Here is a 57,553-nt window from a genome sequence, read left to right on the forward strand (position 1 = left end):
ATGCGGCCGGCGCGGGCGCCGTCGCCGCGCTCGTACCAGAAGACGCGCTCCGCGCCGGGCAGCGCGTCCGTGTGCCGCTCCATCTGCTCGCGCAGCGCGTGGTCGGCCCTGGAGCGGTCGGCGTGCAGGACCAGCACCTGGCGCTCGGAGCCGGTGCCGGCCAGGTGGCTCAGCATGGCGGCGATCGGGGTGCAGCCGATGCCCGCCGAGACCAGGACGAGCGGCGCGTCGCCGTCGTCGAGCGCGACGTCGCCGAACGGCGCGGACAGGGTCAGCTCGTCGCCCTCCCGCACGGTCTCGTGCAGCAGTGTGGACACCTCGCCCTCGGGCCGCTCGCCGGCGCGCACCCGCTTGATCGTGATGCTGCGGTGCCCGTCGGGGCCGTGGCCGGACACCGAGTACTGGCGGAGCTGGCGCACGCCGTCGGGCATGGTCACGCGGACGCTGACGTACTGGCCGGGGCGGGCGGGCGGCACGGGGTCGTCGCCGACCGGGCGCAGCACCAGCGACATGGCGTCCGCCGTCTCCTCGCGCCGCTCGACCACCTGCCAGGGCCGCCAGGTGGCGCCGTCGCGCGCGCCCGCCTCGGCGTAGATGCGGGCCTCCATGGCGATCAGCGCGCCGGCCATCAGCCAGTAGACCTCGTCCCAGGCCGCCGCGGCCTCGGGGGTGACGGCCTCGCCGAGCACCTCGGCGATGGCGCCGAACAGGTACTTGTGCACGATGACGTACTGCTCGTCGGTGACGCCCACGGCGGCGTGCTTGTGCGCGATGCGCGCCAGCAGCGCGTCGGGGCGCTCGCCGGGGTTGGCCAGCAGCGCGCCCGCGTAGGCCGCGAAGGCTCCCGCCAGCGCCTTGCGCTGCTCGCCGCTGCGCTGGTTGCCGCGGTTGAACAGCCCGTCGAGCAGCTCGGGATGGTCGGCGAACATGGTGTCGTAGAACCGCGCGGTGATCGTCTCCAGCTCGGCTCCGACGGCGGGCAGGGTGGCGCGGACGAGCTCCGCGGCCTTTGCGGACAGCATGGGGGAACCTCCGGACAAGGGGAACGGCGTCTGGGATTCATACGGTGGGGAGGGCGCCGCGGACGACGTTCCGCAGGCGGCGAGCCGTATGAGGATCCAGGCACTTAAATAAGCATCTGAGATTCATATTATGTTCCCGTGGGGCCGGTCCTGACTCCGGGGGGTCAGCGACAGCAGGACGGGCCCGGTCGGCGCGTCCACCAGCGAGGCGACGGTGACCCCGTCGAGGGAGGCGAAGAAGGCCTCCTGCGCCTGGCGCAGCGCCGAGCGCAGGCGGCAGGCCGCGCGCAGCGGGCAGGGCGGGTCGTCCTCGCAGCCCACCACGTCGCCGGCGCCCTCCAGCTCGCGCACGAGGGCGCCGACGGTCGTGGCGCGCCCGGCCTCGGTGAGCTGCATCCCGCCGCCCCTGCCGCGCCTGGCCTCCACCACGCCCAGCTCGCTCAGCCGGGCCACGGCCTTGGCCGCGTGGGTGTAGGGGACGGCCAGCATGTCGGCCGCGGCGCGGGTGGTGAGCAGGTCGTCCGGCTGCGCCACGGCCAGGCGCATGACGATGCGCAGCGCGATGTCGGTGAAGGCGGTCAGCCGCATACCCTTACGGTAGGTGCTGGCCGGCGGTCACCGCGTCACAGGCGGCCGAGCACCGACATGGCCGGGAGCGCGCGATCGTTGTAGTCGAACAGGGCCTGGTTCTCCCAGCCGTTGCCCGACGCCGGGTCGGCCGGGTCCCAGCCGTTGCCCCTGACGCCCGTCCAGGTGGCCTCCCAGGTGAACAGCCCCAGGCCCAGCCCGTTCGGCACGGCCCGCACGATGTCGGCCACGCGGGTCAGCATCGCCGACTGCCCCTGCGGGGTGGCCCGGTAGCCGGGGTAGGGCTCGGCGGCGGTGATGATGTTCGGCCAGCCGTCGTCGTCGGCCGTGGTGAACGGGTAGGCGGTCTCGACCACGACCACGGGCTTGCCGTACCGGGTGGCCACGTCGTTGATGTTGGCCTGGAAGGCCTCCGGCGTGCCGTGCCAGTAGGAGTAGTACGACAGGCCGATCACGTCGTAGCGGATGCCGTTGGCGCCGGCGTTGTCGAACCACCACCGGTACAGGCCGTTGTCGCCGCCGTTGGCCAGGTGCAGCACGACCTTCGTCGAGCCCGAGACCGCCTTGACCGCGTCGTAGCCGGCGTTCAGCAGCGCCGCCGTGTTCGGCCAGGTGGAGTTGGAGCCGTCCGGCCACAGCAGGCCGCCGTTGATCTCGTTGCCGACCTGCACCATGTCGGCCGTGGTGCCCTGGTCGCGCAGCGCGTCGAGCACGTCGTAGGTGTGGTCGTACACGGCCTGCCGCAGCTGCGCGAACGGCAGCGCCTCCCACGCGGCGGGCTTGTACTGCTTGCCCGGGTCGGCCCAGGTGTCGGAGTAGTGGAAGTCGACGAGCAGGCCCATGCCGAGCGCCTTGACGCGCTTGGCCACCGCGAGCACCCGGGCCTTGGTGTTGTAGCCGTCGGCCGGGTTCACCCAGACCTTGAGCCGCATGTAGTTGAGCCCGGCCTGCGACAGGATGGCCAGCGCGTCGCCCCGCCGCCCGCGGGCGTCGCGGTAGAGGCCGCCGAGCGCCTCCGACTTGGCCAGGCTGGACACGTCCGCGCCCCTGATCTGGAGGCGGCCTGGCCCGGCCTGGGCGTGCGCCGGGGCGGCCAGGGCCGTGAGTAACAGCAGCGCGGTGAGGATGATGCGTTTCATCGGGTCTCCCTAGGGTTGGGGGGATTCCAGGATGACCGTGACCGCTCCGGCCGGGACGGTGACCGGCCCGTCGTGCCGCACGCCGTCGAACACGCTCACGCCGCTCACCCCCTCGACCGTCACGGGCTGGTCGCCGTGGTTGATCAGGAAGACGTGGCTGCCCCTGCGCACCAGTTCGAGGGTGTCGGGCAGGCCGTGCGGGCGCGACACGCCCGCGTGGTCGAGCACCTGGACGAGCAGCTCGCGCAGTCCGGTGACCGGGGCCGTGGCCAGGTACCAGGCGGTGCCGGCGCCGAGGTCGTGGCGGGTGACGGCGGGGTGGCCCGCGTCCGGCCCCCCGGCGAAGCTCCTGACCGTGACCGCGCCCGCCGGGCGGACCCGCTCCGACCAGACGCGGGCGACCTCACCGCCGTCGAGGGTCACCGTCTCGTGCTCGCGCAGGGGGTGGAACTCCTCGATCGACAGGCCGAGCAGCTCGCGCAGGGCGCCGGGGTGGGCGCCCGGGTGGATGGTGTCGTGCTCGTCCACGATGCCGGAGAAGTACGACACGAGCAGGTGGCCGCCCGCCTCGACGTACCGGTGCAGGTTCTTGGCGGAGGCCTCGGTGAGCAGGTACGAGCTGGGCGCCACCACCACCCGATATCCCGAAATATCGGCGGAAGGGTGGGCGAAGTCCACCGTGACGTGCTCCCGCCACAACGCCTCGTAGAAGGCGTCCACCCGCTCCCTGAACGTCAGGTCCACCGACGGCCGCCAGTCCAGCTCCAGCGCCCAGTACGACTCCCAGTCCCACACGACCGCCACCTCGGCCCGCACCCTGCTGCCCCGCAGACCGGCGAGCGCGCGCAGGTCGGCGCCGAGCCGCACCACCTCGCGCCACTGCTCGGAGCCGGTCCCCGCGTGCGGCACCATCCCGGAGTGGAACTTCTCCGCCCCGAACCGCGAGGCCCTGAACTGGAAGAACAGCACACTGTCGGAGCCCCTGGCGACGTGCGCGAGACTGTTGCGGCGCATCTCGCCCGGCCGCTTGGCCAGGTTGCGCGGCTGCCAGTTGACCGCGCCCGCCGAGTGCTCCATCAGCATCCACGGCGCGCCGCCCGCCACCGAGCGCGCCAGGTCGGCGGACATGGCCAGGTCGATGTGGTTGTCGGGCCGCTCGGCCTGCAGGTAGTGGTCGTTGGCGATCACGTCCAGCTCGCGGGCCCACTGCCACAGGTCGGTGGACTTGCAGTTGACGGTGCCCGCGAAGTTGGTGGTGACCGGGATGCCGGGGGTCAATTCGCGCAGGATGTCGCGCTGCAGCGCGTAGTGCTCGCGGTGCTGGCCGTCGCTGAAGCGGGCGTAGTCGAGGCGCTGGGCGGGGTTGACGGCGGTGTGGTTGGCGCGGGGGGCGTCGATCTCGGCCCAGTCGGTGTAGGTCTGGCCCCAGAACGTGGTGCCCCAGGCGTCGTTCAAGGCGGAGATGTCGCGATAGGTCTGGCGGAGCCAGGTGCGCCAGGCCGCCACGCTGTGCTCGCAGTAGCACTCCCCGAGCGGCGCGCCGTACTCGTTGTGCACGTGCCACATGACCACGGCCGGATGGCCCCGGTAGTGCTCGCCCAGCGCCCGCACCAGCCGCGCCGTCGCCTCGCGGAAGGCCGGGGCGCTGGAGCAGGCGCTCTGCCTGCCGCCGAACCCGATCCGCACGCCCTGCCTGGTCACCGGCAGCACGTCGGGATGCCGGGCCACGAACCAGGCGGGCGGGGCGGCGGTCGGCGTGGCCAGGTCCACCGCGACGCCGTTCGCGTGCAGCCGGTCGATGATCTCATCCAGCCAGCCGAACGCGAACCGCCCCTCCTCCGGCTCCATCAGCGCCCACGAGAACAGGCCCAGGCTGACCAGGTTCACCCCGGCCTCGCGCATGAGCGTGACGTCCTCCTCCAGGACCTCGCGCGGCCACTGCTCCGGGTTGTAGTCGCCGCCATAGGCGATCCCGGCAGGACGCTCCGGATACATCCATCCCCCTCGAAAAGCTTCTGTGAACGTGCACAGTAAGCCTCTCAGCGCCCGCAAGGGAACAGCAATCCGCAAATTTCATGCTCTTGCAGGACATTAACGAGAACGTAACGACCCCTTGACGGTTGTTTCGGCACTGCTCCACTCTGTGCACGTTCACAGAACCCCCCTGGAGGTACGCAATGCGCGCCAACCGCCTTGGAGCAGCCCTGGCCGTCGCACTCACGGCCACCCTCGCGAGCTGCGGCTCCGGCGAGCCCACCGAGAGCCCCGAGGCGGCGCAGAGCCGGCCTGCCTCCTCCCCCCAGGGCCCGGTCAAGCTCACGTACTGGACCTGGGCCCCCAACATGGACAAGATCGTCGAGGTCTGGAACAAGGCGCACCCCGACATCCAGGTGACGGTCAGCAAGCAGGCCGGCGGCGACGACGCGGCGGCCAAGTTCCTCACCGCCGCCAAGGCCGGCAACCCTCCTGACCTGGTGCAGGCCGAGTACCAGCACCTGCCCTCGTTCATCGCCGCCGACGCGGTCGCCGACCTGAAGGCCGAGACGGCCGCGATCAAGGGCGAGTTCTCGGAGGGCCTGTGGGGCCTGGTGACGCTCGGCACCGACGCCGTCTACGGCATCCCGCAGGACAGCGGCCCGATGATGCTCTTCTACCGCCAGGACCTCTTCGACGAGTACGGCCTCGCCGTCCCCAAGACCTGGCAGGAGTACGGCGAGGCGGCCCGCACGGTCAGGAAGAAGGACCCGAAGGCCTACCTCGGCACGTTCTCCAGCAAGGACCCGGGAGCGTTCACAGGCCTGGCCCAGCAGGCGGGCGCGCAGTGGTGGTCGATCAGCGGCGAGGCGTGGAAGGTGAACATCGCCGACGAGCCCACCCAGCAGGTCGCCGGCTACTGGGACGCCCTGGTCAAGGAGGGCGCCATCGACGACATGCCGTACTTCACCCCCGAGTGGAACAAGGCGCTCAACGACGGCAAGCTGCTGACCTGGCCGTCCGCGGTGTGGGCGCCGGGCGTGCTGTCCAGCAACGCGCCCAAGGCCAAGGGCAAGTGGGCCGTCGCCCCGCTGCCGCAGTGGAACGCCGGCGAGAGCTTCAGCGGCTTCTGGGGCGGCTCGTCCACCGCCGTGTCGGCCAGGACCCCCAGCAAGGCCGCCGCCGCGCAGTTCGCCACCTGGCTCAACACCGATCCGGCGGCCATCGACCTGCTGGTCGAGGAGGCCGCCATCTACCCGGCCGCCACCAAGGCGCAGTCGTCGCTCGGTGAGCCGCCCGAGTACTTCGCCAACCAGCCCGACTTCTGGCAGCAGGCCGCCGCCGTCTCCGCCGGCGCCCGCGGCTTCACCTTCGGCCCGAACGTCGGCGTGACCTACAACGCGTTCAAGGACGGCTTCGACAAGGCGCTGCAGAACGGCACCCCGTTCACCGGCGCCGTGCAGGGCATGCAGGACGCCACCGTCGCCGACATGCGCAAGTCCGGCTTCACGATCGCCTCATGAGGCCGTCGCAGAGGGGGGCGTGGCCGTACCTGTTCCTGACCCCCGCGATCGTGCTGTTCACGCTGTTCCTCGCGGTGCCCATCGGCTACACCGTCTACCTGGCGCTGCGCCGGACCAAGGTGTCGGGGCTGGGGCTGGGCAGGGGCGCGCGGCGGGAGGTCTACGTCGGCTTCGACAACTTCGCCGCCGCCCTGGCCGACGCGGAGCTGTGGAGCGGGTGGCTGCGCGTGCTCGGGTACGGCTCGCTGGTGCTGGTCGTGATGCTGGGGCTGGCGCTGCTGTTCGCGCTGATGCTGGACTCGGCGCGGGTGCGGCTGGCCCGCTTCTCGCGGATCGCGATCTTCCTGCCGTACGCGGTGCCCGGCGTGGCGGCCACCCTGTTGTGGGGCTTCCTCTACCTGCCCTCGCTCAGCCCGATCCGGGATGTGCTGGACGTCGACTTCCTGGGCGCCACCACCGTCACGTACTCCATGGCGAACGTGGCGGTGTGGGGCGGGGTCGGCTTCAACATGCTCGTGCTCTACACCACGCTGCGGGCCATCCCCCGCGACCTGTACGAGGCCGCGCGGCTCGACGGCGCCTCGGAGCTCCAGATCGCCGTCCGGGTCAAGATCCCGCTGCTGGGCCCGGCGATCGTCCTGACGACCGTGTTCTCGATCATCGCGACGATCCAGGTCTTCACCGAGCCCACCACGCTGCGCCCGCTGACCAACACGATCAGCTCCACCTGGAGCCCGCTCATGAAGGTCTACCGCGACGCCTTCGTCACCGGCGACCTGTACTCGGCCGCCGCCACCTCGATCGTCATCGCCGCGATCTCGCTCGTCCTGTCGTTCGGTTTCCTGCGCGTGGTGCGCAACCACGCCTTCAGGGAGGGCTGATGAACCCGGCTACCACCGCGACCGTCTCGCACCGCCGTACCCGCGTGGGCGCCGGCCGCCCGGTCGGCGCCGTGCCCACCGCGCTGCTGCTGATCGGCGCGCTCTACTGCCTGTTCCCCGTCCTCTGGGTGCTGATCGCGGCCACCAAGTCACCGGCCGAGCTGTTCACCACCTCCACCCTCGCCTTCGGCACGGGCCTGCTCGACAACATCGCCGAGCTGTTCGCCTACCGCGACGGCGTGTTCTGGCTGTGGGCCGGCAACACGCTCCTCTACGCGGGGGGCGGGGCGCTGCTGTCCACCGCCGTCTCCGCGATCTCCGGCTACACGCTGGCCAAGTACCGCTTCCCCGGTCGGGACGTGATCTTCAGCCTGCTCATCGGCGGCGTCCTGGTGCCGGCGGTGGTGCTGGCCATCCCGCAGTACCTGCTCTTCTCCCGCATCGGGCTGGCCGACAGCTACTGGGCAGTGCTGCTGCCGCAGGTCCTGCACCCGTACAGCATCTATCTGGCCCGTGTCTACGCCGGCGCGGCCATCCCCGACTCGCTGCTGGAGGCGGGCCGCATCGACGGGGCCGGCGAGTGGCGGCTGATGTCGCGGGTGGCGATGCCGCTGATGGTGCCGGGCATGGTGACGATCTTCCTGTTCCAGTTCGTGGCGATCTGGAACAACTTCCTGCTGCCGTTCATCATGCTCGGCGACGACGGCAAGTTCCCGCTCACGGTCGGCCTCTACACGCTGCTGGTGTCGGGCGCGAACCAGCCCGCGCTCTACAACCTGATCCTGACCGGAGCCTTCCTGTCGCTCGTCCCGTTGATCGCGCTCTTCCTCACGATGCAGCGATACTGGAAGACCGATCTGTCCTCGGGAGCAGTCAAATGAAACGCCCTACGATCCACGACGTCGCCGCCGCCGCGGGGGTCTCCCGCGGCACGGTCTCCCGCCTGCTCAACGGGGACAAGTACGTGAGCCCGGCGGCGCGCGTGGCCATCGAGAGGGCCATCTCGGAGACCGGTTACGTGGTCAACCGGGCCGCCCGCAGCCTCGTCACGCAGCGTACGGGGTCGGTCGTCATGGTCCTGTCGGAGCCGCACGAGAAGCTGTTCGAGGACCCCAACTACAGCACGCTCATCCGCGTCGCCATCAGGATGCTCGCCGAGCGGGACCTGTCGCTGGTCATGATGATGGCCGGCGACGAGGGCGACAGGGAGCGGGTGGTGCGCTACGTGCGCGGCGGCCACGCCGACGGGGTGCTGCTCGTCTCCACGCACGCGGGCGACCCGCTGCTCGACGCGCTCGGCGGCGGCCCGCCCGCCGTCTCCTGCGGCGCCGTCATCGGGCGCGAGACCGTCATCCCGTACGCCGCCGCCGACGACCGGCTCGGCGCCCGCCAGATGACCGAGTACTTCGTCGGCCTCGGCCGCAGGCGCATCGCCATGATCACCGGCCCGATGGACACGCCGGGCGGCATCCAGCGCCTCGAAGGCTTCGCCGACGTCCTCGGCCGCAAGGCCACCCAACGGCTGATCGCGCACGGCGACTGGACCCAGGCCAGCGGCGAGCGCGCGATGACGGAGCTCCTGGAGCGCGCCCCCGACCTCGACGCCGTCTTCGTCGCCTCCGACCTCATGGCCGCCGGCGCCCTGGCGGCGCTGCGCGCGGCGGGCCGGCGGGTGCCGGACGACGTGGCGGTGGGGGGCTTCGACGACTCCTCCGTGGCCGTCTCCACGCATCCGCCGCTGACCACCATCCGCCAGCCGCTCGCCGAGATGGCGCAGGAGACGCTGCGCCTGCTGCTGGCGCTGATCGACGGGGCGGAGCACGTCGAGCCGGTGATACTGCCGACGGAGCTGGTCATCCGCGAGTCGGCCTGACGACGACAGCCACTGCTGAGGGTGGGGGTTGCGGGGCGGCGAGCAATTGCGCGGACATTTCCCGAAATTTCACCACCCGGGCAGTACGATCGCCTGAGCCGACACACCCCGAAGGAGCCCACAGTGGCCGAGGACGGGCAGGAGCGGGCACCCCGAGAAGTGGACACCACCAGGCCCAACGTCTCCCGCGTCTACGATTTCATGCTCGGCGGCAAGGACAACTACGAAGCCGACCGGCGGATGGCACAACGCGCCCTGGAGATCGCCCCCGACGCGCCGGAGGCCGCGCGGGCCAACCGCGAGTTCCTGGGCCGCGTGGTCAGGTTCCTGGCCGCCCAGGCCGGCATCCGGCAGTTCCTGGACATCGGCTCGGGCCTGCCCACGCAGGGCAACGTGCACGAGATCGCCCAGTCGGCCGCCCCCGGCACCCGGGTCGTCTACGTCGACCACGACCCCGTCGTCCTGGTGCACGGCCGCGCCCTGCTCGCCGTGGACGAGCTCAGCACGGTCGTCGAGGCAGACCTCAGGAACCCGGACGCGATCATCGACCACCCCGAGGTGCGGCGGCTCATCGACTTCGACCGGCCGGTGGGCCTGCTGATGTTCGCCATTCTGCACCACCTCGCCGACGACGAGCACCCGGCCGCCATCGCCGCCCGCATGGTGGACCGCCTGGCCCCGGGCAGCTACCTGGCCGTCTCCCACTTCCACAACCCGGGGCCGGCCCACCCGGAGGTCTCCAAGCAGGCGTTCGCCGCCGAGAAGATCTTCAACGAGACCCTGGGCACCGGCCGCTGGCGTACCCGGGAGGAGATCCTCGCTTATTTCGACGGCCTGGAGCTGCTGGAGCCGGGCCTGGTGCCGCTGCCAGAATGGCGCCCCGACCCCGGCGACCGGGCCGAACCGGGCATCACTTATCACACGTTCGTGGGAGCCGTAGCCCGCAAGCCGCAATAAAACCCGTATTTTAGCGCCGACCGTTTACGGCCCATTCTCTGAATATCTTGCGATAACCGCCGCGAGTGGCTGACGAGCCATGGCACGATGGGCGGCGATTCTTGATCGTGGGTTATTCCGTGTCGCCTGCCATGGAGGCTCGCTCGTGAACGGGTCACATCACGTCGATCAGAAAGCACCGCGGCGCGCCCGGCCGCCCCGACCGCGGCCCGTCCTGACCGCGCTGGTGGCGGGCCTGCTCGCCGGAGGGCTCGCGATCGCCGACCCGGCCGCGGCGCTGCCCGGCACGGGCACGACGGAGGAGAGCTTCTGGGGCGCCTCCGGGTCGCTGTCGCCGCAGCTGTCGAGCGTGCGCCGCCCCGTCGAGCTGGGCATGCGCTTCACCGCGTCCAGGGCGGGCACGGTGTCGGCGCTGCGCTTCTACAAGCACCCCCGCAGCGCCGCGGGCCACACCGCCAGCCTCTGGGACGACCGGGGCAACCGCCTGGCCAAGGCGGCGTTCACGGTGGAGAGCGGCCAGGGCTGGCAGGAGGCGCGCCTGGCCGAGGGGGTCGCGCTCACGCCGGGCCGGACGTACACGGTGTCGTATTTCAGCGCCGACGGACACTACGCCGTCATACCGCGTTACTTCACGCGCAATTCACCGCGCACCGATTCGCTGCGCGCGCAGTCGCGCAATGGTGTGTACGTCTATGATTCCAGCGCCTTTCCCAGGAGAACGAGCGCGGGGAACAACTATCTGGTGGACGTGGCCTTCCAGCCCGTGACCGCCTCTCCCTCGCCCACGCCGACGGTCACCCGCACCCCCACCCCGACCCCGACCATCACCCCGACCATCACCCCGACCATCACCCCGACCATCACCCCGACCGTCACCCCGACTGTGACACCCACCGTCACCCCGACGCCCTCACCCACGGGCAAGACCGACTGTGACCTCCCCCGCCATCCCCGCCCGTCCTGCACCGGCGTGCCGCCCGGCACCCGGCTCACGACCGTCAAGGGCAACGTCACCGCCGCCAAGAACGGCCAGGTCATCGACGGTCAGCACATCACCGGCGACCTCATCGTCACCGCCGACGACGTCGTCATCAGGAACAGCCAGATCGACGGCCTGATCACCAACTGGGAGACGGGCGGCTCGTTCACCATCACCGACTCCACGGTCGGCCCGCCCGGCGGCTGCGTCATCAACCAGGGCATCGGCGAGAAGAACTTCAAGGCCGAACGCGTCAGCGTGCGCGGCTTCGACGACGGGTTCCGCATGTCGGGCAAGAACATCGTCGTCCGCGACTCCTACGTGAAGCTGTGCGGCCCGCCGACCAGCCACTCCGACGGCATCCAGGCGTACTGCCCCGGGAAGATCGTCTGCAGCGGCCTGGTGTTCGACCACAACACCATCGACCAGCGGCAGGCTCCCGAGCACTCCGACCCGATCAACCTGGTGGACAAGAACCTCAGCTCGGTCACGGTCACCGACAACCTGGTGGCCGGCGGCAACTACAGCCTCCTGCTGAAATGGCACTCGGGGCCGAAGTGGAAGGTCTCCGGCAACAAGATCGTGCACGAGGCGTGGGACTTCGGCGCCGTCAGCTCCGAGGACACCTGCGAGAACATCGACTGGGGCCCCGGCAACGCCATCGTCACCATCGACCACGACTACCAGATCACCAAGACCGTCCAGACGCTGACGCGCTGTATCGAGTGAGCGGGCGGGCTCAGCCGTCCTTCGTCCCGGCGTAGACCCAGCGGCCGTCGAGGCGGACGAACCTGCTGTGCTCCTCCATCTCGCCCGGCTTCCCGCGCTCCAGGTAGTGGGCGCGGAAGCGGACGGTGCCCTCGGTGTGCACGACGCTGCCCCCGGTCGTCTCCAGCACCTCCAGCCGCACCCACGTGACCCGCCTGTCCAGGTCGAGCCGGGGCGGGCGGGCCGAGGGGTGCCAGGTGCGCAGCAGGTACGGCTCGTCGCCGACCGCGAACGCGCTGAACCGGGAGCGCATGAGCTGCTCGGCGGTGGCGGCGGCCGCCTCACCCCGGTGGAAGCGGCCGCAGCAGTCCTGGTAGGGGGCGGGCAGGCCGCACGGGCACGTACGTGGAGGCATGCGCTCCATTCTGCCGCCCGCACGAACGTGCTCAGGAGGCGGGCGCCGCCCCCGCGACGGCGGCCCGGCCATCGCTCACGAGCTGGGCGGCCAGATCGGTCAGCGTCGGCCCGAGCGGGGCGTCCAGGGTGAGTGTGGCCTCGGCGTCGCCACCCGTCGGCCCCTGGTTGACGATCGCGATGGGGATGCCCAGCTCGGCGGCCTTCGTCACGAACCGCAGCCCCGACCTGATCGCCAGCGACGACCCCAGCACGAGCAGCACCCGCGCCCCGCCCACCACGGCGAAGCACTCGTCGACGCGCGGCCTGGGCACGTTCTCGCCGAAGAACACCACGTCCGGCTTGAGCACCCCGCCGCAGCCCGCGCAGTCGACCACGCGGAACCCGGCCACCTGCTCGTCGGTGAGCACGGCGTCGCCGTCGGGGTTGATCAGGCCGCTGGCCTCCCAGCCCGGGTTGGCCGCGCGCAGGCGCCGCTCCAGCTCGGCGCGCGGCGTGCGCTCCCTGCACGACAGGCAGGCGACGCGGTCGAGGCCGCCGTGCAGCTCGATCACCCGCTGGGCGCCGGCCGCCTGGTGCAGGCCGTCCACGTTCTGGGTGACGATGCCGGCCAGCAGCCCGTGCCGCTCCAGCTCGGCCACGGCGCGGTGCCCGGCGTTGGGCCTGGCCGCGCCGATCTGCCGCCAGCCGACGTGGCTGCGCGCCCAGTAGCGCTGCCGGGCCTCGGCGCTGCCGACGAAGCGCTGGTACGTCATCGGCTCGGCCCGCCTGGCCCGGCCCGTCGGCCCCCGGTAGTCGGGAATGCCCGACTCGGTGGACAGCCCGGCCCCGCTGAGCACGGCCACCCGCCTCGGGGCGACCAGCTCGGCCAGCTCCGCCACCTTCATGGTGCTTGGTGTCACAACTCCATGGTGCCCTACCCTCCGGCCTGCTCCTCCGCCTCCGCGATCAGCTCCGCGTGCCACAGCCGCCGCATCTCGGGGCAGCTCTCCAGCAGCTCCGCGAGCCGCCCGCGACCGGCCACGCGGCCCCGGTCCAGGACGATCACCTGGTCGGCGCGTTCGAGGGCGGCCTGACGGTGGGAGACGATCAGGACCGTCCCGGGGCCGCGCCCGGCGATCCGCTCCCACAGCAACTGCTCGGTCTCGACGTCCAGCGCGGACGACAGGTCGTCCACCACCAGCAGGTCGGGCTCGCGGACGAGGGCGCGGGCGGCGGTGGCGCGCTGCGCCTGCCCGCCGGACAGCCGCACCCCGCGCGGCCCGACGACCGTGCCGAGCCCGCCGGGCATGCCCGCCAGGTCCTGCTCGAACACCGCCAGCTCCAGGGCCCGCCGGACGTCGTCGTCGCTCGCGGGGTGGCCGAGCAGCAGGTTCTCCCGCAGGGTCGCGGAGAACAGCCGGGGCACCTGGCTCACGTACGCCGTGCGCCCGGGGACGAGGAACGTGCCCGGGTCGGCGACGGGGGTGCCGTTCCACCGGATCACGCCCCCGTCCAGCGGCACGAGCCCGAGCAGGGCACGTACCAGCGTGGTCTTGCCCGACCCCACGGCACCCGTGATCACCGTGCGGGAGCCGCGTTCGAGCCGCAGGTCGACGCCGTGCAGCACGCCGCGCACGGCCAGCCCGCGCGCGTCGAGGGCCCGCAGCGGCCCGTCGTGCCGGGGCGGCGGCGGGGCGGGCGGCGGGTCGCGGCGCAGCCAGACATCGGCGCCCCGCGCCAGGGTGCCGGCGTCCTCGTGCGGCGCCATGAGCGCGGTGAGCCGCTCCGTGGCGACCGCCGCCTGGGGCAGCCGGTAGAGGGTCGTGCCGATGGAGCGCGGCAGGGCGGTGAGGTAGCCGAGGTAGCTGGTGAACAGCGCCAGGTCCCCCACGGTGAACTCGCCGCCGCGCATGGCGGGCGCGGCCAGGAGCAGCACGAGCCCGATGCTGAGCTCGACGGTGGTGGTGGTCGCGGCGTCCAGCAGGTCCGTCGCCATGCGGTCACGGACGGCCGCGTCGCGCCGCCGCCGGTTGTGCTCGCGCAGCCGTTCCAGGGCGGCGGGCTCGGCGCCCGCCGTCTTGAGCGCGAGCACGGCGCCGAACAGTTCGCCCACGTACGCCGTCACGGCCGCGCCCAGCCGCCTGGCCCGCCCGTGCAGCCGCGCCACGAGCCGCCGCATCGTCCTGCTCAGCACCCCGACGGCGATCATCGGCAGCACCAGCACCACGGTGACCACCGGATCGACGGCGGCCATGACCGGCAGCGCGACGGCCGCGAACAGCGTGGTGCCGACCAGGCTGACGCTCTCGTCGGTGAAGTCGACCGCGTCGGCCACGTCGTCCCGCAGCCGGGCCACGGCCTCGCCCGAGGAGTGCGGCAGCCGCGCGGCGGCGGGGCCGCGCGCGGTCAGCACGGAGCGCAGCACGTTGGCGCGCAGCAGCGTCGCCGCCGCGCTCCACCAGTAGACGCCGTACGTCCACGCGACGACGAGCACCAGCCCGCGCACCAGCTCGACCCCGACGAACGCCGCGCACCACCACAGCGTGGCCCGCAGGCCGGCCGCCTCGTGCCCGCTGATCCGGTCGAAGACCTGCTGCAGGACGAGCCCGCCGGCCAGCGGGATCACGTGGACGGGCAGCCACAGCAGCGCCCCGACGAGATAACGGCGCAGGTCGAACGTGGCCAGCCGGGTGGCCACCAGCATCACGGGCCTCATCGGGGCACCCCCGCCCGGTCGAGCAGCCGCCCGAACCTGCTGTCCGGGTTCGCGGCCAGCTCGTCGCGGCGGCCGTACTCGACGATCTTGCCGCGGTCGAGCACCGCGATCTTGTCCACCCGGGACAGGGACGACAGGCGGTGTGCGATGATCACGCCGGTCCTGCCGTCGAGCAGGCGGGCGATGCTGTCCTCGATGCGGCGCTCGGTGGCCGGGTCGAGGCGGCTGGACGCCTCGTCGAGCACGACCAGCCCCGGATCGGCGAGGAACGCCCGCGCGAACGCGATGAGCTGCGCCTGCCCCGCCGACACCGCCCGCAGCTCCGTGCCGAGCCCGTCCGGGAGGGCGGCCGCCCACTCGCCGAGCCCGACCCCGCGCAGCACCTCCATGAGCCGCTCGTCGCCGGGCGACGGCCTGAACAGCGTCAGGTTGTCGCGGACGCTGGCCGCGAAGAGCTGCACGTCCTGGGTGACCACGCCGATCCTGGCCCGCAACGAGCGCGGATCGGCCTCGCGCAGGTCCACGCCGCCCACGCGGACGACGCCCTCGACGGGGTCGTGCAGCCGCAGCACCAGCCTGGCCAGCGTGGTCTTGCCGCTGCCCGTCCGCCCGACCAGGCCCAGCGTCTCGCCGGGCGCCAGCGTGAGGTCGATCCCGGACAGCACCTGCTCGTCGTCGTCCGGGTAGCGGAACCCGGCGCCCTCGACGCGCAGGCCGAGCGGCCCGGCGGCGGGCAGCGGGCGGGTGCCGGGGGTCAGCGCGGGCCGCTCGGCGAGCAGCGCCGCGATGCGGGCCAGGCCGGCCAGTGCCGCCTGGTACTGCCTGATCTGGTCGATCAGCCGCTCGAACGGGGCCCGCACCATGAGCGTGTACTGGAAGAGCAGCACGGCGGTGCCGACCGTGAGCGTGCCCGCCCGCGTGGCCCAGGCGGCCAGCGCCAGCATGACGGCCGTGCCAGCGGCGAAGGCCACCGAGGTGCCGGCCAGCAGCGTGGTACCGATGCGGGCGTCGCGGTGCTCGGCCCGGAAGAGCGCGGCGCTGACCTGGTGGAAGCGGCGCACGGTGTGCTCGCCGGCGCCGTTGGCCCTGAGGTCCTCGGCGCCCGCCAGGCGCTCCTCCAGGGTGCCGAACAGCGTGGCGCTCGCGGCGCGCGACCGGGCCGCCGACGGCACGGCCAGCCGCTGGGCGCGGGCCATGCCGTACCCGACGAGCAGGCAGTACGCCAGCAGCACCGCCCCGATGCGCCAGTCGACGGTGAACACGACCACGACCACGCCGGCCAGCAGCAGCACACTGGCCACGACGTCCAGCAGGAACGCCACGACGAAGTCGGCGACCGCCACCACGTCGCCGTCCACCCGCTCGATCAGCTCGCCGGGCGTGTGGCGGCCGTGGAAGGCCAGGTCCAGGCCGAGCGCGTGGCCGGTCAGGCGCTCGCGCAGGCGGTTCGTGCCGTCCCAGGCCAGCCTGCCGGCCAGCCACGCGGTGAGCATCCTGGCGGCCTGGCCCGCGACGGCGAGCGCGAGGTAGCCGAGGGCGATCAGCGTGAGGTGCCGGGTGCTCGCGCCGCCGATGGCGTCGTCCACGAACCGCCGGGTCACCTGCGGTGCGGCCAGCGGGAGCGCGGTGGCGGCGGCGATCGCGGCGGTCAGCGCCGCGGTGGCGGCCGGTCCGGGGCGGAGCAGGCGGAGGACGGAAGAGTCAGTCGAAGATGAAGTGGTCTCGGGATCGAACGATCTCAAGAAGCGTCATGCCCTTTGCGTAGGAGGAGTCACTGAGCTGAGGGTTCACGAACGCTTCAGCCATCGTGGGCCTCCTCACGGTTGCGGGCAAGCTCTTCCGTCCGGGATTACAACAGGGCCGTGGGCGGGGCGGCAACCGAATTACCGGGGCGCGCGCCGTACGACGCAGCCGAGGCGGAGCTGCGCGCACTGCTCGCGGCCGTCCACCCGCCACCAGAGCCGGCCGGGGGCGGGCAGCAGCTCGGTGATCAGCACTTCGGCGGGGTCGTGCCTGGCCAGGTCCTCGACTGCGGCGGGGTCGCAGAAGTCGACGTAGAAGGGGGTGGGGTCGGTGGGGTGGTGGACGAAGACGTGGCGGGGGAGGTGGTGCTCGCGGCACAGGCGGTGGATGGCCAGCCAGCGGTCGAAGGCGTCCGCGCCGCGTTCCTGAGGGAGGTGGACGCGCCAGCGGGAGCGCTGGTAGATCAGGTCGCCGATCAGGATGCGGGGGGTGTGGGCGCCCAGGTCGATCTCGGGCGGGCGGGTGTGGCCTGTCGCGGGGTGGGCGGGCCATGGTTCGGGGAGCGCGCCGGTGAGGGTGACGGGGGCGGCGTGCAGGCCCTGGTAGAGCGGTCGGCAGTCGTCGCGGACACCGCACAGCAGCCACGTCGCGGTGGCCAGGTCGGTGCCGACGGCCATCAGGTCGGGGCCCGGCAGGGTGGGGGCGGGGTGGTCCGGGGCGAGGTCCCACAGCTCGGCGGTGGCGCGGGCCACGTCCGGGAGGGTCAGCCTGATGACGTCCGGGTGAGCGTGGACCGGCCCGCCGGAGCGCTCGGTGCGGCCGGCCGGCCGGAGCCGCTCCGTGCGGGCGAGCGTCTCGGACGCGAGCCTGTCCAGGGCGGTGGTGAGCGCACGCAGGTGAGCGGGCTCGCCGGCGAGCAGCGTGGCCAGGTGCCACAAGGGCAGCGCCGCCGTGAGCGCGGCCCGCACCCCGGCCAGCGCCGCGCCGCCGATCGTGACGCGCTCGCTGTACGGGCTCGACCGCTCCTCCCGGAAGACCTCGTGCCGCAGCGCCCCCTGCCCCGCCCGCCCGTGCGGATGCGGCCGCCCCTCCGGCCCGGCCCGCCCACCACGATCGAGCGCTTCGAGGCGGGCGGCCTCGAAGTGCCGGGCGCGCTCGGGCCACGGCGCACCCGCGTACCGGCCACGCAGCTCCTCCACCCGGCCCGCGTCCCCGATGCGCCGGGTCAGCCAGCCGCCCGCGGCGACGACCACCCGCTCGGGCCCCGGCTCGCCCACCAGCAACGCCGGGCCGCCGCCCGGCTCGAACCGCGCGTACAGGACGGGCCCGCCGGCCCCGCCTCCCATCGTCGAGCGCCGCAGTTGCCGGTGGGCGGTCGCGGCGAGCAGGCGGGAGCGCCTGGCCGTGCCGTCGCCCGGCCTCCGGGCCAGCGGGTGCCGCACGATCGCCTGGTAGAAGGCGGGATCGGCGAGGAAGGCCGCGTGCCGTACGGACTCGTCGTCGTAGGCCTCCGCGACCTTGCGCCGGGTCACGAGCCGGGCGGCGGCGTAGGCGCTCCTGGCCGCCGCACGGGCGGCGCCCGCCGCGACGACGGCGGACTGCCAGCGCCGCGACCACTCCGCCAGGCCGAGCGTGTCCAGCAGCTCCAGTTCCGCTCCGTTCAGCGGCATTCCGGTGCGTACGCTGGTGACGCAGTGCCTGGCCCGGGCTTGCCGGTCGGGGGTGAGCCGCAGGACGTCGCCGCGCATGGGGGCTGCCAGCCGTTCGAAGCGGCTGCGCTCGGCTGCCAGGCGTCGCTCGGCGGCCAGCAGCCGTGCGGAGAGCCGCCGCAGACCGGGATGGCCGAGGCCGTCGAGCAGCGACACCGGCAGCCCGGTGGTGCGCAACAGGAACCACGGACGCAGCTCCACCACCAGCTCCCCCCGCCCGGCCGGGACGGCCCAGGCCAGCTCCGACACGTCGCCATCGGCCGAGCCACCGCCCAGCGCGGCGCCACCCGGCGCAGAGCCGCCCGCCGAGCCACCACCCGGCGCAGGGCCGCCCGCCGGGCCGGTGCCCGCCACAGGGCCGCGACACCGTACTAAGGACTGCGGGCGTTCGTCAGCGTCGTCGCCCAGGCCCAGCCGCCACGGACCGCTCACCCGTGCCCCCTCCCCAGGACGGACACGCCCGCCGTCCCCTCCCCACCGGCGACCGTGCAGGCCGCCAGCCGGCCAGGGGGGAGGCCATGGAGGCGGTCGCGCCAGGCCCTGATGGTGGTCGCCACCTCCCACTCGCGCATGGTCTCTGGCGCGTCGAACTCGATCCACCGCGTCAGGTCGTGCCCCGCGCGTGGCGGGAAGCGCACGCTGTGCCCGGCCCAGACCGTGCGGATCCCCATCCGGTACGCCCGCAGCCCCCCGAGCCGCACCCCGCCGGGCCCGTCCGCCAGCAGCTCCAGCGACTCCCCCACGGCGCCCGCGTCGATCCCCGGCGCCCCCACGGCCAGCTCGCACGTCACCGGCGCCGCCACCGGGATGGCGGCCAGCAGGCGGCGGAGGTTGACGGTCATGCCGTTCAGCCCGGTCACGGCGGCCAGGAAGTCGATGCGCGTCACGATGATCGTCAGGCCCCGGCAGCGGGCCAGCGTGTCGAGGGGGAAGGCCGCCACCCGGACCGCGTCCAGCCGCCCCGCCCACGGCCCGCTGTCAGGGGGTGTGTCCGGCCCGGTCAGCCAGCGCACCGGGGTGCGGGGGCCGCCGGCGTACCAGCTGGGGCGGATCACCCGCTCCGGCGACCAGCCGAGCCACTCGGCCCCGGCCAGCTCGGGGACCCGCCGCAGCGCCGCGACCTGCTCGGCGACGAGCCGGCCGCACAGCGTCACCCGCTCCGCCCCCAGCGCCCGCACCAGCGCGAACGCGGCGGGCAGTTGCCGCTCGCCGTCCACCACGACGTGCACCCGCCGCTCCTTGGCCGCCTCCACGGCCTGCTCGACCTCGGGCCGGAACAGCTCGCACCTGGCGGCGGCGGCGAGCACGTCGCGGCTGCTCTGCGTGCTGCCCTCGGCCAGCTCCAGGCCGTCGAGGCTGGGCCGGAGCGCGGGGTCGGCCGCCAGGCGCAGCGCCGTGCCGACAGCCCGCAGGTACGCGTCGTCGTAGGCGGCCCGCTCGATGACGGTGAGGCGTTCGACGATGCCGGCGCCCAGGTCGAGCACCTCGGTCCCGGGTGGCGGGACGATCTCGGTGGTGAAGTCGGTGAACGGGGGAATGACGAGGAGTTCCATCAACCGCCCTCTCCGGGCCAGGGGTAGGGGTGCGCCGGACGGATCAGCGGGTCGTCCGGCGCCGGCCGCCGGTCGGGGAGCTGCGGGAGCCGCTCCAGCCACCGCGGCACGGCGGCACCGTGCGAATACTGACCATGGGGAATGACCGGGCCGGAATGCTGCTGGGCCGACGGAGAAGCGGCCGGGCCGGAATGCTGCTGGACCGATGGGAGAGCGACCGGGCCGGACACCTGCCGTCCCGAGCCGACCGGCTGCTGCGCCGGCCCCGGCACCCGCCGTACACGACCGAGGGACTGCTCGGCGGACCGGCGGGCGGGCCCCTCACGCAGCACCACACCCGGTCGCGGACCACCCCCACCGTCCTGCCCGCCGGCGGCGTCCGGCCGCCCGGCACGCCCGCCGGCCGCCACCCCGTCGCCACCCAGCGCGGGAGAACCGGCGGGCCGCAGGTAGACGCACCGCAGCTCGGCCGCGAACCGCCGCTCCCCGTCCCGCAGCCAGCACTCGCCCGGCCCCGGGAACACCTCCGTCAACGTCACCTGCTCGGCCGGGGCGGCCAGCCGGGCCAGCCCTTCGAGCAGCGCGGGCGACCGCATGTCGACGTAGAGGGAGCGCCGCTCCCGCGCCGTCGAGGCGAAGAACGCCTCCGGCAGCCCATGGCTGTCGCGCAGCCGGGCCATCGCCACCAGCAGCTCCCGATCGTCGCCGGCCTGCGCGAGCGCCTCGAACGACCCGCGCCCCAGCCGCCACGTCCGCCGCGAGACGACCACGTTGTCCCAGGTCAGCCGGGGCACCCTGGACAGCCCGGGCAAGCGGGGCAATCGCACCCTGGGCAGGGCGAACGCCGTGTGCAACGCCGTGTCGTGGTCGCCGTTGTGCAGCAGCAGCGGCTCCTCCATGCCCTTGGCGTGCAGCACGGCCCGCTGCCCGTCGCTGTGCACGTACAGCTCGTCGAGCCCGATGCGCCGCCGCCGCGGGTCGGCCGCCACCCCGCCGAGCTCCAGCACGGGGCCCGGCAGCTCCAGCGGCGGTACGCCGTTGGTGCGGCGGGAGATGACGTTCAGCACCGTGAACCCGGACAGCACCCGTCTGATCTCGCTGTCCCGCTCGGCCAGGCACGCCGCGCGTTCCTCGTGGAACTGCAGCGCCCATGGCGTGAGCAGCACCGCGTCGTGCAGGCGGCCGAGGACCAGCGGGGTCACGCCCGGCTCGTACGCCTCCAGCGCCGGCGCGGCCACCATGACGTCGGCCGAGCACAGGACGGGGGCGGCGGGCGGGACGGGCTCGTCGAGCAGCCCGGCGAGGTTCAGCTCGGTGAGGTCGCCTGGCGCCTCGCGGACGAGGGCGGCGATGCGCCCGGCCAGCCGGTCGCCGTGCTCGATCTCCAGGTCCCCGGTCGAGCGCAGCACCTCGGCCAGCTCGTAGGTGCCCGGCCCGAGCCGCCCGGCCAGCAACCGGTTGGTGCGCTGCCGGGTCAGCTCGGCCTCCTCGGCGAGCAGGTCGAGCACCCTGGGCACGCGGCCCTGGAGGTCGGCGGCCGGCCCGTCGCCGACGGTGAGGCGCAGCGTGCCCGCGGCGGCCTCGTGCACGATCGCCCGGTCGTCGCGGCGGCCGCTCCCGGCCAGCGCCTCGACCCGCCGCTGCACCGCCAGCTTCACGTCGGGCGAGGCCCTCGGATACTGCGCCAGCAGCTCGTCGATCTCGCCGACGCGTGTGCCGAGCGGCAGGTCGGCGTCCTGGGCGGGGCGCGCGCCGATGATCGCCCTGGCGCGCTGGGCGGGCACGCCCGGCCGGGACACGAACGCCCGCCTGGGCACCTGCGGCCCGCGCGTCCGCGCGTCCCGCACGCCGGGGTCCTCCTCGCTTCCCGGACGCCCCTCGGCGCACCCGCACTCGCAGTCGCCGGCGGCCGCGACCCGCCCGTGCCGCAGGTCTCCCGGCGGCTCGGCGTCGTCCGCGTCCGGCGCGATCCCCGGCCTGCCCCTGTCGCGCGCGGCCACCGGCACCCCCCTGGCGGCCAGCCGGTCGCGCAGCCAGCCCAGCGTGTCGCAGACGGTGGCGGGCGGGCACAGGTCGTGGGTGAGCAGCCCGCGCCGCACCGCGACGGCCAGCGCCGCCGAGGCCCGCTCGACGCCCGCCCCCGTCGCGGACGCGATCTCGGCCAGCGTGCGCTCCCCGTCGCAGTGCCCCACGAACGCGGCCCCGTCGAGCACCTCCCCCGCCCAGGTCTTGCGGCGCGGCACCAGCCCGGCGACCAGCGCGGGCTCGGCGAGCACGCGCTGCTGCAGCGCCTCGACCACCCGCGCGGCCGGGAACGCCACCCGCCGCGTGTACGCGTGGGCCCCCGCCCACGTGTGGCCGGAGCGCTCCCCCGCGCGGACGGCCCCGTAGCTGATGGGCCCGTAACAGCCCGCCGTCTCGCACGACGCCGACAGCCGCTGCACCTGGTCGGCCAGCTCGCGGCGGGTCCTGCCCCCCTTGGCCCCGCGCCGCAGGTCCCGGTACAGGGCGGGCGCGGTGCACACGAGCGCGTCGAGGAAGCGCTCGTCGGCCATGACCCCCGCCACGGCGGCCCTGCCGAGCGCGGCGTCACCGCTGACCAGGCCGGACAGCGTGAGCCTGGCCTCCTCCAGCCGCCCCGTCACCTCGTTCCACGCCGTCAGCCACTCCGCGGGGCCGGGTGTGCCGTCCGGCAGGGGCCGCAGGTCGCGCAGGCGGCTGCGCAGCCCGCGCGGCAGCCGCCCGCCGCGCGCCTGCCCGCCTGACGCGCCGGCGCCGGGGGCCGGTGATCCGGTGAGCAGGTCGAGTGCCCGCCGCTCCAGCCGTACGACCGCCGCGGCGGTCTCCGCCGCCCTGGGGTAGACGAGGGACATGACGAGCTCCCAGGGAAACCCCGCGCTCCTGACGACCACGGCCGGCAGCAGGGTCCAGTCGTGCTCGGTGTCCATATGAGCGTCTCCCTTTCCAGGCATGAATTCGTCGTTCCGCGGCTTAACTCAGATATTTACAAGATCGTTTTCTTGTGTCAATGAGTTCGGGGATTAGAAGAAAATGAGAACCCGCGGATCGGCTGCGAACACCGCTGCGGAAAATTGCCCGCCAACGTCTGCAAATCCCGCCATATAGGGCACCGCTGTTTACTTTCCGTAGCCGATCTGCCTATCCTTGCAGTACAGAGCGTCAAGACCCCTCTTCAGGGCTTGATCGCGACGATAATGAACCCGAATTTCACACGCCTGTCCGCCCGTCGATTTCCCCGCCATTCAAAACGCCGCGGGACGTTCGCCCGGATAATCGCGCCAATGCGACGGGAGGCGTTCTCATTCGCGTGTCAGGGCAAGGTGCGGTCAAGTCTGCGTGCCAGCGCGCGGGGGCGGAGAAACCGACTGATAGAAGATGACATGGGGGTGAAGGGGGACCGGTGACGGACGACGGGAGACTGCGGCGCCGCGACGGGCCGCGGCTGAGCACGCCGGTGTTGGTGGTGGCGGGCCTGCTGCTCACCGTCCTGGTCGTCACGCTGGACATCTCCACCGGGACGGCGGTGCGGCTGTTCCCGCTGCTGGTCTTCCTGCCGGCGATCGTCTCGGCGCTCGGCGAGGTGTGGCAGACGGCGCTGGCCTCGGTGTGGGTGATCCTGGTGGAGGTCCTCACCGGCGTGTACATCAGGGCGCAGGCCGACGACATCCTGCTGGCGACCGGGTTCATGACGCTGTTCGGGCTGCTGAGCGTGCTCGGCTGCCGCTACCGGGTGCTGCGGGAGGAGGAGGTCTCCCGGCTGCGCTCTGCCGCGGCGGCGCTGCAGCGGCTGATCGTGCGCCCGCTGCCCCTGCGTACGGCCGACGTGGTCGTCAACGGCCTCTACCAGCCGGTGGAGGAGGACGCGATGGTGGGCGGCGACATGTACGAGGTGGCCGCCTCCCGGCACGGCACCCGGGTGCTGATCGCGGACGTCCAGGGCAAGGGCCTGCCCGCGATCGGCACAGCGCTGGCGGTGCTGGGCTCGTTCAGGGAGGCCGCCTACCGTGAGCACACGCTGACCGGCGTCGTGGCCGCCCTGGAGAACTCCGTGGTCCGGCAGAACGCCTTCGCCGCCCAGACCGGCGAGCCCGAGCGGCTGGTCACCGCCCTGGTCCTGGACATCGGCCGGGAGCCCGTGGTCGAGGCCGTCAACTGCGGGCACATCGCCCCGTTCGTCATCCACGACGGCGACGCGGCCCAGGCGGACCTGGGCGAGCCCGCCGTGCCCCTCGGCCTGGCGGCGCTGTCGTCGGCGCCGAGGAAGGGGGTGCGGTTCACGTTCCCGGCGGGCGCGACGATGCTGCTGTGCACCGACGGGGTCACCGAGGCCCGCGACCGGCGCGGCACGTTCTACCCGCTGGAGGCGCGGCTGCGCTCCTACGCCCGCGCGCCGTCCGGAGGGCTGGCCGCCAGGATCGACGCCGACCTGCGGGTCTTCACCGGCACCGCGCCCCGCGACGACATCGCGATCCTCACGCTCCGCAGAACCGAGCCGTCACCATGAACCACTGACGACACCCGCGCGTACCTACACACATCGGACACGTGGTCCATGGAGGTGTCGTGGAGCTCAGTCTCTTGCGGGCGCAAGCGCACAGCCCGTCGTACTTCTCACTCCTGCGCAGCTCGTCGGGAGAGCGCGCCCCGGTGGACTTCTGCATCCCTTGCAACCCTTATTTCCCCACACCGGAGATCTTCGAGCACCTCGGGAGAAATCTGGAGACGATACTCAAGTTCTATCCCAGCGACGCGGGCACGATCACCGAGGAGCTCTGCTCCACGCTCGGGCTGCACCCCAAGACGGTCGCGATGGGCAACGGCTCCACGGAGCTGATCACCTGGATCGACCATCTGCTGGTCCGCGACAGCCTCGCGGTGCCGATCCCCACCTTCGGCCGCTGGACCGACCAGCCGCTGGAGACGGGCAAGCGGGTGGACATGTATCCGCTGCAGGAGAGCCGCAACTTCGCGCTGGACGTCAACGACTACGTCTCGTTCATCCGTACGCGCGGCTCACGGGTGGCGGTGATCTGCAACCCGAACAACCCCGACGGCGGCTACCTGCCCAAGCACGAGGTGCTGCGGCTGCTCGACCAGCTCATCGATCTCGACCTGGTGATCGTGGACGAGTCGTTCGGCGACTTCGTGGACGCCGAGCCGTACCCGGGGATCGCGGCCGAGGCCGCGGTGCGGCCGAACGTGATCGTGCTGCGCAGCCTCGGCAAGAACTTCGGCCTGCACGGCATCCGCTTCGGCTACATGGTGGCCAACCCGGCGTTGGCCGGGCGGGTGCGGGACGCGCTGCCCAAGTGGAACCTGAACTCGTTCGCCGAGGTCGTGGTGTTCATGATGCGGCAGTTCATGCCCGAGTACCAGGACAGCCTCAGGCGGCTGGGCAACGACAGGAGAGCGATGTTCCAGCAGCTCAGCACGATGCCGGGGCTGTCGGTGTTCGCCTCGCAGGGCAACTTCCTGCTGGTGAAGCTGCCGCCGGGGCACGACGGGGTGCCGCTGCGCGACCATCTGCTGACCGAGCACGGCGTGTACGTGCGCGAGTGCGGGAACAAGCTGGGCACCACGAGCCAGTTCCTGCGGCTCGTGGTGCGGCCTCAGGAGGACGTGCGGCGGTTGCTGATCGGCATGACGCAGTTCCTGTACTCGGGGAGCCTGCACGAGATCCCCGTGATCGGGCTCCATCACCGGGCCGTCAACTCGATCTCCGCCTAGCCCGGCCCGTGCCGGCCGCTCCCCGGCCACGGCGCGGGCGCCCCTGCCGGGGGCCGCCGCCCGTACGGGCGGCTCGACGCGATGCGGGCCGCCCGACACGATGCGGACGGCCCGACGACGCGATGCGGGCCGCCCGACACGATGCGAGCAGCGCCCCCGCCATGCGGGCAGCGCCCCTCGCGACGCGGGCGCGTCGGCTTCTACTCCCTGCCGTCCCAGCCGCGCGGCTGGTACCGCTTGGGCAGCTTCAGCCCGCGGGCGTCCATGACCTGCCGCAGCCGGTCCGGGTAGTCCGTGATGAGACCGTCCACACCGTCGTCGAGCAGCTTGTTCATGGTCGCCTCGTCGTCCACCGTCCATGGGATCACCTTGATCCCGAGCGCGTGCGCCTGGTCCACCATGTCCTTGGTCACGTACGGCTGATAGTCGGCGTCGGTGACCTTGCCGTTCTGCGGGAACCCGTGGACCGGCGAGAACGCCTGCGCCCCGAACGACTTGACCGCCTTCAGCGGGTCGCCGCCGAAGTCGTCGACGTCGAGCCCGCCCAGCCACGGCGACGCCCCCGGCTGCCCGGTCTGCAGGAAGTCGCGGTTGGTGAGGGCGACGAGCGGCAGGCGCGGCTCCAGATCGCGCATCCGCATCAGCGCGCCCCAGTCGAAGCTCTGGATCGTCACCTGCCGCAGCAGCCCGGCCCGGCGGATCTCGCGCAGCGTCACCTGCACGAACTGCTCCCTGGGCGCCGTCTCGCTGGGCGCCCCGGCCTCCACCTTGGTCTCGACGTTGAGCTTGACCCCGCGCGCCCGGTAACGCCGCACCAGGTCGAACACCTCGCGCAGCGTCGCCATCGGCGCGCCGGGCACGGCCCGCTGCCCGGGGAACTCGGCGAGCGTCTGCGACCCGCAGTCCATGGTCCTGACCTGCTGGAGAGTGAGCGTGTTGAGGTACTTCCCGACGTAGGGGAACTCGGGGTCACCCTCGCTGGCGGGCGCGGTGTCGCGGCACTTCCTGTTGCTGATCCTGCGGTCGTGCGTCACGACGGCCTGGCCGTCCTCGGTGATCTGCACGTCCAGCTCCAGCGTGCTGACACCGAGCTCCAGCGCGTTGGCGAACGCGGGCAGCGAGCTCTCCACCACGAGCCCGAGCCCGCCCCGGTGCGCCTGCAGGTCGAAGTCCCGTCCCCGGGATGCCGCTTCGGCCGAGGCCGTCCCGGGCAGGGCCGCGAGCGCCAGGGCCGCCGCCGCCGCGAGCGCGTGCCATCTCTTCATCGTCTTCGTCCGTCCCCGTAGAGGTGCTGGTCTCGCGACAAGATCGGGCATGCCGGGGACGGGCGGGCGTACACGGGGTGAGCACCGGGCGAAGCCTGCGCGATCAGCGGCCGTCCACCGTGAGCGCCGGATCGGACCTGCGCGATCAGCGCCGAACCACCGTGAGCGCCGGATCGGACCTGCGCGATCAGCCGCCGTCCGCCGTGCGGGTGCCGTCGTCTGAGACGCAGGCGTCGAGGGCCTGCTGGCCGGCCCGCCGCAGCACCGGCGCCGGCGTGCCGCCCGTCGCGAGCGTCTCGGCCAGCGCCGCCGCGATCAGGCCGTACTGCAGCAGCGCGACGCCCTTACGGGCGAGCACGATCCCCGCGGACGCCTTCAGCCCGAGCCCCTCGACCACCCCGGCCCCTGGCCGCTCCTCATAGTCGTCGCCCCGCCGCACCAGAGCGTCCTCGTCCCCCTCGGGAAACGGCCGCCCCAGGAACGCCTCGACGGCCGCCAGCGCGGCGGGCAGCTCCAGGCTCACGACCTCACACCGCCCCGGACACGTCGCCGCTGATCGCGCCGCCACTGATCGCGCCGCCAACTGGGCCGCCGGCCACGCGACCGACGCTGCCCGCGGCCCTGACCTCGTCCATCATCGCCGCCATCCCCTCCGCGTACCCCCGCATCCGCAGCACCCCGAGCCGCCGCAGCTCCTCCAGCCTGGCCCCTACCTGCTCGGTCCCCGCCCCGGCCGCCGCGCGCCGCCGCAGCAGCCCGTGCCGCAGGTCGTCCAGGGCGGCGTTGACCCCGTCCACCACGCGCTCCCCCAGCACCCGCGCGCCGCCGTACATGGCCCGCCCCGTCACGTTCAGCGCGACCAGCCGGGGCCCCGGCGCGCACACCGCGCACACCGGCCCCTCCGAGATGCCGCGCACGTCCCCGTCGGGCACCCCGCCGATGGTCTCCAGCACCGCGATCAGCCGGTCGAACAGCTCGCCGAAGTCCAGCAGCGGCACCCCGGCCTCGGCCCGCAGCGCCGCCGCGCTCACCTCGATCGACGCCGTCACCCTGGCCATCCGCGCGTCCAGGTCGGCCCGCACCGCGCGCAGCTCCCGCGCCAGGGCCAGCGGCTCGACGAACGGCACCGCGGCGTCGACCGGCGACTGCCCGGCGAAGGCGGCGTCCACCGCCTCGGCCACCAAGGCGGCCACGGTCTCGGGCGGCTCGCGCATCAGCCAGGGGTCGATCCCGACCGTGACGAGCCTGCCCTTCGCAAGGACGGCGCGCACGCCGGGCTCCCGATGATTCCTGCGCAACTCGACGTACTCCGAAGCATTCTCTCTGGTGGCGCCTGCCACGCTAACCCCGCTGCGCACGCCCTGAGCAGGGCGTCGCCCCGAGTTCACGACATGTTCGCCCGGCCGCAGACGTGTTCCGCGCCTCCCTGGTCCGGGGTAAGCTGTCCCGGCTAATCCCTTTACACCATAAATAGTCAGCCGACGATGGAAGGGTTCCGTGCTCTCCAGCCACCAGGCCAGCACCGTCCAGACTCGTGATCACACCGCCGCCGACAGCCACGACAGCATCCAGGTCCGCGGCGCCAGGGAGAACAACCTCAAGGGCGTCTCCCTCGACATCCCCAAGCGGCGCCTCACCGTGTTCACCGGGGTGTCGGGCTCCGGCAAGTCCTCGCTCGTCTTCGACACGATCGCCGCGGAGTCGCGGCGGCTGATCGACGAGACCTACACGGCGTTCGTCCAGGCGTTCATGCCGAGCCTGTCCCGTCCCGACGTGGACGCGCTGCACAACCTGAGCGCGGCGATCATCGTGGACCAGGAGCGGATGGGCGCCAACGCCCGCTCCACCGTGGGCACCGCCACCGACGCCCACACCATGCTGCGGATCATCTTCAGCCGCCTCGCCGAGCCGCACGTCGGCTCCGCCTCCGCCTTCAGCTTCAACATGGCCGAGGGCATGTGCCCCGAGTGCGAGGGGCTCGGCAAGGCGACCGAGATCGACGTGGACGAGGTCGTCGACAGGGAGCTGTCGCTGAACGAGGGCGCGATCAAGGCCCCCGGGTACGCGGTGGACAGCTGGCCCTGGCAGATCGTGGCCGGCTCCGGCCTGTTCGACCCGGACGTCAAGCTGCGGGACTTCACCGAGCAGCAGTGGGCGGACCTGCTGCACAAGCCGGCCACCAAGTTCAAGTACGGCAACAACAACTTCACCTACGAGGGCCTGCTCGTCCGGGTCAGGCGCGGCTACCTGGGCAAGGACAGGGAGTCGATGCAGCCGGGCGCGCGGGCGTTCGCCGACCGGGCGATCAGGCTGGCCCCGTGCCCGGCCTGCGGCGGCGCCCGGCTCAACGAGGCCGCCCTCGCTGCGAAGATCGACGGCAGGAACATCGCCGACTGCTCGGCCATGCAGGTCAACGACCTGGCCGACTTCATCCGCGGCATCGACGACCCCCGGATCGGGCCGGTGCTGGAGAGCCTGCGCTCCACGCTCGACTCGCTGGTCGAGATCGGGCTCGGCTATCTCAGCCTCGACCGCGAGTCCGCCACCCTGTCGGGCGGCGAGGCCCAGCGCGTCAAGATGGTGCGCCACCTCAACTCCAGCCTCACCGACGTCACCTACGTCTTCGACGAGCCCACCGCCGGCCTGCACCCGCACGACATCCAGCGGATGAACCGCCTGCTGCTGGCGCTGTGCGACAAGGGCAACACGGTGCTCGTGGTCGAGCACAAGCCGGAGACCATCGCCATCGCCGACCACGTGGTGGACCTCGGCCCCGGCGCGGGCACGGCGGGCGGCCAGATCTGCTACTCGGGCAACCTGTCGGGGCTGCGCGCCTCCGGCACGCTGACCGGCCGCTACCTCGACCACCGCGTACGCCTGCGCGAGAGCTTCCGCCGGCCCGCCGGGCAGCTCCCGATCAGGAACGCGACCCTGCACAACCTGCGCGACGTCAGCGTGGACATCCCGCTCGGCGTGCTCACCGTGGTCACCGGCGTGGCGGGCTCCGGCAAGAGCTCCCTCATCCACGGCCACGTGGCGGGCCGCGACGGCGTGGTGGTGGCCGACCAGTCGCCCATCCGCGGCTCACGCAGGAGCAACCCGGCCACCTACACCGGCGTGCTCGACCCCATCCGCACCGCCTTCGCCAAGGCCAACGGGGTCAAGGCGGGCCTGTTCAGCGCCAACTCGGAAGGGGCCTGCCCGGCCTGCAAGGGCATCGGCCTCATCTACACCGACCTGGCGATGATGGCCGAGGTGGCGTCGGTGTGCGAGACGTGCGAGGGCAAGCGGTTCACGGCGGAGGTGCTGACGTACCGGCTGCGCGGCAAGAACATCAGCGAGGTGCTGGAGATGCCGATCTCCGAGGCCCGCGACTTCTTCCCCACCGGCCAGGCCGGCACCATCCTCGACCGCCTCGTCTCCGTCGGCCTCGGCTACCTGGGCCTCGGCCAGCCGCTGACCACCCTGTCGGGCGGCGAGCGGCAGCGGCTCAAGCTGGCGATCAACATGGCCAGGAACGGCACCACGTACGTGCTGGACGAGCCCACGACGGGCCTGCACCTCGCGGACGTGGACCAGCTCCTGTCCCTGCTCGACCGCCTGGTGGACGACGGCAACACGGTCATCGTCATCGAGCACCACCAGGCCGTCATGGCCCACGCCGACTGGATCATCGACCTCGGCCCCGGCGCGGGGCACGACGGCGGCCAGGTCGTCTTCTCCGGCACCCCGGCGGACCTGGTGGCCAACGGCAGCTCGCTGACGGCCATCCACCTGCGCGACTACGTCAACCGCCCCTGACCACGCCGCCCTCTCCTACCCGCCCTCTCCTGCCCGCCCTCAGGTCATCAGGGCGGGAGGGGGCGGCGCTCAGACGGCCAGCCGGGCCAGCACCCGGGCGAAGTCCGGCGGCGGTGCCACGACGAGCCTGGTCTGCCCGTCCCTGGTCACGATGTCGGCCCTGATCAGCGTCAGCCGCTCCCCGTTCCACCAGTGCACCTGCGGGCTGAGCCCGTCCGTGCGGGCGGCGTGCACCCGCAGCCGCTCGATGGCCCGCACCACCCCGATCCCGTCCACCGGATGCAGCAGCAGCGTGTACGGATCGGGCAGCACCACCAGCACCCCGTCGGCCGGCACCGGCAGGTAGTCGGGCAGCCAGCGCAGGTGGGTGGCGGCCGACGGGCTGGAGGCGGTGAGCCGGGTGACGGGGGTGCCCGACACCTCGATGTACTCGGCCCGCAGCCGCTCCCGCCCCCGCACGTTGGCCACGGCCAGGTCGAGGGCCTGGCCGGTGGGGACGGGCCAGCAGCCGGACTCCTCGGGCCTGACCTGCCGGGTGCCGACGGTGAGCAGCTCGACGAGGTCGGCGTTGAGGTGGCGGCCGACGACGCGGGTCAGGTCGGGGATCTCGTCCACGGCCTCCACGCGGGTGCGCAGCAGCGGGCGTACCTGGTCGAGGTCGCACACGTCCAGCCGCTCGCCCGCGGTGGCCACGGCGTGCGCGAGGTGTGCGGAGACCAGCATGGGCCAGTCCTCCCTGGCCCTGCGCCCGGCCTCGCGCCGCAGCCCCGTGAGCTTGACGACGAGGTGCCCGGCGTCCCCGGTCAGCGTGACGGTGGAGCCGTCACGGGCGAACTCGAAGGAGTATCCGAGGGACTCCGCGACGAGCGCGAGCAACGAGTCGAGATCGACGTCCTCGACCGGCCGGCGAGAGGGCTCACGCCTGAACAAGTTCACGCGCCGTGTCCCTTTCTGTCGGATTCGTCCCTCCTACCTTGCCTGCTCCTCGTTCCGCATCATGCCAGTTAGGGAGCACGATTCGGTATCGATAACACCAAGAGCGCCGAGCCAGACACTCAGCTGCGGCGACCCGTGCCCGACCGGCAACCCGGCCACGATCGGCACCCCGAGCGGCCCCAGCCGGTCCGCCAGAACCGGGTACGGATCCCCGCACCGCACCCACGACCCGAGCGCGAACCCGCGCACCCCGTCGAACACGCCCGCCTGCAGGAGCTGGGTGAGCATCCGGTCGATCCGGTACGGCTCCTCCCCCACGTCCTCCAGGAACGCGATCGCCCCGTCGAACGACGGCTGCCACCGGGTGCCGCACATCGAGGCGACCAGCGACAGGTTCCCGCCGCGCAGCACGCCCTCGGCCCGCCCCGGCGCCAGCACCCGGTCACCCACGACCGTGCCCGCCGCGCCCACCGGGCCCACCGGGCCCACCGTGCCCGCCGCGCCCGCCGCGCCGAAGAGCGCCTCGCTCAGGCTCTCCCACGTACGCGGCTCGGGCCCGCTCTCGTCGCCCGCCATCACGTCGCAGGCGGCCATCGGCCCGTGCAGGGTGGGCACGCCCAGCTCGATGGCGAACGCGTTGTGCAGCGCCGTGATGTCGCTCGACCCGAGCAGCACCTTGGGCCCCGACTCGCGGACGGCCGCCCGCATCGCGTCCCAGTCGATCAGGTCGAGCAGGCGGCCCGCCCCGTACCCGCCGCGGCAGCAGAACACACCGGAGACGGCCGGGTCGCACCAGGCCGCCTGCAGGTCGGCGGCCCTGGCGGCGTCGGCGCCCGCCAGGTAGGGCAGGCCCTGACGGTCGAGTACGTGCTCGCCCACGACCACCTTCAGCCCGAGCGACTCCAGCCGCCGGATACCGCGCTTGAGCAGCACGGGGTCGGGCGGCCCCGACGGGGAGACGATGGCGATGGTGTCACCTGGCCGCATCGATCAGCTCCTTGACGAGCGCGGGAAGTGCCTGGCCGATCGGCTCGGCGATGACCCGGTCGGCGAACGGATCATACGGGGTGGACTCGGCGTTGACGATGACGAGCCGGGCGCCGGCGTCGAGCGCCTCGCCGCACAGCCCGGCGGCGGGATGCACGGTCAGCGAGGTGCCGACCGCCACGAACAGGTCGCAGGAGCGGGCCGCGACGAGCGCCGCGTTGATCACCTCGGGCTTGAGGTGCTGCCCGAAGGAGATCGTGTTCGACTTCTGGATGCCGCCGCAGCGCGGGCACGGCGGGTCGGGCTCGCCCGCGGCCACCCTGGCGAGCACCTCCTCCATGGGGGTGATCAGGTCGCACGACAGGCACTCGGCGCGGCGCATGGTGCCGTGCAGCTCGATCACCTTCTCCGGCGCGGAGCCGGCGCGCTGGTGCAGCTCGTCGATGTTCTGCGTGATGAGGGCGCGCAGCAGCCCGGCCCGCTCCAGCTCGACCAGGGCGTGGTGGGCGACGTTCGGCTCCGCCTGCCACGCCGGGGACTCCAGCCTCGCCCGCCAGGAGGCGCGCCTGACGTCGGGGTCGGCCAGGTAACGATCAATCGTGGCGTTGGCCTCGGCCTGCGGATTCTTCGTCCACACTCCCTGCGGGCCGCGGAAGTCGGGGATCCCGGAGTCGGTGGAGATGCCCGCACCGGTGAGCACCGACACTGACGTTGGCTCGTTCACGTGGCAAACGGTGTCACACTTGCTTTCCGTATGCGACTTCCGCCCCACATCCTCGTGGTCAACGGCATCAAGGTCCGCCGGCCGGTCTTCCTGCTCGGAGCTCCGCATTCCGGCGTGGACCTGCTGGCCCGCGCCCTCAAACGGTCGCCGGGCTTCCACGTGACGATGGGCCGCGCGAGCGTGGCGCACGTGGTGTACGCCTTCGCCCGCAAGCCGTCCATTGCCCGCACGTCCGGCGCCGTGCGCGTCATGCGCGACGCGCTCGCCGAGTCGTGGCAGGTGCTGCCCCGCTCCTGCGCCGAGTGCGCCGAGCCGTGCCGCGAGGCCGGCGGCGTCACCGGCGCGGGCCCCTGCGTCGCCGCCGGCGACGTCACCCGCTTCGGCGACGGCAGCCCCGACCTGCTCTACAGCGCCCCCGTGCTGCTGCAGGCCTTCCCCGACGCCCGGTTCGTCCAGCTCATCCGCGACGGCCGCGACGTGGTGGCCGGCATGCTCGGCGACCCGGCGTGCCTGGCGTGGTTCAAGCCGGCGATGCTGACGGAGCAGACCGAGTTCCCCAACGCGTTCCTGGGCGTGAACAAGGACGAGCACCTGGAGCGGTGGAAGACCATGCCGGCGGCGGGCAAGAGCGCGCTGCGCTGGCGCAGCGCCGTGCGCATGAGCGCCGAGCTGCGCCGCACGCTGCCGGAGCCGCAGCTGCTCACCCTGCGCTACGAGGACCTGCTCGAACGGCCGCCGCAGTCGGTGGCGACGCTGGCGGAGTTCCTGGAGACGCGGGTGTCCAAGGTCGTCCTGTACGACACGGCGGTGCCCAAGGTCGGCGCCTGGCGCACCCGGCTCCGGCGCGACGACCTGGAGCTGGTGGAGAAGGTGGCCAGGCAGGAGCTCAAGCGGCTGGGCTACCTGACGAGCTGAACTGGGTGCGGTAGAGCTCGGCGTACAGCCCGCCGCGCGCCAGCAGCTCCTCGTGCCCGCCGCGCTCGGCGACCCGGCCCTCGTGGATGACGAGGATCTCGTCGGCCTCCCTGATCGTGGACAGCCGGTGCGCGATGACCAGCGACGTCCGGCCTTCCAGCGCCGTCTTCAGCGCCACCTGCACCGCGGCCTCGGACTCGGAGTCGAGGTGGGCGGTGGCCTCGTCGAGCACGACCACGCGGGGCGCCTTCAGCAGCAGCCTGGCCAGCGCCAGCCGCTGCTTCTCGCCGCCGGACAGCCGGTAGCCGCGGTCACCCACGACGGTGTCGAGCCCGTCGGGCAGGCTCTCGACCAGCTCGCCGATCTGCGCGGCCCGCAGCGCGGCCCACATCTCCTCCTCGCTCGCGCCGGGCCTGGCGTAGCGGAGGTTGGCGCCGATCGTGTCGTGGAACAGGTGCGCGTCCTGCATCACCACGCCGACGGTGTCGCGCAGCGAGTCGAGCGTGGCGTCGCGCACGTCGACGCCGTTGATCCGCACGGCGCCCTCGTTGACGTCGTACAGCCGCGACACCAGCGAGGTGATCGTGGTCTTGCCCGCCCCGCTGTGGCCGACCAGGGCGATGAGCTGCCCCGGCCGCGCCGTGAACGACACGCCCTTCAGCACCGGGTACGACGGGCCGCTGTCCTGCCTGGCCACCGACTCCAGCGAGGCCAGCGACACCTCCTCGGCGGACGGGTAGCGGAACCGCACGTCGTCGAACTCGATCGTCGCCGGGCCCCCTGGCACCGGCACGGCGTCCGGCTTCTGCGCCACCATGGGCTTGAGATCGAGGATCTCGAAGACCCGGTCGAAGCTGACGAGGGCGGTCATCACGTCCACGTGCACGTTCGACAGGGACGTGAGCGGGCCGTACAGGCGCATCAGCAGCGCGGCCAGGGCCACCAGCGTGCCGAGCTCGAAGGCGCCGGAGACGGCCAGCACGCCGCCGATGCCGTAGACCAGGGCGGTGGCGAGGGCCGCGACCAGGCCGAGCGCGACCCGGAACACGGTGCCGTACATGCCGACGGTCACGCCGACGTCGCGCACCCTGGCCGCGCGGGAGCCGAACACGGCGGCGTCGTCCTCCGGCCTGCCGTACAGCTTGGCGACCATGGCGCCGGCCACGTTGAAGCGCTCGGTGGTGACGGAGCTCATCTCGGCGTCGAGCTGCATCTGCTCGCGGGTCAGCGCCGACATGCGGCGGCCGACGTACTTGGCGGGCACGATGAAGATCGGCAGCAGCACCAGCGCGACCAGCGTCACCTGCCACGACAGCGCCAGCATCGCGCCCAGCACGAGCACCAGGCTGACCACGTTGGACACGACCGAGGACAGCGTGCTGGTCAGCGCGCGCTGGGCGCCGATCACGTCGGTGTTGAGCCTGCTGACCAGCGCGCCCGTCTGCGCGCGCATGAAGAACGCGACCGGCATGCGCTGCACGTGGTCGAACACCTCGGTGCGCAGGTCGTAGATCAGGCCCTCGCCGATGCGCGCCGAGAACCACCGCTGCACCAGCGTCAGCCCGGCGTCCACCACCGCGAGCCCGGCGATCGCCACGGCCAGGCCGATCACCACGCCGGTCCGGCCGGGCAGGATGCCGTCGTCGATGATCGCCTTCATCAGCAGCGGGTTGGCCACCACGATCACCGCGCCCGCCACGACGAGCAGCAGGAACGCCACGATCTGCCGGGTGTACGGCCGGGCGTAGCGCGCGATGCGCCGCACCGTGCCGGGACGCAGCCGCTGCTTGGTGACCGAACCGTCGCGCCGCAGGGACATCATCATGCCGGGGCCGAAGCCGCCGCCCATCATCGTCATCCGGGGGATCCCTCCTCCTCCGCCGGAGACAGCGCCGCCGGAGCGCCTGGGGATTCCCGGCTCAGCTCACCGCGAAACTCGCCACCACGCCGACGTATGACCCCGCACGGTGGCCGCACCCGCCCGATACCGCCTCAGCGCCTCCCAAAGCCCCCTCAGAGCCCCATCGAGGGCCCTCCCCGCATATCGGCCCCATGCGCCCTCATGCGGACGGCACAGCCCTCTCACGGCCCGGCGGCGGGCGGAGTCGCTCGCCGCCGACGCACGTCAACCGCGACTTCCTTGACCGTTCAATCAGCCGAACAACGCCTTGATCCGCGCCGCCTGCTCGATCCCCTCGGCCACACTCTGCTCCTCCAGGGTGCGTGCCTGCGCCCCCTGGAGGAGCCGCTTGGTCGCCACGGCCGCGTCCCGGTTGGTGGACAGCAACTGCGCGACCTTCTCACGTACCGCTTGATCCAGGTCGCCCCCGGCGACCACTCTCTCGGCGAGGCCGATGCGCATGGCCTCGTCGGCGTGCACGGTCCTGGCTGTCAGGCAGAGGTCGATCGCCTTGGCCAGGCCCACCAGCTCGACCAGGGGCTTGGTCCCCGTGAGATCGGGCACCAGGCCCAGTGCGGGCTCCTTCATGCAGAACGAGACGTCGTCGGCCACGATCCGCAGGTCACAGGCGAGCGCGAGCTGGAACCCCGCGCCGATCGCGTGCCCCTGCACCGCGGCGATGGAGACGATCTCGGGTCGGCGCAGCCACAGGAATCCCGCTTGTGCCTGTCTGATGCGCTGCTCGAAATCGGCGCCCTCGCTTCTGGCCGCCGAACCGAACGAGCCCTGTCCGGGCACCCCCTCAGGTGTGAACATCCGCAGGTCGATCCCTGCCGAGAAGGACGGTCCCTCACCTTTCACGACGACGACGCGTACCTGCTCAGGCAGGCTGTCGCCGATACGAGCCAGTGCCGACCAGGTCGCGAACGTCTGTGCGTTGCGCTTCTCCGGCCGAGCCAGCGTGATCGTCGCTATCTCACCGTCCACCTCGAAGCGAACTCCGCCCTCTGCCGTGGCAGGGCCGTCGCCCGCATTCCCCCCGCGCTGCCGCGCCTGCGCTTCCGCCATCGCCCGCTCCTTCGTCCGGCGTGCTGACCGTCGCGCCCGAGCCTACAGAATATCGTTCTGGCTCGGGCGCGACGGCGGCTGACTAGGGACGGGCGGCTGCGGTCGCACGTTCCGAGGCGGCCGTCAGCGCTTGGACTTGCCTCGAGTCGCCCCGCCGCGCCCGCGCAGAGTCACACCGGACTCGCTGAGGATGCGGTGGATGAACCCGTAAGACCGACCGGTCGAAGCGGCCAGGGCGCGGATGCTTTCGCCCGCGGCGTAGCGCTTCTTGAGATCGCCGGCCAGTTTTTCCCGGTCGGCCCCGGTGACCCGGGTGCCCTTCTTCAGTGTCTCGGCCACGAGTACCTCCTGTAGTGCCGGACTTCCGCAGCGTTACTCCGCCATGATCAGTCATTTCAGCGGGATCGGCTACCTACTCCACGGGAAAAGATCCGTACCCACTCAAATTAAGATCAGGCAAGTGCCACAAGATCGGAAAATTCGTCGCTCCACGCGTCTTCAGTTCCGTCAGGTAGCAAGATCACCCTATCCGGTGACAGGGCGTCAACGGCACCCTCGTCATGTGTGACTAGGACGATTGCTCCTGAATACGACCTCAGAGCGTTGAGAACCTGCTCGCGGCTGACCGGATCGAGGTTGTTCGTGGGCTCGTCGAGAAGCAGGACATTGGCGCTCGACAGGACCAGGATCGCCAGCGCCAGCCGGGTCTTCTCGCCACCCGACAGAACACCGGCGGGCTTGTCGACGTCGTCGCCCGTGAACAGGAAGGAGCCGAGCACCTTGCGCAACTCGGTGTCGGTGAATTCGCCGCCCGCCGAGCGCATGTTCTCCAGCAGGGTGCGGCCGGGGTCGAGGGTCTCGTGCTCCTGGGCGTAGTAGCCGATCTTGAGCCCGTGGCCCGGCTTGATCAGGCCCGTGTCGGGCTGCTCGATGCCGCCGAGAATGCGCAGCAGAGTGGTCTTGCCGGCGCCGTTCAGCCCCAGGATGACGACCCGGTGACCTCGGTCGATGGCCACGTTGACGTCGGTGAAGACCTCCAGCGACCCGTACGACTTGGACAATTCCTCGGCCGTGAGCGGGGTGCGCCCGCAGGGCTGCGGCTCGGGGAAGCGCAGCCGCGCCACCTTGTCGCTCTGCCGCTCCTCCTCGGTGCCGGCCAGCAGGCGGTGCGCCCGGCGCATCATGTCCTGGGCGGCCTTGGCCTTGGTGGCCTTGGCGCGCATCTTGTCGGCCTGCGCCAGCAGCGCGCCGGCCTGTTTCTCGGCGTTGGCGCGCTCGCGCTTCCTGCGCTTCTCGTCGGTCTCGCGCTGGGCCAGGTAGGCCTTCCAGCCGACGTTGTAGTGATCGATCACCGCCCGGTTGGCGTCCAGGTGCAGCACCTTGTTGACTGTCGCTTCAAGAAGACCGACGTCGTGGCTGATGATCACCAAGCCACCTTGATGACTCCGCAAAAAATCACGAAGCCACCCGATTGAGTCCGCATCTAGGTGGTTTGTGGGCTCGTCAAGAAGGAGAGTTTCCGCCCCGCTGAAAAGAATTCGTGCCAATTCCACGCGCCTGCGCTGGCCTCCGGAAAGCGTTTGCAAGGGCTGTCCCAGCACCCGGTCGGGCAGGCCCAGGCTGGAGGCGATGGAGGCGGCCTCCGACTCCGCGGCGTAGCCGCCCAGCACGTGCATCTGATCCTCGAGCCGCCCGTAGCGCCTGACGGCCTTCTCCCTGGTGCGGTCGTCGGCGGAGGACATGCCGAGCTCGGCCTCACGCAGCTTGCGGATGACCTCGTCGAGCCCGCGCGCGGACAGGATGCGGTCGCGCGCCAGCACCTGCAGGTCGCCGGTGCGCGGGTCCTGCGGCAGGTAGCCGACGCTGCCGGTGGTGCTGACGGTGCCGGCGGCGGGTATGCCCTCACCCGCCAGCACCTTGGTCAGCGTCGTCTTGCCCGCGCCGTTGCGGCCGACGAGGCCGATCTTGTCACCGGGATTGACCCGGAACGTGGCCTTCTCTATGAGCAGGCGCGCGCCCGCGCGCAGCTCGATGTCATTTGCGATGATCATGGTGACCGGACACTCCCGAGCTAGGAAACGAGGATGGGGCGTGCGCCGCCGGTCAATCGGGAGTATGCATACCGATCAGTGTAGGGCTCCTGGCGGGAGCCCCACCTCTGCTCAGCCCTTCGTCAGGTGTTCGCCGATCAGCACCAGGTTGTGAATGGCGGCCAGGCCGTACTGCGCGGCGCTGTTGGTGCTGACGAACGGCGCCTCGTGCACCGGGTGCGGCACCTCGGGCCCGTCCACCAGCGTCAGCTCCCACTTCTCCTGGTGCTGCAACGGATTGCGGTTGAGCTGGTCGCCCTCGCCGAGGCGGAACTTGCGCCATGCCCACGCGGCCAGCTCGGCGTCCCCGGTGCGCGCCGCCGCGTACGCCGTGAGCCGGCTGTGCGCCTGGATCAGCGAGATGCCGCTCAGCCGCCGCCCCACCTCGGCCTCCTGCTGCTCGGGCGGCGCCAGGTAGAGCCGGCAGTACTCCAGCCACGCCTGCTCGAACCCGGGCACGCCCAGGTCGAGCGCGATCAGCTCCGCGCACATCTCCGGCAGCCCGAACAGCGACGACAGGTGCGAGATCGAGATCTGATCACGGGAGGTGTCGAAGCGGCCGGTCTCCAGATCCAGGCGGCCCTCCCCGGTCAGGAAGCGGCGCGGCATCGCACCGATGTCGGCCATCGTGCCGAGCAGCCGGTCCCTGGCCCGCTCGTCGCCGTGCCGCTCCCACCTGGTCAGCCAGGCCGCCGCCAGCGAGCCCCAGTCGGTGCCGAGCCCGACCGACAGCGCCGACGGGTCGGGCGTGTAGACGTCCTCGCGGACCTTGCGCAGCGGGTCGATCGCCAGGAACGTCTCCTCCGGCACGCTCAGCTCGTCCATCAGGTCGCCGGTGCGCTCGTCGGCGGTCAGGTAGTAGTAGAAGCGCCGGTAGGCGGCGTTGGAGATGCGCAGCTGCTTGCAGCTGCAGCCCCAGTGCTGCACGTTGTGGCGGCTGCCCAGGCCCTTCCACCTGCCCAGGTGGTAGACGTCCACCTCGCCGGTGTGGCGGGTCATGGCCTCGGCGAAGCGGAAGACGTCGGCGCGGCCGGTGCGCAGGAACTGCAGCCACAGCCACAGGTCGGGCGACAGCTCGGAGTTGTCCCAGGCGTAGCCGCCGACGTCGTAGCGCCAGGTGTGCCGGTCGCCGTCGTAGGTGTGCATGACGTCGCCGTAGTCCCAGAACCCGTACCAGCGGCGCTGCTCGCGCTCGCGCACGTACAGGTCGAAGAGGAAGTCGAGGCGGTCCTCGATCTCGGCGTGCGCGGGCGTGGAGCGGTCGGGCAGGCCCCAGACGCCGAACACGCCCGCCTCGCGCACCCGCTCGGGGCTCGCGACCAGCAGCCCCGGCGCGTCCATCGCGGCGGCGTGCGCGGCCAGCTCGGACGCGGCCGGCGTGGCGTCGTGGACGCGCAGGCTCAGCTCGTGCGTACGCGCGATGCCGCGCGGATCGCCGAACCCGGGCTCGTAGTCCTCATAGGTGATCTCCAGTCCTTCGAGCTGCTCCTCAAAGGTGTCCTGGCCCATGCCGTCGTGGTAGAAGCGCAGGTCCATGGCCGGGGCGGACGGCGACCACAGCCAGACGGTGGCGGTGGCGACGTCGGTGGCCGCGTTCCTGATGTCGAGGCGGGTCGGGTGCAGCCGCCAGAAGTCGCGCAGCCCGAAGCCGAGCCCGCCGCTGGCGCCGCCGACGTAGCCGTAGCCGGTGGAGCGGCCGCCGGCCGGGATCGTCACCCAGGCGTGGCCGTCCCCGGTGCGCTTGCGCAGGGTGTAGCCGTCGGCGGAGGTCTGGTCGAGGGTGTAGTCGTTCCAGGCGGGGATGAGGTGCAGCCGGCTCGCGACCTCGGGATCCAGCTCGCCGGCCGGTCGGCCCTCGACCTGGGCGCGGCGGGCGGCCTCGCCGGGGTCGCGGCGCAGGCCGGTCAGCCCGCGCACGGCCTCGGTGAGGAACCCGTCGCTGCCGGCCAGGCGGATGTGCCGGTCGTGCGGGTCGTCCCGCATGATCACGTCGGCGCGCAGGCCGAGCCCGGCCAGGAAGTCGCGCTCGGGGTCGCCGTCCCAGACGAAGGTGTGCAGGACCCGCACGTGCTCGGCCCCGGCGTAGAAGTACAGGCGCACGGTGAACGGCAGCCAGCCGCCGTGCCTGCCCTCCAGCCTGACGACGGCGCGCACGGGCCCGTCCTGCTCGACCGTGACGCTCTCGACGACGCCGTCCGCCTGCTCGCGGGCGACGTGACCGCCCTCGTCGGGGCTGGGCTCGGCCTGGCGCAGGCTGATCAGGCGCACGTTCGTGGCGATCTCGCGGCTCCCGCGCGAGATCGACCGGGCCACCAGGCCGCCGCCGATCCGCCAGGTGACCACGCCGGTGCTGACGACCAGGTCGCGGCCCTCGCGGGCGAGGGTGACGGCGGTGCCGGGAGCGGCGGGCTCGCCGCCGGGCTCGATCCGGTACGTCCCGGACGGCTGCCCGGCGCCGATGGCGTGCGCCGTCCACTTGACGGAGCCGTCCGGCCACGTGGCGGTCACCCAGCTCTGCACCGGCACCTCGCGGCCGTCGCCGCCGGTCAGCGCGAACGGCGTGCCGCGCCCGACCGTGCCGCGTGGCCACGGGACTCCCCAGGTCACCCCCTGCTCTCCCGGTCGGTCCAGCCAGCGCAGCTCGGTCATGCGATCTCCTTCAGTCGCTCGGCGACGATGGCGGCCACCTCGTCGGCGCCGCGGAAGCAGAAGTGGGTGTCGTCGGCCACGCCGTCCGGATGGAGCGGGTGCGTGCCCGGCGGGAAGTGGGTGAACAGGGCTTTCGAGCCCTCGGGGCCGAGGCGTTCGTACAGCTCGGTGGTGGCTCGCGTGAGGTCGATCAGCGGTACGCGCTCGGCGGCGGCCAGCTCGCGCACCCGGTCGGGATAGTCGCCGTGGGTGGGCACCAGCCGCGCGCCCGCGAACCTGCGCCGCTGCACGGGTGTGCACAGCACGGCCAGCGCGCCCGCCCCGCGCGCCTCCTCGACGAAGGCGCGCAGGTTCTCCCGGTACGGCAGCTCAGGCTCCTTCTGGTCGTTGTGCCCGAACTGGATCACCACCACGTCACCGGGCACGACCTCGCGCAGCAGCGCCGCCCACAGCCCCTCGGCGCGGTGGCTGGCCGTGGTGGCGCCGCCCTTGGCGAGGTTGCGCACCGGGCCGCCGACGTACGATCCGAGCTGCGCCCCCCACCCGGACATCGGCGCCTCGAAGGCCGGGCAGGAGGCGACCGTGGAGTCCCCCGCCAGCAGCACGGTGCGCGGGTTCACTCCTTGACGCCCCCGATCAGCACGCCCTTGGCGAAGTGCTTCTGCAGGAACGGGTAGAAGAACAGGATCGGCAGCGTCGCGATCACGATGATCGCGAACTTCACGCCCTGCTCCGGCGGCACCCAGGTGCGGTCCATCTGCGACAGGGCGGCCGCGGGGTCGGTGGCCACGAGCTGGCGCACGAGGATCTGCAGCGTCCACTTGTCCGGATCGGTGATGTACAGCAGCGGCGACATGTAGTCGTTCCAGATCGCCACCGCGTAGAACAGCGAGAACGTCGCGATGATCGGCTTCGACAGCGGCAGGACGATCTTGAAGAAGACGCCCATCTCGTTGCAGCCGTCGATCCTGGCCGCCTCCTCCAGCGCCTGCGGCAGCTCCTGGAAGAAGCTCTTGACGATGATCAGGTAGAACGGGTTGATCGCCAGCGGCAGGATCAGCGCCCAGTAGCTGTCGAGCATTCCCAGGTCGCGCACCACCAGGTAGGTGGGGATCATGCCGCCGGAGAAGACCATCGTGAAGATGACCAGGTTCAGCACCAGCGTGCGCCCCGGCAGGTACCGCTTGGCCAGCGGGTAGGCCATGGTGAAGGTCAGCATGACCTGCACCACCATGCCGACCGCCGTCACGATGACGGTCGTGAGCAGGGAGCGGATGAAGGTCGGGGTGGCGAAGATGTACTCGTACGCCTCGGTGACGATCTTCTCCGGCCACAGGAAGAACGGCCTGGAGGCGATCTCGGGCTCGGTGGCGAACGACGCGGCCAGCACGTAGATCAGCGGCAGCACCGTGATCAGCGCCAGGCCGACGAGCGCGACGACGTTGAGCACGTCGAAGACGCGGCTGCCGACGGAGTTGTTGTGGTTGACCGCGGCCTGCTTGCCGGGCTCGGTCTCAGTCATAGTGGTCATGCCGGGGCCCCTTCAGAACAGTCCCCGCTGGCCCATGCGCTTGGCCAGCCAGTTGGAGCCGAAGATCAGGATGACGCCGGCCACGCCCTTGAACAGGCCGACCGCGGTGGAGTAGCTGAAGTTCCCGTTCTGGACGCCGGCGTAGTAGACGTAGGTGTCGAACACCTCGGCGACCTCGCGGTTGAGCGAGGTGGTCATCAGCCAGATCTGCTCGAAACCGGAGTCCAGCAGGTTCCCGGAGGCGAGGATGGCCATGACGACGACCGTCGGCCGGATCGCGGGCAGCGTGACGTGCCAGAGCTGGCGGAAGCGGCTGGCGCCGTCCATGCGGGCGGCCTCGTACAGGTTGGGGTCCACGCCGGCCAGCGCGGCCAGGTAGATGATCGTGCCCCAGCCCGTCATCTTCCACAGCTGCTGCAGGATGACGATCTCGCGGAACCACTGCTCCTGCGCCATGTAGTCGACCTTGTTGGTGTCACCCAGCAGGTCGCGCATCCAGGCGGCGATGACCCCGAAGTCGGCCGCGAACAGCACGTACGTCAGCGCCGCGACGATGGTCCACGACAGGAAGTGCGGGATGTAGATGAGCGACTGGATCGAGCGCTTGAGGATGTTGACCCGCAGCTCGTTCAGCATCAGCGCGACGATGACCGGCGCGGTGAAGACGAACATGATGTGCAGCGCCGCCAGGATCAGCGTGTTGGCCAGCAGCCGGGCGAAGTCCGGCCCGGAGAAGAGCTGCTCGAAGTGCTTGAGGCCGACCCAGGGGCTGCCCGAGTACCCGAGGAAGGGCAGGTAGTCCTGGAACGCGATCGTCACGCCGTACATCGGCAGGTACTTGAAGATCACGAAGTAGGCGACGCCCGGCAGGAGCATCAGGTAGAGCCAGCGATAACGCAGGACCGCGGTGCCGAGCGGCACCTTGTCGGCCCTTTTCGGCTTCTTCGCCTTGGGCGCCGCCTTCGGAGGCGTCGCCAGGTCGGTGGCCACAGCGGCCTCCTTTCGATGTGAGGGGCCCGGCGGGAGCCGGGCCCCTCACGCGGGGGGTCGTCCTACTTGGGGAGCTTGGCGAGCAGGTCGTTGATCTCGGTGACGATCTGGGTGCCGCCGCCGTCGTACCACTTCTGGATCTCGGCCTTCAGGCCCGCCTCGTCGATCGCGCCCGAGAGGAACTTGACCCGCGCGTCACCGATGATCTTGTCGATCTGCGGGCCCTTCTCGACCTGGGTGGGAGCCACGACAGGCAGCGCGACGTTGTGCACCGCCGTCTTGAGGTCCTCCTCGACCAGCTTCTTCTGCTTGTCGATGATGTCCCGGTACGGCTGGAACGGCGGGATGCGCTGGTAGGCGATGCCGCCGATGTCCATCGTGCCCTTGGTGCTGAGCTGGGTGAACGCGTCGTCCACGTTGTCCTGGACGGTCCTGACGGCGGGGTCGTCCACGTTGATCAGCGTGGCGGTGTCACCGTTGTCGACCTTGAAGTTGCGGCCCTCGATGCCGTTCTGCAGCAGGACCTGGCCCTCCTTGGTGGCCAGCTTGTCCAGCGTCTTCAGCACGTTGTCCAGCTCGGCCTCGGTCCGCACGCTCTGCTTGGAGATGGCCAGGGCGTCGGCGTAGCCGCTGAAGGGATAGGAGAACTTCTTGCCGTCCGAGCGCGCCAGGTTGCCGACCATGGTGACCTTGTCACCGTAGTTCTTGTCGCCGTTCTCCCTGAACAGGTCGAGGACCTGGCGGGAGCGGATGTTGACGTCGATGATCATGCCGCCGCGGCCGTGGAAGAACGGCTCGTTCCACTTGGCGGTGTCGAGGGTGGCGAAGTCGGGGTTGACCAGGCCCTCGTCGACCATCTTCTTGAGGAACTTGTTGGCTTCGATGAACTCCGGCGTGGAGAAGCCGGGCACGACCTTGCCGTCACGCTCGCCCCAGCCGGTCGGGGCGCCGAACCAGGTCTCCACCACGTCGTACGGGCTGGCGCTGGCGTAGGAGCTGGACGGCCACTTCGGGATGATGAGGCCGTAGGTGTCCTTCTTGCCGTTGCCGTCCGGGTCCTTCTCGGTGAAGGCCTTGGCGACCTCGTAGAACTCGTCGATCGTCGTCGGCTCCTTGAGGCCGACCTTCTCCAGCCAGTCCTTGCGGATCACGATCGCCGAGCGCAGCAGGGGCCGCATGCGGTACAGACCGTAGGTCTTGCCGTTGATCGAGGCGTTGAGCGCGGTCCGCTCGTCCGCCGGCTTCAGGTTCGGGTACTTGTCCAGCTTGTCGGTCAGGTCCCAGAACGCCCCGGCCTGCGCGGACTTCACGAACGCCGGCATCTTCGGGTCCACGACCACGACCTGCGGGATGCTGTCCGAGGCCAGCGTGACGTTCATCTTCTCGGTGTACTCGGCGTTCGGGACCCAGGTGACCTTGATCTTCTTGCCGAGGAACTTCTCGATGGCCTGCTGCAGCTCACCGGTGGGCTCGGGCGCGGTGCCGAACAGCTTCGCCATGAACGTGATGGTGTTCGGATCGGCCTCGGACGAGCCGCCCCCGCCCGCGCAGGCCGTGGCGGTGAGAGCAGCCGTTAGCGTTAACACACCGGCAAGGAGCCGCCGGCGACGGGATGCGCTCATGAGTTCCCTTTCGAAAGCAGACTCGCCTCGTTCTCCTGGAAGAAGCGCTGGCAGAGCCACGTGTTCAGATAGATCCACGCGCCGAAGCTGATCAGCGGCGCCAGGATGGGCAGCGCCGAGGTCGCGAAGGCGATGGCCGAGAGCGCTAGCAGCAAGATCACGGACGAGGCCGGACGCAGCAGCGCTAGCTGCGCCGCCTTGGACCAGTAGGCCCACAGCGGCAGGTCGTAGTGCGCGTAGAGCGGCCCTACATGGGCCCCCACACCCGCCAGCACGAGGAGTGCCACGAAGCTCGCGATCCGCGCGAATCCGTGGTCGGGCCCCAGAGCGGAGAGATAGAGGTAGTTGCCGACCAGCACGACGGCGACCAGCACCGCCGGCAGGACCAGCAACGAGGCCCGGACGAACTCCCGTCGGTAGACGGTCCAGAATTCGCGCCAGACCTGAAACGTTTCATTCCGGGCATGCCTCCGAGCCAGGGTGTAGGCGGCTACGGTGGCGGGCCCGAGCCCGAGAATCACGCCTCCCGCGAGGGTGAACGCGAGCCAGGCCAGATTCAGGCGGGCCGCCCAGATGACCTCTGAGCAGGCAGCTTGAATCCTGATCGACATGGCGGGATGGTTCATCCGGCACCACCTTCTCGTGGCATGTGCACGGATACGGGGGTGGAGTATTGCACCGTGGTTCCTGCCCAGTTACAAGCGAGTGAACGGCGGTTGGTGCGAAATTAGTGTTGAATCGACTCAAAGTCAATGACGAGATACGCGGAGATTTGCGTACTCTCCGATGAGCGGAGCCATCTGCCGGAACCCGATCTTGCCTCCTGCCAGGGCGGGACCGCCGATCGACCCGTCGTCCTCCCAGCGGAACGAGACCAAATCGTTGATTGAGAACGTCACGGCCCCCGCCTCGACGTCGATCCTGATCGCGTAGGGGCCGTCGGCGTCCAGCACGGCCGGCAACGGGTCCGGGCCCTGGGCGACCAGGTGGAAGCCATGGCTCTTGCGCAGGTTGCAGGTGTGCAGGGCCCGCTCCGAAGGCCACATGCGGCGGAAGTAGGAGACGTGGTAGGCGTCGAGGTCGCCGTGGTGGTACTGCTCGTAGGGCCCGTCACGCGGCGCCAGGGCCGGGTCGAACAGATCCTCGCCGGATCTGCCCCGGGCGTGGAAGAACATGATCGCCAGCCCCGGCTCCCTGATCGGCCGGAACTCCCATTCGATGCGGACGTCCTGGGGAAAGTCCTCGGGACACCACAGCACGAGGTTGGCCGCCTGGCCGTCGGACGGCGGCCTGCGACTTTCCAGCCTGAGCCGGCCCTGGGGGAACGACATGGCGCCGTCCCCCTCCATGCGGAACCCGGCCAGGTCCTGGGGGGTGGACAGGGGATTGTCGTAGAGAACTGTCATGGTGGTGCTCCCTTGGGCAGGGCAAACGTTTGAACGGCCGGCAGCCGTCGCCGTGGCGGCGGGACTCCCCCGCTCAGGCGTCGCGGCGCAGCGCGCTCGACTCCCGGATCACCAGGTCGGGCTGGAAGATGACCTGGCGGTGCCGGTGTTGCTCGGGGTCGGCCACCTCTTCCAGCAGCAGGTCGATCGCCGTGCGTCCCAGCAACTCCCTGGGCTGCCTGACAGAGGACAGCGGCACGGCCGCCGCGGCGGCGAAGTCGATGTCGTCGTAGCCGATGATCGCCAGATCCTCCGGCACCCGGAGCCCGTGCGAGGCCATGGCCTGTAAGAACCCGAGCGCCATCATGTCGTTGGCGCAGAAGGCGGCGGTCGGCCGCTCGCCCGGAGGCAGCGCCGCCACCCGCTCCCCGATGGCCCGCCCCTCGGCCACGGTGAGCGTGGGCGCGCTGGCGGTGAGCAGCTCGACGGCGCCGTCGGCGGCGGCGACGGCGCTGGTCACGCCCGCGTGCCGGTCGGCCACCTGTTTGATGGACATCGGCCCGCCGGCGAACATGATCCGCCGGTGCCCGCGTTCGATGAGGTGCGCGCCGGCGATCTGCCCGCCGAGCCGGTCGTCGACGGCGACCGAGCACTGCAGCCCGGTCGCGGGGCTGTCGACCAGCACGACCGGAGTGCCGCGGGCGATCAGCTCCTCCACCCACGGGCTCTCCGTCTCCACCGGGGTGATCAGTATGCCCATCACCCGCTGCTGTTCGAGCTGGTCGAGGTGGCGGCGCTCGCGGCCGGTGTCGCCGGCGCTGTTGCAGAGCACCACCATCGAGTCGTGGTCGTCGGCCACGGACTCCGCACCCTGGGCCACGTCCACGAAGAACGGGTTGGACACGTCGAGCACGACGAGCCCGACCGTCCTGCTGCGGCCCACCCGCAGGTGGCGGGCCACCTCGTTGCGGACGAAACCGAGTTTCTTGATCGCTTCGAAGACGCGTTCGCGTGTGGCGGGGGACACGATCTCCGGGCGGTTGAGCACATTGCTCACCGTCCCCACTGAGACGCGCGCCAGCTGCGCGACCTCCTTGATGTTCCTGGTCGCCATCGATCCTCACGAGGCCGTGCTGCTGAAAGAACGGAATCCGGACGGGAAAAGCGCAGGATCCGCTGCGTACGGCGAACCGCCGACCGCGGTTCACCGTGAACTTCGGCTCATCATAGCGGCATTCAAGATTGTTTTGAATCGTCTCAAAGACTCGGGGTGGTCACGCTCCGCTCGGCGTGGCGGCGCCGGACTTCATGCCGTCGAGCATCAGCCGCAGATACCGCCCCGGATCGGCGGCCACCGGCGCGGGAAGCTGCTCCGGGTGGCAGGTGAAGACGTTCAGCAGGTGGATGAGGTCCGCCACGCCGACGTCGGGCCGCATCGAGCCCTCGGCCTGGGCCCGCCGGACGAGCCGGTCGAACTGCTCCACCCAGCCCGCCCGCACCCGCGCGAACTCCTCCCGGTCCACGATCGCCTCCTCGGGCAGCACGGCCAGCGCGGTGGACAGCGCGGCGCGGCCCGGCTCGGCGGCCCAGGAGACGAAGCCCCAGATGGCGCTCCAGGCGTCGGCGGAGCTGCCGGCGGCGGTGTCGAGCGCCTGCGCCATCGTGTGGATGTAGTGGTCGCCGACGGCCGCGATCAGCGCGTCGCGGTCGGGGAAGCGCCGGTAGAGCGTGCCGATGCCGACGCCGGCGCGCTTGGCGATGGCCTCCATGGGGGCGTTGACGCCACGCTCGGCGACGACCGCCGCGGCCGCCTCGACGATCTTGCCCAGGTTCCGCCTGGCATCCGCACGCACCCGCGACCTCCAAGTGGACGATCCGATTCCGCTTAGTGTACCGTCCAGGCAACCGGAATCTGAGATTCCACTTAGCGGGGAGGTCCCCATGATCGTGATCACCGGTGCGACCGGCAACATCGGCCGCTCGCTCGTCCGGCGGCTGCACGGCCACGACCCGCTCGCCGTCGTCCGCCGTCCCATCGAGGACCTCGGCGGCCCGTACACGCTGGCCGACTTCGAGCAGCCCCGGACGATCGGCGGCCTGCTCTCCCCCGGCGACCGCCTCTTCCTCAACAGCGGGCTCTGGCCCGGCGTCGTCGAGGCGCACCGCGCCGTCATCGACCTGGCCGCCGAGGCCGGGGTCGCGCAGATCGTCGCGGTGTCGGTGCGCGACGCCGCGCCCGGCGCCCCGCTCGGCATGGGCATGCACGGCGAGATCGACGAGCACCTCAGGAAGTCCGGCGTCCCGTACGCGATCCTCCAGCCCACCGGCTTCATGCAGACCCTGCCGCGCGACGTGCGCGACGGCACCCTGTACGGCGCCTACGGCCCGGCCCCGGTCAACTACATCGACACCCGCGACCTCGCCGACGTGGCCGCGGCCCTGCTCACCGCCCCGGTGGGCCCCGGCCGTGAGTACCTGCTGACCGGCCCCGAGTCCCTGTCGCACGAGGCGATCGCCGCCGAGATCACCGGGGCACTCGGCCGCGAGGTCCGGTACGTGAACCTGTCGGTCGCCGAGATGGCCGCCCACCTGGAACGCCAGGGCGTCCCGGAGCCGTTCGCCGGCGAGCTGGCCCGGCTCCAGGCCCGGACCGGCGACGGGAGCTGGGCGCCGGTCACGACGGTGGTGCGGGAGCTGACGGGCCACGCGCCCCGCTCCTGGCAGGACTTCCTCGCCGGCCATCGGGACGCGTTCGCCTAGCGGGCGCCCAAGGCGGCGGGCTCCCACGACTGGCGGGCCCCCAAGGCTGGCGGGCTCCTACGGGTCGACGATCCGCACGCGTACCGCCCGGAACAGCGCGGGCGTGTCGCGCAGCACCGCCAGCCGGGGGTCGGGCACCACCAGGAAGGGCTCGCTCTCCAGCGCCAGCAGCGGCGCCAGCCGCCGGTCGGCGCGCAGGGCGTCCATCGCCCTGCGGTCGCCACCGAGCACCACCCCGTCCAGGTCTCCCAAGTACGGCGTGAGCACCCGCACCGCCGTCCCCACCGCGTCGTCGAGCGCCTGGGCCGCCTGGTTCCTGCGCCGCCTGGCGAAGCGCTGCTGCGACCACCCGCCGGCCGCCGTGCGCCCCTGCACCAGCCGCGAGCCCACCTTGGACGCCACCAGCGCGTCACCGTGGAAGACCCCGGCCGCGTACCCGCCGAGCCGCACCAGGAACACCCCGACCCGCCGCTCGCGCCCCGCGTGCGCGACGAACCGGCTCACGTGCGGCGGCCCCGGCGGCGTCATGGGCGGGAACGGCACGTGCAGCTCGGCCACCGCGCCGTCACCGGCCACCAGCCGCACGGCCCGCTCGTCGCCGCTCGCCGTGAAGGGCCCGTGGCGGGCGGCGAACCCGTCGATCCACGGATGCAGGCGCTCCGGCGGCACGGTGACCCACCGGCCGCCGCCCTTGGCCGGACGAGCGCTCATGCCCCGCAGGCTAGCGGACCCCCGCAGCCCCCACTCACGCGGGAACCTAAGCGGAAATGTCGGTTAATTCTGTTTCGCGGGGCTTCTGGTGCGGCTGCGACTGGAGCACGATCTGTACGTGTCCTCCCTGCTCACGAGTCCCCTGGTGGATCTCGACACCGGGGCCGTCATCGCGCACCCCGCCATCGTGGACGGCACCGGAGCCCTCCGGGCCGCACCGCTGCCCATGGTGCTCGAACTGCCGGTCCGGGTGGTGCTGCCGGGCGCGGGCTCGCTGGCGCCCCTGCACGAGGCGCTGCGAAGGGCGGGCAGGCATCCCCGTGAGGCGATCCTGCTGCTCACCGGACCCTGCCACGAGCAGGACAGGCCGCTGCTCAAGGTGGGGCTCGACGGCCTGCGCACGATCGGCTACCTGATCGGGTTCGCCGACGTGGGCACCGCGGGCGCGGCCCTGGACCTGATCACCGACTCCTCCCCTTACCTGCTGGCCCTGGACCCCGAGGTGGTCTCGCGCATCCCCGGCGACCACCGGGCGACCGCGGTGGCGCGGGCCGTGGTGACGCTGGCGCGCGGCATCGGCGCGCACGTCATGGCGCCGGGCGTGGAGCGCGAGCCGCAGGTGGCGACCGTACGCGGGCTCGGCGTGCGCCTGGCGCACGGGCCGCTGCTGGCGCCCGGCCCCGACGGCAAGATCCGGGTGCCGCTGCCGCTGGCCGACGAGTCCCCCGGCACGATCATGCTCGGCCCGCGCGTGCAGGAGCTGCTGCTGCCGGCCGTGACGCTGCCGGCGGAGGCCAAGGCCGAGGAGGCCGTGGCGGCGTTCGGGCACGAGCCGACGATCACCAGCGTGATCCTGGTGGACGAGTTCCAGCGGCCCAAGGGCAGCCTGGACCGCAGCCGGTTCCTGCTGTCGTTCGCGGCCCGCTACGGCCACGCGCTGCACGGCGCCAAGCCGGCGCAGCGGCTGGCCGACCCGCCCCGCACGGTGCCGCGCACCACCCCGGCCATCGCCGCCATGCAGGCGGCCGGCCGGGACGCGACCCGGGTCTACGACGACCTGGTGGTCACCGACGAGCTGAACCGCTGCCTGGGCATCGTCCGCGTCTCCGATCTGATCAGGCAGGTGTCCGCGATCCGCGCCTGACCCATGCGGGTAGGAAGCAGGCATGCTGAACAGACGGGCCCTGCTCGGTGCCGGGCTGCTGGCCGGGGTGTCGGCGTGCACGCCCGAAACCGCCGCGCCGGCTCCCTCGCCTTCCGCCTCCGGGCCGGGCTTCGACCCGGCCGACTGGGCGTCGGTGCGCGCCCAGTTCGCGCTCGACCCGGCCTACGGCCAGTTCGCCGCGTTCGTGCTGGCCCCCGCCCCGGCGCAGGTTCGGGAGGCGATCAGGACACACCGCGACGCGCTGGACGCCGACCCCGAGTACACGCCGCCCGCCGGCGGCTCCTCCGGCGGCTCCCCCGACGGGGACGTACGCCTGGCCGCCGCCCGCTACCTGGACGCCGAGCCGGACGCGATCGCACTGACCGACAGCACCACGATGGGCCTGGCGCTGCTCTACTCCGGCCTCGTCCTGCGCCCCGGCCAGGACGTGCTGACCACCGAGCACGACTTCCTGGCCACCCACGAGGGCCTGCGGCTGCTGGCCGGGCGCACGGGCGCCAAGGTGCGCAGGGTCAGGCTGTACGACGACCCGGCCCGCGCCTCGGCCGACCGCATGGTGTCGGCGATCAAGGACGGCCTCGGCCCGCGCACCCGCGTGGTCGCGATCACCTGGGTGCACTCCAGCACCGGCGTGCGGGTGCCCGTCCGCGAGATCGCCGACATGCTGGCCGAGGCGAACCAGGGCCGCGCCGCGCATGACAGGGCGCTGCTGTGCGTGGACGGGGTGCACGGGTTCGGCGCGATGGCCGACAGCGTGGCGGACCTGGGCTGCGACTTCCTGGCCAGCGGCACGCACAAGTGGCTGTTCGGGCCGCGCGGCACCGGCATCGTGTGGGGCCGCGCCTGGGACGCGGTGGCCCCGATCGTGCCCAGCTTCAGCCAGGCCGCCTTCGCCGCCTGGCAGGACGGCGGATCACCCGGCGCCTCGACGGCCGAGCTGGTCACGCCCGGCGGGTACAAGGCGTTCGAGCACCGGTGGGCGATGCCGCAGGCGTTCGCGTTCATGACGGCCATCGGCAAGGACCGGGTGCGGGCGCGCACCCAGGAGCTGGCCACCCGGCTGAAGGCGGGCCTGGCCGGGATCCCGCACGTCACGCTCGCCACCCCGCAGGCCCCCGAGCTGTCGGCCGGGCTGGTGTGCTGCTCTGTGGCCGGGATGCAGCCGTTCGAGGCGGTGCAGCGGCTGCGGGAGCGCAAGGTGCACGCCGGCGTGACGCCGTACAACCCCTCGCTGCTGCGCTTCGGCACGAGTATCGTGACGGGTCCCGAGCAGGTGGATCATGCGATCGAGGCGGTGGAGGGGCTGCGATGAACGGGGCGGAGCCGTACGGGCCGCTGATTGGGACCGGCGTGCGCGTGCTGACCTGGAACGTGTGGGGCGAGGAGGGCCCGTACGCCGAGCGGGCCGGGCGCATCGAGAAGGTGGTGCGCGACGTGGCGCCCGACGTGGTGGCGTTACAGGAGTGGGCCGGTCAGCGGCTCGGGTACGAGCACGCGGCGGTGATCTCGGAGAAGGCGCCGGTCGCCGTGCTGTCGCGCTGGCCGGTCGTCCGGCAGGAGGACCGGCTGCTGCCGGGCGGGCCTCCGCCGGAGAAGAAGGGCGGCGTGCTGCCGGGCCGCGCGCTGTTCTGCGAGCTGGACGGGCCGCGCGGGCCGTTACAGGTGTTCAGCGTGATGATCGGGGCCTACCGGCTGGGCGACTCCCAGGCCCGGCAGGAGCAGGTGCGGGCGCTGGCCGCGTTCGTCCAGGAGGTGAGCTCCCGCCGGCATCCCACGCTGGTGTGCGGCGACTTCAACGCGCCGCCCGACAGCGACGAGATGCGGATGCTGACCGGCCGCGCCGCGACCCCCGTGCCGGGGCTGGTCTTCTACGACGCGTGGGAGGTGGCCGGCGACGGCGGCCCCGGCCACACGTGGAGCAACGCCAACCCGTGGGCGCGGCCCGGCCTGTACCCGGACCGGCGCTTCGACTACGTGCTCAGCGCCTGGCCGAGGGCGGGCGGAGCCGGGCATCCGGTGCGCTGCGAGGTGGTGGGCGACGGCCCTGAGCCGGGCTCCGACCACTACGCGGTGCTGGCGGAGCTGCGTTACTGACCCGCCCGCGAGCCTCACACCCAGCCCTGGGTCCTGGCCCGGCGCACGGCCTCGATGCGGTTGCGGGCGTGCGTCTTCTGGATGGCCGAGGACAGGTAGTTGCGCACGGTGCCCTGCGACAGGTGCAGCGCCGCCGCGATGTCCCCGATCGTCGAGCCGTCCGCCGCCGCGGCCAGCACGTCCCGCTCGCGCTGCGACAGCGGGTTGGGGCCCGCGCTCAGCGCCGCCGCGGCCAGCGCCGGGTCGATGAACGCTCCCCCGCGTGCACCCGCCGGCGGGCACACCGTCAGCTTCACGCTGGGCTCGCAGCCCGCGGCGGGGCTCGACCGGCTGCCCGGCGTCGGCCTTGATCTGGGCGGCGGTGCCGTCGGCGGCCAGCCGTCCCCTGGCGATGACGATCACCCGGTCGGCGTGCTCGTCGGCCTCCTCCAGGTAGTGGGTGGCGAACAGCACGGTCCTGCCGCCGGCCGCGTAGTCGTGCATCGCGGCCCAGAAGCGCAGCCTGGACGCCACGTCCATGGCCGCGGTCGGCTCGTCGAGCAGCAGGACGCGCGGCGCGCCCGCGATCGCCAGGGCGAACCTGACGCGCTGCGCCTGCCCGCCGGACAGCTTGCCGGCCCGCCGCCCGGCCAGCTCGGTGAGGTCGGCCAGGCGGAGGACGTCGTCCAGGGCGAGGGGGCGCGGGTAGAGCCCGCGGACCAGGTCCACGGTCTCCTTGACGGTCAGCTCCGGGATGAGCGCGCCGTCCTGGAGCATGGCGCCCAGCTCGCCGGCCGCGACGGCCCCGGCCGGGGCACGGCCGCCTACGGTGATCGTGCCCCGGCTCGGCCGCAGCAGGCCGAGCAGCAGGTTGATGGAGGTCGACGTGCCGGCGCCGTTGGGGCCGAGCAGGGCCACGGTGGTGCCGGGCTCGATGGTCAGGGAGAGGTCGTCCACGGCGAGCACGTCCCCGTAGTGCTTGCTGACGTGGTCGAACTTGATGCCGTTCATGGACGCCACGTTAGGGCGGGGCCCTGGCCCGGCCGCAGTGCGTTCCATCCGCTTGTCGCGGTGACATTTGTCAGCTCACGCGGCTCACCAGCCCGGTGTCCAGGCTGTAGTGGGCGCCGATGACGGTGGCGCTGCCGTGCAGGAGGGGGTCTGATCTCAGGCGCGAGACGGTCTGCCTGATGTGGGCGTGGACCATGGGCTCGACCCGGCCGTGGGCGGTGGCGTAGGCGGGCTCCAGCTCCGCGACGATCGCGGGCAGCTCGCCGGGCAGGGTGACGCGCCTGCGTAAGGCCCGGGCGGCGGCCGTGACCGCGCCGCAGCGCTGGTGACCTAACACGACGACGAGGCTGGCCCGCAGGTCCTGCGGGCCGTACTGGACGGCCGCCGTGACGAGGGAGTCGAGGGTGTGGGCGGCGGTGCGGACGACCAGCAGGTCGCCGAGGCCGACGTCGAAGACCACCTCGGGCGGCACCCGGGAGTCGATGCACGACAGCACGACCGCCCGGGGCTCCTGCCCGGAGGCGACCTGCCTCCGGCGTCGCGGGTCCTGGTGCGGGTGGGCGGACTTGCCCGCCGCCCAGCGCCGGTTGCCCTGTTCGAGTAAGGACCACATCTGCCTGGCGCTACCACGCCAAGCGACCGCTTCGTTACGCACGGTTCGGGTATGCCCGCCGGACCCGTGGCCTAGCGGGCAGACCTCACAGGCGGCAGGCGTAGATGTCGGTGACCAGGATGGCCCTTGCGCCGATGTCCCACAGCTGATCCATCACCTGCTGGTGACCCTTGCGCCGGACCATGGCGCGCACGGCGACCCAGCCTTCGCGGTGCAGCGGCGAGACCGTGGGGCCCTCCATGCCGGGCGTCAGGGCGATGGCCTCCTCGATCCGCTCGGCGCGGATGTCGTAGTCCATCATGACGTAGTCGCGCGCCTGGACGACGCCCTGGAAGCGACGGACGAGCTGGCCGACGCCCGGGGTGTCGGGCGCGCTCTGCCGCTTGATCAGCACGGCCTCCGACTTCATGATCGGGTCGCCGAACACCTCGAGGCCGACGTTGCGCAGCGTGGTGCCGGTCTCGACGACGTCGGCCACGGCGTCGGCCACGCCGAGCCTGATGGCCGTCTCGACGGCGCCGTCGAGCCTGATCACGCGGGCGTCCACGCCCTGGTCGGAGAGGTACTTGTCGAGCAGGCCCGCGTAGGAGGTGGCGATGCGCCTGCCGTTGAGGTCCTCGACCGAGGACATCGTGCCGGCCGCCGCGGCCAGCCGGAAGGTGGAGGCGCCGAAGCCCAGCGACATGATCTCCTCGACCGGCGCGCCGGAGTCGATGAGCATGTCGCGGCCGGTGATGCCGACGTCGAGGGTGCCCTCGCCGACGTAGACCGCGATGTCGCGGGGGCGCAGGAAGAACAGCTCCCAGCCGTTGGCGTCGTCGACGACGACGAGCTCCTTGCTGTCTCTGCGGGACCGGTAGCCGGCCTCCTTCAGCATGTCCTGGGCGGCCTCGCTGAGCGAGCCCTTGTTGGGTACTGCCAGACGCAGCATGTCTTTCAGGTCCTTACCGTGTGTCTGCCTTCCGCTGTCTCTGGTGGCGGGCGCGCCGCGGCGCCCTAGAGATGCTTGTAGACCTGGTCGAGGCCGATGCCCTTGGCGAGCATCAGCACCTGCACGTGGTAGAGGAGCTGGGAGATCTCCTCGGCGGCCCTGTCGTCTGACTCGTACTCGGCGGCCATCCAGCTCTCGGCGGCCTCCTCGACGACCTTCTTGCCGATGGCATGGACGCCGGCGTCGAGCGCGGCCACGGTGCCCGAGCCCGCGGGCCGGGTACGGGCCTTCTCTGACAGCTCGGCGAACAGCTCTTCGAAGGTCTTCATGGTCTCTCTCGTCGGTCGGATGACGTGCCTGTTAAGCCTAGTCTGCGTCACGGGGTGACGCCGCCCCGCGTCCGCCACGCGAGACGGCGCCATCTACTGTTCATCCCATCGCCTTCTTGGCCCTGGCCACCCGCTCCATGGCGTGCGCCGACTCGCCGCCCTCGTGCCCGTTGTACGGGTACACCTTGATGTCCTTCTCCCCGGCGTAGTGGTTGTAGGCGGCGAACACCGTGGACGGCGGCGTGACCCCGTCCTGCAGCCCGGCCGAGAACAGCGCGGGCGTGCGCGCCCTGGCCGCGAAGTTCACCCCGTCGAAGTAGGCCAGCGTCCCGAAGACCCGCTCCACCTGGTCCTTGAACGCCCGGCAGTAGGCCGCGAGCTCCGCGTACGGGTACTCGGGCGTGATCTGCGTGGCGTGCCTGATGTGGCACATGAACGGCACGTCCAGCAGCGCACACGCCAGATCGGGCACCAGCGCCGACACGGCCAGCGCGATCGCCCCGCCCTGGCTCGCCCCGCCCACCGCGACCGCCCCGATCCCCGGATGCGCCCTGGCCGCCTCCACCGCGCGCACGGCGTCGGTGTAGA

The 57,553-nt window shown here is 72.0% G+C and carries 50 protein-coding genes and 1 pseudogene (2 of these 51 cut by a window edge); 14 read left to right on the forward strand and 37 right to left on the reverse strand.

Annotated elements, in window-relative coordinates; translation table 11 throughout:
* The 4 genes from LCN96_RS35665 to LCN96_RS35680 form a co-directional block, all read right to left on the reverse strand.
* Positions 1 to 1,022 carry the 5' portion of a globin domain-containing protein gene (locus LCN96_RS35665; RefSeq protein WP_225266828.1) on the reverse strand. 163 nt of this gene lie to the left of the window's left edge, so 1,022 of the gene's 1,185 nt are visible here — the first part of the coding sequence; it begins with the start codon at positions 1,020 to 1,022; its stop codon lies off the left edge, out of view.
* Between the two features lie 123 nt (positions 1,023 to 1,145).
* Complete coding sequence (locus tag LCN96_RS35670; protein ID WP_225266829.1) at positions 1,146 to 1,610, reverse strand: RrF2 family transcriptional regulator; 465 nt, start codon at positions 1,608 to 1,610, stop codon at positions 1,146 to 1,148.
* A 35-nt stretch (positions 1,611 to 1,645) separates the two neighbouring features.
* Positions 1,646 to 2,749 (reverse strand): glycoside hydrolase family 53 protein, encoded by a 1,104-nt coding sequence (locus LCN96_RS35675; RefSeq protein ID WP_225266830.1) that lies wholly within the window; start codon positions 2,747 to 2,749, stop codon positions 1,646 to 1,648.
* A gap of 9 nt (positions 2,750 to 2,758) precedes the next feature.
* Positions 2,759 to 4,744 (reverse strand): beta-galactosidase, encoded by a 1,986-nt coding sequence (locus LCN96_RS35680; RefSeq protein WP_225266831.1) that lies wholly within the window; start codon positions 4,742 to 4,744, stop codon positions 2,759 to 2,761.
* Positions 4,745 to 4,926: 182 nt separating this feature from the next.
* On the opposite strand from LCN96_RS35680, the gene LCN96_RS35685 reads away from it, so the two are divergent.
* The 6 genes from LCN96_RS35685 (at position 4,927) to LCN96_RS35710 (ending at position 11,665) form a co-directional block, all read left to right on the forward strand.
* A complete protein-coding gene (locus LCN96_RS35685) occupies positions 4,927 to 6,246 on the forward strand; it encodes an ABC transporter substrate-binding protein (protein ID WP_225266832.1) in 1,320 nt (439 codons plus the stop codon).
* A complete protein-coding gene (locus tag LCN96_RS35690; RefSeq protein WP_225266833.1) occupies positions 6,243 to 7,127 on the forward strand; it encodes a carbohydrate ABC transporter permease in 885 nt (294 codons plus the stop codon). The genes LCN96_RS35685 and LCN96_RS35690 overlap by 4 nt, the downstream gene beginning before the upstream one ends.
* Entirely contained in the window at positions 7,127 to 8,008 is an 882-nt protein-coding gene (locus tag LCN96_RS35695) for a carbohydrate ABC transporter permease (RefSeq protein ID WP_225266834.1), read from the forward strand. Before LCN96_RS35690 ends, LCN96_RS35695 begins: the two co-directional genes overlap by 1 nt.
* Positions 8,005 to 9,000, forward strand: a complete 996-nt coding sequence (locus LCN96_RS35700; RefSeq protein WP_225266835.1) for a LacI family DNA-binding transcriptional regulator — start codon at positions 8,005 to 8,007, stop codon at positions 8,998 to 9,000. Before LCN96_RS35695 ends, LCN96_RS35700 begins: the two co-directional genes overlap by 4 nt.
* A gap of 123 nt (positions 9,001 to 9,123) precedes the next feature.
* On the forward strand, positions 9,124 to 9,957 hold the full coding sequence (locus LCN96_RS35705) for an SAM-dependent methyltransferase (protein ID WP_225266836.1): 834 nt from the start codon (positions 9,124 to 9,126) through the stop codon (positions 9,955 to 9,957).
* A gap of 145 nt (positions 9,958 to 10,102) precedes the next feature.
* Positions 10,103 to 11,665, forward strand: coding sequence for a DUF4082 domain-containing protein (locus LCN96_RS35710; protein ID WP_225266837.1), 1,563 nt, complete (start codon positions 10,103 to 10,105; stop codon positions 11,663 to 11,665).
* A 10-nt stretch (positions 11,666 to 11,675) separates the two neighbouring features.
* Here the strand turns inward: LCN96_RS35710 and LCN96_RS35715 are convergent, their stop codons facing one another.
* The 7 genes from LCN96_RS35715 to LCN96_RS35745 form a co-directional block, all read right to left on the reverse strand.
* Positions 11,676 to 12,059 (reverse strand): YchJ family protein, encoded by a 384-nt coding sequence (locus LCN96_RS35715; RefSeq protein ID WP_225266838.1) that lies wholly within the window; start codon positions 12,057 to 12,059, stop codon positions 11,676 to 11,678.
* A 31-nt stretch (positions 12,060 to 12,090) separates the two neighbouring features.
* Complete coding sequence (locus LCN96_RS35720) at positions 12,091 to 12,945, reverse strand: NAD-dependent protein deacetylase (protein ID WP_225276132.1); 855 nt, start codon at positions 12,943 to 12,945, stop codon at positions 12,091 to 12,093.
* 29 nt (positions 12,946 to 12,974) lie between these two features.
* Positions 12,975 to 14,756, reverse strand: coding sequence for an ATP-binding cassette domain-containing protein (locus LCN96_RS35725; protein ID WP_225266839.1), 1,782 nt, complete (start codon positions 14,754 to 14,756; stop codon positions 12,975 to 12,977).
* The gene (locus tag LCN96_RS35730; RefSeq protein WP_225266840.1) at positions 14,753 to 16,498 is read right to left on the reverse strand and encodes an ABC transporter ATP-binding protein; all 1,746 of its coding nucleotides are present in this window, start codon (positions 16,496 to 16,498) and stop codon (positions 14,753 to 14,755) included. The genes LCN96_RS35725 and LCN96_RS35730 overlap by 4 nt, the downstream gene beginning before the upstream one ends.
* 141 nt (positions 16,499 to 16,639) lie before the next feature.
* The gene (locus LCN96_RS35735) at positions 16,640 to 18,640 is read right to left on the reverse strand and encodes a hypothetical protein (protein WP_225266841.1); all 2,001 of its coding nucleotides are present in this window, start codon (positions 18,638 to 18,640) and stop codon (positions 16,640 to 16,642) included.
* A complete protein-coding gene (locus LCN96_RS35740; protein WP_225266842.1) occupies positions 18,637 to 19,761 on the reverse strand; it encodes a hypothetical protein in 1,125 nt (374 codons plus the stop codon). The genes LCN96_RS35735 and LCN96_RS35740 overlap by 4 nt, the downstream gene beginning before the upstream one ends.
* Entirely contained in the window at positions 19,761 to 22,709 is a 2,949-nt protein-coding gene (locus tag LCN96_RS35745; RefSeq protein ID WP_225266843.1) for a lantibiotic dehydratase, read from the reverse strand. Before LCN96_RS35745 ends, LCN96_RS35740 begins: the two co-directional genes overlap by 1 nt.
* Before the next feature lie 473 nt (positions 22,710 to 23,182).
* Between LCN96_RS35745 and LCN96_RS35750 the strand changes: the two genes are divergently transcribed.
* A complete protein-coding gene (locus LCN96_RS35750) occupies positions 23,183 to 24,286 on the forward strand; it encodes a PP2C family protein-serine/threonine phosphatase (protein WP_225266844.1) in 1,104 nt (367 codons plus the stop codon).
* 59 nt (positions 24,287 to 24,345) lie between these two features.
* Entirely contained in the window at positions 24,346 to 25,509 is a 1,164-nt protein-coding gene (locus tag LCN96_RS35755; RefSeq protein WP_225266845.1) for a pyridoxal phosphate-dependent aminotransferase, read from the forward strand.
* Between the two features lie 200 nt (positions 25,510 to 25,709).
* Here LCN96_RS35755 and LCN96_RS35760 read toward each other — a convergent pair whose 3' ends face one another.
* The 3 genes from LCN96_RS35760 to LCN96_RS35770 form a co-directional block, all read right to left on the reverse strand.
* Positions 25,710 to 26,774, reverse strand: a complete 1,065-nt coding sequence (locus tag LCN96_RS35760; protein WP_225266846.1) for a glycerophosphodiester phosphodiesterase — start codon at positions 26,772 to 26,774, stop codon at positions 25,710 to 25,712.
* A gap of 187 nt (positions 26,775 to 26,961) precedes the next feature.
* Positions 26,962 to 27,297 carry a hypothetical protein gene (locus LCN96_RS35765; protein ID WP_225266847.1) on the reverse strand — a complete coding sequence of 112 codons (336 nt, stop codon included), beginning with the start codon at positions 27,295 to 27,297 and terminating at the stop codon, positions 26,962 to 26,964.
* A 4-nt stretch (positions 27,298 to 27,301) separates the two neighbouring features.
* Positions 27,302 to 28,045 (reverse strand): hypothetical protein, encoded by a 744-nt coding sequence (locus LCN96_RS35770; protein ID WP_225266848.1) that lies wholly within the window; start codon positions 28,043 to 28,045, stop codon positions 27,302 to 27,304.
* 604 nt (positions 28,046 to 28,649) lie between these two features.
* Here LCN96_RS35770 and LCN96_RS35775 point away from each other — a divergent pair.
* Positions 28,650 to 30,575 carry an ATP-binding cassette domain-containing protein gene (locus LCN96_RS35775; protein WP_404823987.1) on the forward strand — a complete coding sequence of 642 codons (1,926 nt, stop codon included), beginning with the start codon at positions 28,650 to 28,652 and terminating at the stop codon, positions 30,573 to 30,575.
* Positions 30,576 to 30,644: 69 nt separating this feature from the next.
* On the opposite strand, the gene LCN96_RS35780 is transcribed toward LCN96_RS35775, so the two are convergent.
* The 3 genes from LCN96_RS35780 to LCN96_RS35790 are packed head-to-tail and all read right to left on the reverse strand — an operon-like array spanning position 30,645 to position 33,222.
* A complete protein-coding gene (locus LCN96_RS35780) occupies positions 30,645 to 31,511 on the reverse strand; it encodes a hypothetical protein (RefSeq protein ID WP_225266850.1) in 867 nt (288 codons plus the stop codon).
* Between the two features lie 33 nt (positions 31,512 to 31,544).
* On the reverse strand, positions 31,545 to 32,498 hold the full coding sequence (locus tag LCN96_RS35785; protein WP_225266851.1) for a S66 peptidase family protein: 954 nt from the start codon (positions 32,496 to 32,498) through the stop codon (positions 31,545 to 31,547).
* Entirely contained in the window at positions 32,485 to 33,222 is a 738-nt protein-coding gene (locus LCN96_RS35790; protein WP_225266852.1) for an SIR2 family NAD-dependent protein deacylase, read from the reverse strand. Before LCN96_RS35790 ends, LCN96_RS35785 begins: the two co-directional genes overlap by 14 nt.
* A 30-nt stretch (positions 33,223 to 33,252) precedes the next feature.
* Between LCN96_RS35790 and LCN96_RS35795 the strand changes: the two genes are divergently transcribed.
* Positions 33,253 to 34,137: a sulfotransferase family protein gene (locus LCN96_RS35795; protein WP_225266853.1), complete on the forward strand. Its 885-nt coding sequence runs from the start codon at positions 33,253 to 33,255 to the stop codon at positions 34,135 to 34,137.
* On the opposite strand, the gene LCN96_RS35800 is transcribed toward LCN96_RS35795, so the two are convergent.
* The 13 genes from LCN96_RS35800 to LCN96_RS35860 form a co-directional block, all read right to left on the reverse strand.
* The gene (locus LCN96_RS35800; RefSeq protein WP_225266854.1) at positions 34,109 to 35,995 is read right to left on the reverse strand and encodes an ABC transporter ATP-binding protein; all 1,887 of its coding nucleotides are present in this window, start codon (positions 35,993 to 35,995) and stop codon (positions 34,109 to 34,111) included. The genes LCN96_RS35795 and LCN96_RS35800 overlap by 29 nt on opposite strands.
* A gap of 294 nt (positions 35,996 to 36,289) precedes the next feature.
* Positions 36,290 to 37,105 carry an enoyl-CoA hydratase/isomerase family protein gene (locus LCN96_RS35805; protein WP_225266855.1) on the reverse strand — a complete coding sequence of 272 codons (816 nt, stop codon included), beginning with the start codon at positions 37,103 to 37,105 and terminating at the stop codon, positions 36,290 to 36,292.
* A gap of 123 nt (positions 37,106 to 37,228) precedes the next feature.
* Positions 37,229 to 37,444 (reverse strand): helix-turn-helix domain-containing protein, encoded by a 216-nt coding sequence (locus tag LCN96_RS35810; RefSeq protein WP_020547488.1) that lies wholly within the window; start codon positions 37,442 to 37,444, stop codon positions 37,229 to 37,231.
* A gap of 113 nt (positions 37,445 to 37,557) precedes the next feature.
* Positions 37,558 to 39,156: an ABC-F family ATP-binding cassette domain-containing protein gene (locus tag LCN96_RS35815; protein WP_225266856.1), complete on the reverse strand. Its 1,599-nt coding sequence runs from the start codon at positions 39,154 to 39,156 to the stop codon at positions 37,558 to 37,560.
* Between the two features lie 111 nt (positions 39,157 to 39,267).
* Positions 39,268 to 41,844: an exo-rhamnogalacturonan lyase family protein gene (locus LCN96_RS35820; RefSeq protein WP_225266857.1), complete on the reverse strand. Its 2,577-nt coding sequence runs from the start codon at positions 41,842 to 41,844 to the stop codon at positions 39,268 to 39,270.
* Positions 41,841 to 42,464 (reverse strand): rhamnogalacturonan acetylesterase, encoded by a 624-nt coding sequence (locus LCN96_RS35825; RefSeq protein WP_225266858.1) that lies wholly within the window; start codon positions 42,462 to 42,464, stop codon positions 41,841 to 41,843. The genes LCN96_RS35820 and LCN96_RS35825 overlap by 4 nt, the downstream gene beginning before the upstream one ends.
* A complete protein-coding gene (locus tag LCN96_RS35830; RefSeq protein ID WP_225266859.1) occupies positions 42,461 to 43,375 on the reverse strand; it encodes a carbohydrate ABC transporter permease in 915 nt (304 codons plus the stop codon). Before LCN96_RS35830 ends, LCN96_RS35825 begins: the two co-directional genes overlap by 4 nt.
* Before the next feature lie 12 nt (positions 43,376 to 43,387).
* Positions 43,388 to 44,365: an ABC transporter permease gene (locus tag LCN96_RS35835; RefSeq protein WP_225266860.1), complete on the reverse strand. Its 978-nt coding sequence runs from the start codon at positions 44,363 to 44,365 to the stop codon at positions 43,388 to 43,390.
* A gap of 62 nt (positions 44,366 to 44,427) precedes the next feature.
* A complete protein-coding gene (locus LCN96_RS35840) occupies positions 44,428 to 45,864 on the reverse strand; it encodes an extracellular solute-binding protein (RefSeq protein WP_225266861.1) in 1,437 nt (478 codons plus the stop codon).
* Between the two features lie 119 nt (positions 45,865 to 45,983).
* A complete protein-coding gene (locus LCN96_RS35845) occupies positions 45,984 to 46,613 on the reverse strand; it encodes a YesL family protein (protein ID WP_225266862.1) in 630 nt (209 codons plus the stop codon).
* A 123-nt stretch (positions 46,614 to 46,736) separates the two neighbouring features.
* Positions 46,737 to 47,393 (reverse strand): DUF1961 family protein, encoded by a 657-nt coding sequence (locus LCN96_RS35850; RefSeq protein WP_225266863.1) that lies wholly within the window; start codon positions 47,391 to 47,393, stop codon positions 46,737 to 46,739.
* 73 nt (positions 47,394 to 47,466) lie between these two features.
* Positions 47,467 to 48,486 carry a LacI family DNA-binding transcriptional regulator gene (locus LCN96_RS35855; protein WP_225266864.1) on the reverse strand — a complete coding sequence of 340 codons (1,020 nt, stop codon included), beginning with the start codon at positions 48,484 to 48,486 and terminating at the stop codon, positions 47,467 to 47,469.
* A 160-nt stretch (positions 48,487 to 48,646) separates the two neighbouring features.
* A complete protein-coding gene (locus tag LCN96_RS35860) occupies positions 48,647 to 49,225 on the reverse strand; it encodes a TetR/AcrR family transcriptional regulator (protein WP_225266865.1) in 579 nt (192 codons plus the stop codon).
* Positions 49,226 to 49,313: 88 nt separating this feature from the next.
* Here LCN96_RS35860 and LCN96_RS35865 point away from each other — a divergent pair, with 88 nt between their 5' ends.
* Entirely contained in the window at positions 49,314 to 50,132 is an 819-nt protein-coding gene (locus tag LCN96_RS35865) for an NAD(P)H-binding protein (RefSeq protein ID WP_225266866.1), read from the forward strand.
* Between the two features lie 57 nt (positions 50,133 to 50,189).
* Here the strand turns inward: LCN96_RS35865 and LCN96_RS35870 are convergent, their stop codons facing one another.
* The gene (locus LCN96_RS35870; RefSeq protein ID WP_225266867.1) at positions 50,190 to 50,843 is read right to left on the reverse strand and encodes an acVLRF1 family peptidyl-tRNA hydrolase; all 654 of its coding nucleotides are present in this window, start codon (positions 50,841 to 50,843) and stop codon (positions 50,190 to 50,192) included.
* Positions 50,844 to 50,931: 88 nt separating this feature from the next.
* Between LCN96_RS35870 and LCN96_RS35875 the strand changes: the two genes are divergently transcribed.
* Genes LCN96_RS35875 through LCN96_RS35885 form a run of 3 tightly spaced genes read left to right on the forward strand, consistent with a single transcriptional unit; the run spans position 50,932 to position 54,102 of the window.
* Positions 50,932 to 51,987, forward strand: a complete 1,056-nt coding sequence (locus tag LCN96_RS35875; RefSeq protein WP_225266868.1) for an EAL domain-containing protein — start codon at positions 50,932 to 50,934, stop codon at positions 51,985 to 51,987.
* A 22-nt stretch (positions 51,988 to 52,009) separates the two neighbouring features.
* Positions 52,010 to 53,320, forward strand: coding sequence for an aminotransferase class V-fold PLP-dependent enzyme (locus tag LCN96_RS35880; RefSeq protein WP_225266869.1), 1,311 nt, complete (start codon positions 52,010 to 52,012; stop codon positions 53,318 to 53,320).
* Complete coding sequence (locus LCN96_RS35885; protein ID WP_225266870.1) at positions 53,317 to 54,102, forward strand: endonuclease/exonuclease/phosphatase family protein; 786 nt, start codon at positions 53,317 to 53,319, stop codon at positions 54,100 to 54,102. Before LCN96_RS35880 ends, LCN96_RS35885 begins: the two co-directional genes overlap by 4 nt.
* 14 nt (positions 54,103 to 54,116) lie before the next feature.
* Here the strand turns inward: LCN96_RS35885 and LCN96_RS35890 are convergent, their stop codons facing one another.
* From LCN96_RS35890 to LCN96_RS35915, 6 genes and pseudogenes are all read right to left on the reverse strand, one after another.
* Positions 54,117 to 54,398 (reverse strand): response regulator transcription factor, encoded by a 282-nt coding sequence (locus tag LCN96_RS35890; protein WP_318528325.1) that lies wholly within the window; start codon positions 54,396 to 54,398, stop codon positions 54,117 to 54,119.
* 286 nt (positions 54,399 to 54,684) lie between these two features.
* Positions 54,685 to 55,140 (reverse strand): annotated as a pseudogene (locus LCN96_RS35895) (ATP-binding cassette domain-containing protein); the annotation flags it as partial.
* Positions 55,141 to 55,162: 22 nt separating this feature from the next.
* On the reverse strand, positions 55,163 to 55,705 hold the full coding sequence (locus LCN96_RS35900) for a carbonic anhydrase (RefSeq protein ID WP_225266871.1): 543 nt from the start codon (positions 55,703 to 55,705) through the stop codon (positions 55,163 to 55,165).
* 85 nt (positions 55,706 to 55,790) lie between these two features.
* Positions 55,791 to 56,645 (reverse strand): ATP phosphoribosyltransferase, encoded by an 855-nt coding sequence (gene hisG, locus LCN96_RS35905; protein WP_225276133.1) that lies wholly within the window; start codon positions 56,643 to 56,645, stop codon positions 55,791 to 55,793.
* A gap of 56 nt (positions 56,646 to 56,701) precedes the next feature.
* Positions 56,702 to 56,965 (reverse strand): phosphoribosyl-ATP diphosphatase, encoded by a 264-nt coding sequence (locus LCN96_RS35910; RefSeq protein WP_225266872.1) that lies wholly within the window; start codon positions 56,963 to 56,965, stop codon positions 56,702 to 56,704.
* Between the two features lie 100 nt (positions 56,966 to 57,065).
* Positions 57,066 to 57,553, reverse strand: partial view of an acetylxylan esterase gene (locus tag LCN96_RS35915; protein ID WP_311132003.1) — the 3' portion only. It continues 475 nt past the right edge of the window; the window shows 488 of its 963 coding nt (coding positions 476-963); its start codon lies beyond the right edge, outside the window; its stop codon occupies positions 57,066 to 57,068.

Source organism: Nonomuraea gerenzanensis, assembly GCF_020215645.1.
Lineage (GTDB): Bacteria > Actinomycetota > Actinomycetes > Streptosporangiales > Streptosporangiaceae > Nonomuraea > Nonomuraea gerenzanensis.

Coding starts and splice junctions, on each gene's coding strand:
- LCN96_RS35855 (WP_225266864.1), bottom strand. CDS start 48,486: ATGGCGACCAGGAACATCAAGGAGGTCGCGCAGCTGGCGCGCGTCTCA.
- LCN96_RS35870 (WP_225266867.1), bottom strand. CDS start 50,843: ATGAGCGCTCGTCCGGCCAAGGGCGGCGGCCGGTGGGTCACCGTGCCG.
- LCN96_RS35800 (WP_225266854.1), bottom strand. CDS start 35,995: ATGACGATGATGGGCGGCGGCTTCGGCCCCGGCATGATGATGTCCCTG.
- LCN96_RS35830 (WP_225266859.1), bottom strand. CDS start 43,375: ATGACCACTATGACTGAGACCGAGCCCGGCAAGCAGGCCGCGGTCAAC.
- LCN96_RS35700 (WP_225266835.1), top strand. CDS start 8,005: ATGAAACGCCCTACGATCCACGACGTCGCCGCCGCCGCGGGGGTCTCC.
- LCN96_RS35740 (WP_225266842.1), bottom strand. CDS start 19,761: ATGGAACTCCTCGTCATTCCCCCGTTCACCGACTTCACCACCGAGATC.
- LCN96_RS35910 (WP_225266872.1), bottom strand. CDS start 56,965: ATGAAGACCTTCGAAGAGCTGTTCGCCGAGCTGTCAGAGAAGGCCCGT.
- LCN96_RS35675 (WP_225266830.1), bottom strand. CDS start 2,749: ATGAAACGCATCATCCTCACCGCGCTGCTGTTACTCACGGCCCTGGCC.
- LCN96_RS35815 (WP_225266856.1), bottom strand. CDS start 39,156: ATGATCATCGCAAATGACATCGAGCTGCGCGCGGGCGCGCGCCTGCTC.
- LCN96_RS35695 (WP_225266834.1), top strand. CDS start 7,127: ATGAACCCGGCTACCACCGCGACCGTCTCGCACCGCCGTACCCGCGTG.
- LCN96_RS35745 (WP_225266843.1), bottom strand. CDS start 22,709: ATGGACACCGAGCACGACTGGACCCTGCTGCCGGCCGTGGTCGTCAGG.
- LCN96_RS35690 (WP_225266833.1), top strand. CDS start 6,243: ATGAGGCCGTCGCAGAGGGGGGCGTGGCCGTACCTGTTCCTGACCCCC.
- LCN96_RS35785 (WP_225266851.1), bottom strand. CDS start 32,498: ATGCGGCCAGGTGACACCATCGCCATCGTCTCCCCGTCGGGGCCGCCC.
- LCN96_RS35865 (WP_225266866.1), top strand. CDS start 49,314: ATGATCGTGATCACCGGTGCGACCGGCAACATCGGCCGCTCGCTCGTC.
- LCN96_RS35805 (WP_225266855.1), bottom strand. CDS start 37,105: ATGGCGGAAGCGCAGGCGCGGCAGCGCGGGGGGAATGCGGGCGACGGC.
- LCN96_RS35680 (WP_225266831.1), bottom strand. CDS start 4,744: ATGTATCCGGAGCGTCCTGCCGGGATCGCCTATGGCGGCGACTACAAC.
- LCN96_RS35885 (WP_225266870.1), top strand. CDS start 53,317: ATGAACGGGGCGGAGCCGTACGGGCCGCTGATTGGGACCGGCGTGCGC.
- LCN96_RS35820 (WP_225266857.1), bottom strand. CDS start 41,844: ATGACCGAGCTGCGCTGGCTGGACCGACCGGGAGAGCAGGGGGTGACC.
- LCN96_RS35900 (WP_225266871.1), bottom strand. CDS start 55,705: ATGTGGTCCTTACTCGAACAGGGCAACCGGCGCTGGGCGGCGGGCAAG.
- LCN96_RS35715 (WP_225266838.1), bottom strand. CDS start 12,059: ATGCCTCCACGTACGTGCCCGTGCGGCCTGCCCGCCCCCTACCAGGAC.
- LCN96_RS35685 (WP_225266832.1), top strand. CDS start 4,927: ATGCGCGCCAACCGCCTTGGAGCAGCCCTGGCCGTCGCACTCACGGCC.
- LCN96_RS35840 (WP_225266861.1), bottom strand. CDS start 45,864: ATGGCGAAGCTGTTCGGCACCGCGCCCGAGCCCACCGGTGAGCTGCAG.
- LCN96_RS35725 (WP_225266839.1), bottom strand. CDS start 14,756: ATGAGGCCCGTGATGCTGGTGGCCACCCGGCTGGCCACGTTCGACCTG.
- LCN96_RS35720 (WP_225276132.1), bottom strand. CDS start 12,945: ATGAAGGTGGCGGAGCTGGCCGAGCTGGTCGCCCCGAGGCGGGTGGCC.
- LCN96_RS35845 (WP_225266862.1), bottom strand. CDS start 46,613: ATGAACCATCCCGCCATGTCGATCAGGATTCAAGCTGCCTGCTCAGAG.
- LCN96_RS35880 (WP_225266869.1), top strand. CDS start 52,010: ATGCTGAACAGACGGGCCCTGCTCGGTGCCGGGCTGCTGGCCGGGGTG.
- LCN96_RS35850 (WP_225266863.1), bottom strand. CDS start 47,393: ATGACAGTTCTCTACGACAATCCCCTGTCCACCCCCCAGGACCTGGCC.
- LCN96_RS35760 (WP_225266846.1), bottom strand. CDS start 26,774: ATGAAGAGATGGCACGCGCTCGCGGCGGCGGCGGCCCTGGCGCTCGCG.
- LCN96_RS35775 (WP_404823987.1), top strand. CDS start 28,650: ATGCTGCGGATCATCTTCAGCCGCCTCGCCGAGCCGCACGTCGGCTCC.
- LCN96_RS35670 (WP_225266829.1), bottom strand. CDS start 1,610: ATGCGGCTGACCGCCTTCACCGACATCGCGCTGCGCATCGTCATGCGC.
- LCN96_RS35795 (WP_225266853.1), top strand. CDS start 33,253: ATGCGACTTCCGCCCCACATCCTCGTGGTCAACGGCATCAAGGTCCGC.